Origin of the sequence: Enterobacter soli (assembly GCF_964208575.1) — a bacterium.
Classification (GTDB): Bacteria; Pseudomonadota; Gammaproteobacteria; order Enterobacterales; family Enterobacteriaceae; genus Enterobacter; species Enterobacter soli_A.
In genome coordinates this window covers 1-56,492 of sequence record NZ_CAXOFU010000025.1, presented here as the reverse complement: position 1 = coordinate 56,492, position 56,492 = coordinate 1, and the positions used below count along the sequence as shown (strand labels likewise).

Below are 56,492 nucleotides of genomic sequence, written 5' to 3'. Positions count from 1 at the left end.
CTGGTGCGCGATGGCGGCGTGATTGCCCCGGGCTATAACGCGGAGCTGGACGAATGGCGCGCGCTGGCGGACGGCGCAACGGATTACCTCGACAAGCTGGAGATCCGCGAGCGCGAACGTCTTGGTCTCGACACCCTGAAAGTGGGCTATAACGCGGTTCACGGCTACTACATTCAGATCAGCCGCGGGCAGAGCCATCTGGCGCCCATCCACTACGTGCGCCGTCAGACGCTGAAAAACGCCGAACGCTACATCATCCCTGAGCTGAAAGAGTACGAAGACAAAGTTCTGACCTCGAAAGGCAAAGCGCTGGCCCTGGAAAAGCAGCTCTACGAAGAGCTGTTCGACATGCTGATGCCGCACCTTGGGGATCTGCAGCTCAGCGCCAGCGCCCTTGCGGAGCTGGACGTGCTGGTAAACCTGGCAGAACGTGCCGACGCGCTGAACTACACCTGCCCGACCTTTACCGACAAGCCGGGTATCCGCATTACCGAAGGTCGTCATCCGGTGGTTGAGCAGGTGCTGAACGAGCCGTTTATCGCCAACCCGCTGAGCCTGTCGCCGCAAAGACGAATGCTGATCATCACCGGTCCGAACATGGGCGGTAAAAGTACCTATATGCGACAGACCGCGCTTATCGCGCTGCTTGCCTACATCGGCAGCTATGTCCCGGCGCAAAAGGTCGAGATTGGCCCTATCGACCGCATCTTCACCCGCGTAGGCGCGGCGGACGATCTGGCAAGCGGACGCTCGACCTTCATGGTGGAAATGACCGAAACCGCCAATATTCTGCACAACGCCACGGAACACAGCCTGGTGCTGATGGACGAAGTCGGGCGCGGCACCTCCACCTACGACGGCCTGTCCCTGGCGTGGGCCTGTGCTGAAAGTCTGGCGAATAAGATCAAGGCGATGACCCTGTTCGCGACGCACTACTTCGAACTGACGCAGCTGCCGGAGAAGATGGAAGGCGTGGCGAACGTCCACCTCGATGCGCTGGAGCACGGTGATACCATCGCGTTCATGCACACGGTGCAGGACGGGGCGGCGAGCAAGAGCTACGGTCTGGCGGTGGCGGCCCTGGCGGGCGTGCCGAAGGACGTTATCAAACGTGCGCGTCAGAAGCTGCGCGAGCTGGAGAGCCTGTCGCCGAACGCGGCGGCAACGCAGGTCGACGGTACGCAGATGTCGTTGCTGGTGCCAGCAGAAGAGACTTCGCCTGCCGTGGAGGCGTTGGAAAATCTCGATCCGGATTCACTGACGCCGCGTCAGGCGCTGGAGTGGATTTATCGGCTGAAGAGTCTGGTTTAGTTCTCTGCGGTCTTTTTGCCCGGTGGCGCTACGCTTACCGGGCCTACGGTTTTGTAGGCCGGGTAAGGCGAAGCCGCCACCCGGCAAAAAAGACCGCACAATATTATCGCCCGGTAAGCGTAGCGCCACCGGGCTTTTTTTACAGCAGCGGCGGGATGGTCGGCACCTGCGGCGCTTCATCAATATCCTTCTGCGTCATACGAAACGCTTCCGGATAGTGCTCGCGGCTGGTACGACGCAGCGGTTCGGTATTGCGCCAGGTATAGAGACAGTGCTGGCACTGATACACCGTCCAGACACCTTCTACCGGAGATGTCGCCATCACTTCAATATGCTCATCAGCACAACGTGGACAAATCATAATCCCCTCCTTTATTTACGTGCGGCCAGCATGGCGGTCAGTTTTTCAGCCCAGGCTTTGGTTTCAGGAAGATCCTGTACCGGCTGGCTATAGTGGCCCCGGTTGTCCGGTGCAACGGGCGTGGTGGCATCAATAATCAGCTTGTCGGTGATCCCCGCCGGACTGGAGCCCGGGTCAAGCTCCAGCACCGACATGTTCGGCAGCTGAACCAGATCCCCTGCGGGGTTCACTTTCGAGGAGAGCGCCCACATTACCTGCGGCAGGTTAAACGGATCGACATCTTCATCGACCATAATCACCATCTTCACGTAGCCCAGACCGTGCGGCGTGGTCATGGCGCGAAGCCCCACGGCGCGGGCAAAGCCGCCGTAGCGTTTTTTGGTGGAGATAATCGCCAGCAGTCCGTGGGTATACATGGCGTTCACCGCCTGCACTTCCGGGAACTCTGCCTTCAGCTGCTGATAGAGCGGCACGCAGGTCGCCGGGCCCATCAGATAGTCGATTTCCGTCCACGGCATTCCGAGATACAGCGATTCAAAAATCGGCCTGGTGCGGTATGAGACCTTGTCGATACGCACCACGGTCATGTTGCGTCCGCCGGAATAATGTCCGGTAAACTCGCCGAACGGCCCTTCGATTTCGCGCTTGCGTCCTTCAATCACCCCTTCGAGGATGACCTCAGAGCCCCAGGGCACATCGAAACCGGTCAGCGGCGCGGTGGCGATCGGGTACGGGCTTTCGCGCAGCGCGCCGGCCATTTCGTACTCAGACTGATCGTATTTCAGCGGCGTCGCGCCCATCAGCGTAATGATAGGATCGTTGCCCAGGGTGATCGCAATCGGCAGATCTTCGCCCCGCTCCTCCGCTTTATGCAGATGCAGCGCAATGTCGTGCATCGGAACAGGCTGCAGGCCCAGCTTGCGCTTGCCCTTCACTTCCATACGGTAGATGCCCACGTTCTGCTTGCCGAAGTTGTCCGGGTCGAGCGGATCGCGTGACACCACGCAGGCTTTGTCGAGATAGAAACCGCCGTCGCCATCGTTCAGACGAAAAAGCGGCAGGATGTCGAACAGGTTAATGTCTTCGCCATCTACCGTGTTCTCGGCCCAGGCCGGGTTTGCGCGGCGCTCGGGGGCAACGGGGAATCGGTCCCAGCGGCGGATAAACTCGTCAATCTGGCTTTTCACCGGGGTATTGGCCGGCAGCCCCATCGATATCGCGTGGTTTTGCCAGGAGCCGATGGTGTTCATCACCACGCGGGCGTCGGTAAATCCGCGAATGTTGTCGAACCAGACGGCGGGCGCGCCGTCGCCAATGCGTCCGGTAGCGTTGGCTGCCGCCGCCAGATCCGGCTCGGCGTTGACCTCTTCTTCAATTTTCAGCAGTTGCCCTTGCTCATCGAGCGCCTGCAGGAAGCTTCTCAAATCATCAAATGCCATCTTTATTCTCCTGTGAAAAATGTTTTGCCGCCTGCAGCCCGTTCCAGCGACGCGCCTTTTTGTGCTCCAGGCCAAACTGGTCGAGCACGCGGGTCACAATGTGCTGGGTAATGTCGTCGGCGGTTTTCGGGTGGTTGTAGTAGGCGGGCATCGGCGGCACCATGGCCACGCCGAGGCGGGAAAGTGCGAGCATGTTCTCCAGATGGATGGTGCTGAGCGGCGTTTCGCGCGGCACCAGCACCAGCTTGCGGCCCTCTTTAAGCACCACATCTGCCGCGCGTCCCACCAGCCCTTCGGCGTAGCCCGCACGGATCCCCGCCAGCGTTTTCATGCTGCACGGGATAACGATCATGCCGTCGGTGCGAAACGAGCCGGACGAGATGGTGGCGGCCTGATCCGCCGGGCTGTGGACAACATCCGCAAGCGCGGCGACATCCTGCGCCGTAAAAGGCGTTTCCAGCTCGATAGTGGTTTTCGCCCATTTCGACATCACCAGATGCGTTTCCACGTCCGGCATCTCGCGCAGCGCCTGAAGCAGCGCCACGCCAAGCGGCGCGCCCGTCGCCCCGGTCATCCCAACAATCAATCTCATTCGATACCTCACAAATCGTTCGCATACGAACATGTTGGGTACACTACTCCCGGATCGTATTGATGACAAGGTTGTTCGTACACGATCACACTAAATGCTAAAAGTGCCCGCGTTAAAATCCCCGGCGATAACGGCTATCATAGAGGGGTGATTTTCAGGCAGGAGAGTTCATGGAACTGAGACAAGAGGCGTTTCACCTGTTACGTCAGCTTTTTCAACAGCATACCGCGCACTGGCAGCAGGCGCTGCCGGAGCTTACAAAACCACAATATGCGGTGATGCGCTCCGTTGCCGAAAACCCAGGCATCGAACAGGTGGCGTTAACGGAGGTGGCGGTCAGCACCAAAGCGACGCTGGCCGAAATGCTGAGCCGCATGGAGTCACGCGGGCTGGTGAAGCGCGAACACGATCCTGCCGACAAGCGCCGCCGGTTTGTCTTCTTAACGCCGGAAGGGGAAGCCCTGCTCGGGAGCTGCAAGCCGGTTGGGAACGACGTTGATGAGGCTTTTCTGGGACGTTTAACCCCCGACGAGCGTCAACAGTTTACGGATTTGATCCGCAAAATGATGGCAAAGGAGAAAGAATGACCCGCTATGAAACAGAAATTATCGATGCTCACGTCGCGTTAGAAAACTGGTTAGGCAAGGGTGAAGGCGATTACGCCGCGCTGCTCGCCCGTTTTCGCCAGGATTTTTTGATGATCCCCCCAGGCGGCACGCATATGGATCACGCTGCGCTGGCAGGCTTTCTGAAGGCTCAGCGCGGCAGCCGTCCGGGACTGAAGATCGACATTGATGAATTAACGACGTTGCAGACCTGGGATAACGGCGCGGTGCTGCACTACCGTGAAACGCAAACCCGGCCCGGCCAGCCGGTAAACGTGCGCTGGTCAACCGCCGTGCTGAATCAGGAAGGCGACACGATAACCTGGCGCCTGCTGCACGAAACCACGCATCCTTAAGAAAGACAAAAGAAAAAGGCCAGTCTCACGACTGGCCTTTTTTGACGAAAGGGTGCTTATTCGCGGAACAGCGCTTCGATATTCAGCCCTTGACCCTGCAGGATTTCACGCAGGCGACGCAGACCTTCTACCTGAATCTGGCGAACACGTTCACGAGTCAGACCAATTTCGCGGCCAACATCTTCCAGTGTCGCAGCTTCATACCCCAGTAAACCGAAACGACGTGCCAGCACTTCACGCTGTTTAGCGTTCAGTTCGAACAGCCATTTGACGATGCTCTGTTTCATGTCATCGTCCTGCGTGGTGTCTTCCGGGCCGTTGTCTTTTTCATCGGCCAGGATGTCCAGCAGCGCTTTTTCGGAGTCGCCACCCAACGGGGTGTCAACTGAGGTAATGCGCTCGTTAAGACGCAGCATGCGGCTGACGTCATCAACGGGTTTATCCAGTTGTTCGGCAATCTCTTCAGCGCTCGGTTCGTGGTCCAGCTTATGGGACAACTCACGCGCGGTGCGCAGATAGACGTTCAACTCTTTGACGATGTGAATCGGCAGTCGGATCGTACGGGTTTGGTTCATAATTGCCCGTTCGATGGTCTGACGAATCCACCAGGTAGCGTAAGTTGAGAAACGGAACCCGCGTTCCGGGTCAAACTTCTCAACTGCGCGGATGAGACCTAAGTTGCCCTCTTCAATCAGATCCAGCAAAGCCAGACCACGATTGCCGTATCGACGGGCAATTTTCACGACCAGACGCAAGTTACTTTCAATCATGCGACGGCGCGAGGCAACATCACCACGCAAAGCACGACGTGCGAAATAGACTTCTTCTTCGGCCGTTAACAGTGGAGAATAACCAATCTCCCCAAGGTAAAGCTGAGTCGCGTCCAGCACACGCTGTGTGGCACCCTGCGATAACAGCTCCTCTTCAGCTAAATCGTTATCACTGGGTTCCTCTTCTACTAAGGCTTTCTCGTCAAAAGCCTCTGCTCCGTTCTCATCAAATTCCGCATCTTCATTTAAATCATGAACTTTCAGCGTATTCTGACTCATAAGGTGGCTCCTACCCGTGATCCCTGAACGAGACACCCTTGAACGGTATGCCTCGTCAAATTATCGCTGCGGTAAATATTGCAGCGGGTTTACGGATTTCCCCTTGTAACGAATTTCAAAATGCAAGCGTGTAGAACTGGTTCCGGTGCTACCCATAGTAGCTATTTTTTGCCCCGCCTTAACTTCTTGTTGTTCCCGGACCAGCATTGTGTCGTTATGGGCGTAGGCACTCAGGTAATCATCGTTATGTTTGATGATAATAAGATTACCGTAACCGCGCAGAGCGTTACCGGCATACACAACGCGTCCGTCTGCGGTCGCGATGATAGCCTGTCCCTTACTCCCTGCGATATCGATCCCTTTGTTTCCACCTTCGGTAGAAGAGAAGTTCTCGATAACCTTGCCGTCAGTTGGCCAGCGCCATGCAGAAATAGCGGCACTGGAGGTCTGACTGCTGGCGGTCGGTTGTGAAGAGCTAACCACAGGTGCCGTAACTGGTGCTGTGACAACAGTCGCAGTACCTTTATTATTCGGCAACATTTTGTTAGCACTCTGATCACCTGAATCCTCAGAATACGTAATTACAGGTTGCGAAGCAACCACCGTGCTGGATTTTTGTGCAGGCACTACGCTGTTATTTTGCGCGGTCACATCCGCTGCTGAAACGGTGTTGCCCGGCGTGAGCGGCGTGCCCGTCGCGTTGCCAACCTGGAGCGTTTGCCCGACTTCCAGTCCATACGGTGCCTGGACGTTGTTGCGCTGTGCGAGGTCGCGGAAATCGTTCCCGGTGATCCACGCGATATAGAACAGCGTATCACCGCGTTTTACGGTATAGGTGCTGCCACCGGTATAGCTGCCTTTCGGAATATTCCCGTACTTTCGGTTATAAACTATACGGCCATTTTCGGTCTGAACGGGCTGTTCCACAGGCTGAATCTGCGTTGGCTGCGCTACCGGCGTCTGAACAGGCTGAATTTGCGGCGCCTGCTGTACCGGTGTAGACGTACCCATTTTCGGTGGAGGGGTAATTAACATTCCGCCGGACGTACTTCCCGAGCCGCTGTTCCCGCCTACAGAAGTTACCGGCGCAGGTGCGTTATTAGAACTTGTACAGCCTGCCAGCCATAGCGAAACCAGTGACAATGCCGCAACACGGCTAATGGTGAATTTTGGGCTTCCCGCGCTCATTTATCCCCCAGGAATGTGATAACTACCAGTGACTTAAATTAACTGTGATGGCACGAACCATTTGCGCCACACCATACGCTCAATTTGCCTTAATAACCCTGGAAAATTCCGAGTCTCAGGCCAGCTCTCCCTTTACGAGAGGCACGAAGCGCACGGCTTCCACAGTATCGATGATGAACTCGTCCCCTCGCCGACGAACGCGCTTTAATAGCTGATGTTCATCGCCCACGGGCAAGACAAGAATGCCGCCTTCATCCAGCTGCGATAAGAGCGCAGCCGGGATCTCAGGCGGTGCGGCCGTCACGATAATGGCGTCGAACGGGGCGCGAGCCTGCCAACCCTGCCATCCATCGCCGTGACGTGTCGAAACATTATGTAAATCAAGTTGTTTCAGGCGACGACGCGCCTGCCACTGCAAACCTTTTATCCGCTCAACCGAGCAGACATGGTGAACCAGATGCGCCAGGATGGCCGTTTGATACCCCGACCCGGTGCCGATCTCCAGCACGCGGGATTCCGGCGTCAGCTCCAGCAGCTCCGTCATGCGCGCCACCATGTAGGGCTGCGAAATGGTCTGGCCCTGCCCGATGGGCAACGCCACGTTTTCCCACGCTTTGTGTTCAAACGCCTCGTCTACAAACTTCTCGCGGGGAACCTGAGCCAGCGCCTCAAGCACGTGCTCGTCCGCGATCCCCTGAGCGCGTAATTGTTCCAGAAGAGTTTGTACACGTTTGCTTACCATTGCGTGTTCACTCCAGCGCGATCCAACCACCCCGACACCACATCATGCGCGTTATAAGCGGTTAAATCCACGTGCAGTGGGGTGACGGAAACGTAGCCTTCATCCACCGCAGCGAAGTCGGTATCCGGCCCGGCGTCGTGCTTTTCACCCGGCGGGCCGATCCAGTAAAGGGTGTTGCCGCGCGGATCCTGCTGCGGGATCACCTGATCCGCCGGATGGCGGCTTCCACAGCGGGTCACGCGGATGCCTTTGATCTCTTCCAGCGGCAGATCGGGGACGTTGATGTTGAGAATGCGCCCGGTGCGCAGCGGCTCGCGGCTGAGGGCTCGCAAGATGGAGCAGGTCACCGCGGCTGCGGTTTCATAGTGCTGATGGCCGTTCAGCGACACCGCCAGCGCCGGAAATCCGAGGTGGCGGCCTTCCATTGCGGCGGCAACCGTACCGGAGTAGATCACGTCATCGCCGAGATTAGGCCCCGCGTTGATGCCGGACACCACGATATCCGGCCCCGGGCGCATCAGCGCGTTGACGCCCAAAAACACGCAGTCGGTCGGCGTGCCCATCTGAACGGCGATATCGCCATTTTCAAAGGTAAAAGTGCGAAGCGACGACTCCAGCGTCAACGAGTTAGAGGCCCCGCTGCGGTTACGATCGGGGGCCACCACCTGCACGTCGGCAAATTCACGCAGGGCTTTCGCCAGCGTCTGAATGCCTGGGGCGTGGATCCCATCATCGTTACTCAGCAATATTCGCATAGTCACCCGAAGTGTTGATAAGTTCCCTGACAACGCTGGTGGCAAAGCTGCCTGCCGGCAGCCAGAAGCGTAACTCGACGGTTACGTCATCCCACCAGTTCCAGCTAAGCTGCTGCGGGTAGAGCAGCATCGCGCGGCGTGCCGCTTCGACTTTTTCCCGCACCAGCAATGATTGTAATTCTGGGGCATCCGCCACGGCGGCTTGCTCTGCGGCTAATGCCTCACCCTGCGTCCCCCAGTCGCCCGACCCGGGCAGCGGAGCGGTAATCAGCAGCGTTTTCGCGTCAACGCGCGCCTGGACATCGGCCAGCTCTTCGGCGGTTGCCACAAACCAGCTTCCGCGTCCCGCTAATTGTAGCGCATCGCCGACAACAACTTGATTCGCGTCCGGTTTTTTCAGACGTTCGCTCACAATTTGATTAAACAACGCGCTGCGGGCCGCCGACAACCAAAAACTGCGTTTATTCCTGTCGCGCACCGGGGCATCGCTCTGCGCCCAGCGCAGCGCGCCCTGCAGGTTGCTGCCGCCGATCCCAAAGCGCTGCGCGCCAAAGTAGTTCGGTACGCCCTGCTCGCGAATGGCATTCAGACGTTTCTCGACGTCGTCACGGTTTGTCACTTCGCGCAGCACCAGCGTGAAGTCGTTGCCTTTGAGCGCCCCCAGGCGCAGCTTGCGCTTGTGGCGGGCATATTCGAGGACTTTACAGCCTTCAAGCTCAAATTTGCTTAAATCAGGCATCTGGTTGCCCGGCACGCGCGCACACAGCCACTGCTCGGTGACGGCGTGTTTATCTTTCTGCCCGGCGAAGCTCACTTCGCGGGCGTGGATTTTAAGGAATTTTGCCAGCGCGTCAGCCACAAATCGGGTATTGCAGCCATTTTTCAGAATACGAACCAGAATATGTTCGCCTTCGCCATCCGGCGCGAAGCCTAAATCTTCCACCACCACGAAGTCTTCCGGGTTGGCTTTCAGCAGGCCGTTGCCCTGAGGTTTGCCGTGCAGCCAGGTCAGGTTTTCGAAGTCGGTCATTTGCTTGCCTTCACCAGGAGCGCCACGGCTTCGCAGGCGATACCCTCGCCGCGGCCGGTAAAGCCGAGTTTTTCCGTGGTGGTGGCTTTCACGTTGACGTCGTCCATATGGCAGCCCAGATCCTCTGCAATGAACACCCGCATCTGCGGGATGTGCGGCAGCATCTTCGGCGCCTGGGCGATGATCGTCACGTCGACGTTGCCAAGCGTGTAGCCCTTAGCCTGAATACGGCGCCACGCTTCGCGCAGCAGCGCGCGGCTGTCGGCCCCTTTAAACGCCGGATCGGTGTCCGGGAACAGCTTGCCGATATCGCCCAGCGCGGCGGCGCCGAGCAGCGCATCGGTCAACGCATGGAGCGCCACGTCGCCATCAGAATGCGCCAGCAGCCCTTTCTCGTAGGGAATACGAACGCCGCCAATGATAATTGGGCCTTCTCCGCCAAAGGCGTGTACATCAAAACCGTGTCCAATTCGCATTATGCCTTCTCCTGATGGGTCGAACGGGTAAGATAAAATTCCGCGAGCTGTAAATCTTCCGGGCGCGTCACTTTTATATTATCAGCGCGCCCTTCAACAAGCTCAGGGTGGAATCCGCAATACTCCAGCGCGGAGGCTTCATCGGTGATGGTTGCCCCTTCATTTAGCGCTCGCGTTAAGCAGTCGTGGAGTAGTTCACGCGGGAAAAACTGCGGCGTCAGCGCGTGCCATAAATCGACGCGCTCAACGGTGTGGGCGATGGCGTGCGCGCCCGGCTCGGCGCGTTTCATGGTGTCGCGCACCGGCGCCGCCAGAATGCCGCCCACGCGGCTGGTTTCGCTGATGGCTAACAGACGCGCGAGGTCGTCCTGATGCAGGCACGGACGCGCGGCGTCGTGTACCAGCACCCACTGCGCATCGCCGGCGGCCTGAATGCCCGCCAGCACGGAGTCGGCGCGCTCTGCGCCGCCATCAACAACGGTGATTTGAGGGTGATTCGCCAGCGGGAGTTCGGCAAAGCGAACGTCACCGGGGCTGATGGCGATGATCACGCGCGTCACCCGTGGGTTCGCCAGAAGCGCCGCCACGGCGTGTTCAAGGATCGTTTTATCGCCAATTGAGAGGTATTGCTTAGGACATTCTGTCTGCATACGCCGCCCAAAGCCTGCGGCTGGCACCACGGCGCATACGTGCGAAAAAGTCACTGCCATGTCGTAATCCTGGGCTGATTATCGATTGTTTTGTGCTGAGCCCTGATTGCGTTTAGACGCATCCGGAACCAGACGATAAAAGGTTTCGCCCGGCTTAGTCATACTGAGTTCATTACGTGCGCGTTCCTCAATCGCCTCTTGCCCGCCATTGAGGTCATCAATTTCAGCAAAGAGTTGATCGTTTCGCGCTTTAAGTTTGGCGTTTGTTGCCTGCTGAGCCGCGACGTCATCGCTCACCCGGCTATAGTCGTGCAGGCCGTTCTTACCGAACCACAGCGAATATTGCAGCCAGACCAGCAAAGCCAGCAACAGCAGCGTTAATTTACCCATCCTGCCCCCTGAAAAAACGGCAACATCATCCCATAACTTTCCGTCTGACTCTACTCTGGGGTTTTAATTATGTCTTAACTTAGCCCATCAGCCATAAAAACAGCAGGCCAAAAATGACCACCACGGTGGTGATAGTAATAACAATACTGTAGAGGAGCCGGCCGCTGAAGAGCGAATGCAGCGCGATGCCGATAACCACCGCCACGGGCATCAGCGCGAGGAAGAAAGGCCAGGTATAGAGGAAGAAGAACAGCGTATTACCGCCGTAGATCAGAAACGGAATGCCCAGCGCCAGTAACCACGACACGAAGCCGACGATGGCCCCGGGGAGTGACCAGGTCGTTTCGTCATCTGTCGGAAGCGGTTCCGACCCGGTGATAATGTAGTTTTCACTGTTGCGCATAGCTAATCCTGTGACCATGACTCATCGTTCGGGAAGACAGCCCCGAACGATACTGTCTCAGGATCTGATAATATCGTCCCGTCTGAGCAGGTCTAATAATTGGCTTACTAAATTTGTTACCAATTGTTGACCCTTCAGATGAATCTCAGGGGATTCAGGCGCTTCGTATACCGCGTCGATGCCGGTGAAATTTCGCAACTCTCCCGCCCGCGCTTTTTTGTACAGCCCCTTCGGATCCCGCGCCTCGCAAATCTCCAGCGGCGTGTCGACAAACACCTCGATAAAGCGATCCTGGCCGACGCGCTCGCGCACCGTCTGGCGCTCGGCGCGGTGCGGCGAGATAAACGCCGTCAGCACCACCAGCCCGGCGTCCGCCATCAGGCTGGCGACTTCGCCTACCCGACGGATGTTCTCTTTGCGATCCTCATCGCTAAAGCCTAAGTCGCTGCACAGGCCGTGACGCACGTTGTCGCCATCCAGCAGGTAAGTGCTTACCCCACGCTGATGCAACGCCTCTTCCAGCGCGCCAGCAACCGTGGATTTACCCGAGCCCGAAAGCCCGGTAAACCACAGTACAACCCCACGATGGCCGTGGAGCTGTTCACGCTCGGCAACGGTCACCGGATGAGGATGCCAGACGACGTTCTCATCATGGGCGGCCATTACTTGCCTCCCAGCAGATCGCGTGCGCCCCAGTGCGGGAAGTGCTTACGCACCAGCGCATTCAGCTCCAGCTCAAACGCGCTGAACTCTGAGGCCACCGCCGCGTTAGCGTTCGGCTCGCGCACCATGCCCGCGCCGACGGTGACGTTAGTCAGCCTGTCGATAAAGATAAGCCCGCCCGTCACCGGATTTTGCTGGTACTCGTCCAGCACCAGCGGTTCGTCAAAGGTTAAATCCACCAGCCCGATGCCGTTCAGCGGCAGTTCGCTCACCTCGCGCTGGGTCAGGTTGTTGATGTCCACCTGGAACTGAATGCCGTCCACGCGGGCACGGGTTTTCTTGCCAGCGATTTTGATGTCGTAGCTTTGCCCGGCGGTCAGCGGCTGTTCCGCCATCCACACCACGTCCACGGCCGCGCCCTGCACCGCCGCCAGCGTTTCCTGGGCATCCACCAGCAGGTCGCCCCGGCTGATATCAATTTCGTCTTTCAGCACCAGCGTGACCGCCTCGCCAGCGCCCGCTTCCGGCAGGTCGCCGTCGAAGGTGACGATTCGCGCCACGGCTGATTCTACGCCGGATGGCAGCACTTTAACGCGCTGGCCGACCTTCACGGAGCCAGACGCAATCGTGCCGGAGAAACCGCGGAAATCGAGGTTCGGGCGGTTGACGTACTGCACCGGGAAGCGCATCGGCTGGGTATCCACCACGCGCTGAATTTGCACGGTTTCCAGCACTTCGAGCAGCGTGGGGCCGCTGTACCACGGCATGTTGGCGCTCTGGGAGGCCACGTTGTCCCCTTCCAGCGCGGAAAGCGGCACGAAGCGGATATCCAGGTTGCCCGGCAGCTGTTCGGCGAATGTCAGGTAGCTCTGGCGAATTTCCTCGAACTTCTCTTCGCTGAAGTTCACCAGATCCATTTTGTTCACCGCCACAACCAGGTGTTTGATCCCCAGCAGGGTGGAGATAAAGCTGTGGCGACGGGTCTGATCCAGCACGCCTTTACGGGCGTCGATCAGCAGGATCGCCAGCTCGCAGGTTGACGCGCCGGTCGCCATGTTGCGGGTGTACTGCTCGTGCCCCGGGGTGTCGGCGATGATAAATTTGCGCTTCTCGGTAGAGAAATAGCGGTACGCCACGTCGATGGTGATGCCCTGCTCGCGCTCGGCCTGTAAGCCGTCCACCAGCAGCGCCAGATCGAGCTTTTCGCCCTGGGTGCCGTGACGCTTGCTGTCGTTGTGCAGCGAAGAGAGCTGATCTTCGTAAATCTGGCGGGTATCGTGCAGCAGGCGACCAATCAGAGTGCTTTTGCCGTCATCCACGCTGCCGCAGGTCAGAAAGCGCAGCAGGCTTTTGTGCTGCTGGGCGTGCAGGTAGGCTTCAACGCCGCCTTCATCGGCAATTTGTTGCGCAATAGTGGTATTCATGGCGGCTCCTTAGAAATAACCCTGACGTTTCTTCAGCTCCATAGAGCCTGCCTGGTCGCGGTCAATCACGCGGCCCTGTCGCTCGCTGGTGGTGGACACCAGCATCTCTTCAATAATTTCCGGCAGCGTTTGCGCGTTGGACTCTACCGCGCCGGTCAGCGGCCAGCAGCCGAGGGTACGGAAGCGCACCATCTGCTTTTTGATCACTTCGCCCGGCTGCAGGTCGATGCGGTCGTCGTCGATCATCATCAGCATGCCGTCACGCTCCAGCACCGGACGCTCGGCGGCCAGATACAGCGGAACGATCTCGATGTTTTCGAGGTAGATGTACTGCCAGATATCCAGCTCGGTCCAGTTAGAGAGCGGGAAAACGCGGATGCTTTCGCCCTTGTTAATCTGGCCGTTGTAGTTGTGCCACAGCTCCGGGCGCTGGTTTTTCGGGTCCCAGCGGTGGAAGCGGTCGCGGAAGGAGTAGATACGCTCTTTCGCGCGGGACTTCTCTTCATCGCGGCGCGCGCCGCCGAAGGCCGCATCAAAACCGTACTTGTTCAGCGCCTGCTTCAGCCCTTCGGTTTTCATGATGTCGGTGTGCTTGGCGCTGCCGTGCACGAACGGGTTGATCCCCATCGCCACCCCTTCCGGGTTTTTATGCACCAGCAGCTCACAGCCGTAGGCTTTTGCCGTGCGGTCGCGGAATTCGTACATCTCGCGGAATTTCCAGCCGGTATCGACATGCAGCAGCGGGAACGGCAGCGTGCCCGGGTAAAACGCTTTGCGCGCCAGGTGCAGCATGACGCTGGAATCTTTACCGATGGAGTACATCATCACCGGGTTGGAGAACTCGGCGGCCACTTCGCGGATAATATGGATACTTTCCGCTTCGAGTTGCCGCAGGTGAGTCAGTCGTTTTTGGTCCATAACCGTTCCTTAAGCCAAATTTATGACAGAAGAGCCAAAGCCTTCTGCGTCGGTTGTGTGTTGGAACCAGGCGAGCGTGCTGTGAAGCTGCACGACTTCCCCCACCACGATCAGGGCGGGCATAGGGGCGTCTTTCGCAAGGCTTGCAAGGTCTTGTAATACGCCGGTCGCGACGTGCTGATCGACACGCGTGCCGCGCGAGATCACGGCGACCGGCGTGGTCGCATCGCGACCGTGCTGAATAAGCTGTTCGGCGATCTCCGCCGCTTTCATGGTGCCCATGTAGATGGCAAGGGTCTGGCGGCTCTGCGCCAGGTGCGACCAGTCAAACGGCGTGCTGTCAGGCTTGTAGTGGCCGGTTACGAAGGTCACGCTCTGGCTGTATTCGCGATGGGTCAGCGGGATACCGGCATAGGCGGTGACCGCGGAGGCCGCCGTAATGCCCGGCACCACCTGGAACGGGATCCCCGCCTGCGCCGCGGCCTGGAGCTCTTCGCCGCCGCGACCGAAGATAAAGGGATCGCCGCCCTTCAGGCGCACAACGGTTTTGCCCGCCTTCGCCGCGTCGATCAGCATCTGGTTGGTGTCGTGCTGCGGAACGGAGTGCTCCCCCGCCCGTTTACCCACGCAGATTTGCTCGGCGTCGCGACGGATCAGCTCGCGCACGCCGTCGCTCACCAGGTGGTCGTAAAAGACCACGTCGGCATCCTGAATCACCTGCAAACCGCGCAGCGTCAGCAGCCCGGCATCGCCCGGCCCGGCGCCGACCAAAATAATTTCACCCTTGCTGCTGCCCGGATTTTCCAGCTCATCTTCCAGAAGCTGCTGCGCCGCGGCCTCGTTTCCGGCGTGCATCAGGCTGGCAAAGCGCCCGCGAAAGACCCGCTCCCAGAAGCGACGGCGTTCCGTCACGCTGTTCAGGCGGGTTTTCAGGTAGTTGCGCCAGTAGCTGGCGGTTTCCGCCATGCGCCCGAGGCTCGTCGGCAACAGGGCTTCGATTTTCTCCCGCAGCACGCGGGCGAGAACGGGGGCGGTGCCGCCGGAGGAGATCGCCACCAGCAGCGGCGAGCGATCCACAATCGACGGGAAGATAAACGAGCACAGCGGCTGATCATCCACCACGTTCACCAGACGAAAACGCGCCTGCGCCGCCTGGGACACCCGGCGGTTAAGCTCGCGGTCTTCGGTTGCCGCGATCACCAGCACTACGCTGTCGATTTGCGATTCGTCGAACTGCGCAGCGCTGACGACCTGCACCTGTGCGCCTGCACGATGCAGGAAGGCAATTTTGCGATCGGCAATTTCACCCGTGCCGACCACCAGCACGGGCTTATCTTTGATGGCGGCAAAAAGGGGCAGATAATCCACAAGCAACAACTCACTAACAACCAGGAATAATGGGACTATAGGGGGCGGCTTAGACCGAATGAAATTACGAATTGGAATGAGTAGTTACTCAATGGAATAACGCGCTGAAAAAGCTAATATCAAAAAGTGCTTAACACGCGAAATTTCCGGCATTTAAGCGCAATTCAAATTGTGTATACCGGGTCACAGTTTCATACTAAGCCAGCTAAAATTTTGCTCTGTTTTTAAGGACTCACTATGTTTTCCGCAACGCGCCACCTTATTGCAGCCCTGGCGCTCGGCGTTTGCTTTATCCTTCCGGCTCAGGCAAAAAATCAACCTTATGGTGACATCGCCAGCATGCAGGCGCGCCATATTGCGACGGTCTTCCCGGGCCGTATGACCGGCACGCCCGCCGAAATGCTCTCTGCCGACTATATCCGCCAGCAGTTCGCGGAGATGGGCTACCAGAGCGACATCCGGGCCTTCCACAGCCGCTACATTTATACCTCGCGTAATAATGCCAAAAACTGGCACAACGTGACCGGCAGCACCGTGATTGCCGCCCACGAGGGGAAAGCGGACGAGCAGATCGTTATCATGGCGCACCTGGATACCTTCGCGCCGATGAGCGATACCGACACCGATAACAACCTCGGCGGCCTGACCCTACAGGGCATAGACGACAACGCCGCCGGGCTTGGGGTGATGCTCGAGCTGGCTGAACGGCTGAAGAATATCCCGACGCAGTACGGCATTCGCTTTGTTGCCACCAGCGGTGAAGAAGAAGGAAAGCTCGGCGCCGAGAATCTTCTTAAGCGCATGAGCGCAGAAGAGAAGAAAAATACGCTGCTGGTGATCAATCTCGATAATCTGATCGTCGGCGATAAGCTCTATTTTAATAGCGGACAGAGCACCCCAAGCAGCGTGCGCAAATTAACCCGCGACCGGGCGCTGGCCATTGCCCGCAGCCTCGGCATTTACGCCACCAGCAATCCCGGCGGCAACCCGGATTATCCTAAAGGCACCGGCTGCTGTAACGACGGCGAGGTGTTCGATAAGGCGGGCATTCCGGTGCTGTACGTCGAAGCCACCAACTGGGCGCTGGGTAAGAAAGACGGGTATCAGCAGCGCGCGAAGTCAAAAGCGTTTCCGAACGGGACGAGCTGGCATGACGTGAGGCTGGATAATCAGCAGCATATCGACAGCGCGCTGCCGCAGCGGATTGAGCACCGCAGCCGCGACGTGGTGAAGGTGATGCTGCCGCTGGTGAAGGAGCTGGCGAAGGCGGGGAAAGCCTGATGCGTTATTTTCCCCTCACCCTAACCCTCTCCCCATAGGGGAGAGGGGAGCGCTCGGAGCCGTCTTTTCCCCCTCGCCCCTTTGGGGAGAGGGCCGGGGTGAGGGGAAACAAGAGAAGGAATTACCCCTCGTGCAGCCCGCACTCGCGCTTGAGCCCGAAGAACCGCGTTTCCTCTTCCGCCATTCCCGGCTCCCATTTGCGCGTCGTGTGGGTATCGCCCACCGACAGATAGCCCTCATCCCACAGCGGATGGTACTTAAGCCCGTGTTTTTGCAGATACTGGTACACCGTCCGGTTGTCCCAGTCGATAATCGGCAGCACTTTGAACACCCCGCGCTGGATAGCCAGCACCGGCAGCGACGCCCGGCTGCCGGACTGATCCCGACGCAGCCCGGCGAACCAGGTCCGGGCGTTCAGCTCTTTCAGCGCCCGGTTCATCGGCTCGACTTTGTTGATTTGATTGTATTTCTCAATGCCCTCAACGCCCTGCTCCCACAGCTTACCGTAGCGCGCCTCCTGCCAGGCCGGGCTTTGCTCCGCGCGGTAAACCTTCAGGTTCAGGTTCAGCTTGTCCGTCAGCTCATCAATGAACTGGTAGGTTTCCGGGAACAGGTAGCCGGTGTCGGTGAGGATCACCGGGATGCCCGGACAAACCTGATTCACCAGATGCAAACTCACCGCCGCCTGAATGCCAAAACTCGACGAGAGCACATAATCACCCGGCAGATTTTCCAGTGCCCAGGCAACGCGCCCTTCGGCGTCCCGCTTTTCAAGCTGACCGTTGGTTTCGGCAAGCGCCAGAATGCGTTCGACTTTAGGCAGGTCGTTCAGGGCGTGTAGATCGAGTACGGACATAAGAACCTCGTTTGCCTGTTTTGCCGGGCGGCACTGCGTTTGCCCGGCCTACAAAACCAATAAATCTCCGGGATATTACTCCCAGAAATCCCTCGCGGGATCGAGCACCGGGCGAATGATGCCCGCACGCACCGTAAAGTCGCCGAAGCCTTCACCCGCTTCGCGCTCTTTCGCCCAGCGCCCGACAAGCTCGTCAATAGCGTCGAGAATTTCCGGTTCCGTAATGTTCTCGCGATACATCCGCGGAATGCGCGTCCCCATGCGGTTACCGCCAAGGTGGACGTTATAGCGACCCGGCGCTTTCCCTACCAGCCCCAGCTCCGCCAGCATCGCGCGGCCGCAGCCGTTCGGACAGCCGGTTACGCGCATCACGATATGCTCATCAGGGATACCGTGTTTTTCCAGAATCGCTTCCACCTTGTCGGTGAACGACGGCAGGAAGCGCTCGGCTTCGGCCATCGCCAGCGGACAGGTCGGGAACGACACGCAGGCCATGGAGTTCTCACGCTGCGGCTTCACCGCGTTCATCAACCCGTGATCCCGCGCCAGCTTCTCGATCTTCGCCTTCTGGCTTTCCGGCACGCCGGCCACGATCAGGTTCTGGTTGGCGGTAATGCGGAACTCGCCTTTATGGATCTTAGCAATTTCCAGCAGCCCCGTTTTCAGCGGACGGCCAGGATAGTCAAGAATACGGCCATTTTCGATAAACAGCGTCAGGTGCCATTTATTGTCGATACCTTTTACCCAGCCGATGCGATCGCCGCGACCGGTGAATTCGTAAGGACGGATCGGCTCAAACTTGATGCCCGCGCGACGCTCAACTTCTTCTTTGAACGTCTCCACGCCCACGCGCTCAAGGGTGTACTTGGTTTTCGCGTTTTTACGATCGGTACGGTTACCCCAGTCGCGCTGGGTAGTCACCACCGCTTCCGCCACCGCCAGGGTGTGCTCGAGCGGCAGGAAGCCGAACTCGCTCGCGGTGCGGGCGTAGGTCTTCTTATTACCGTGCTCAATGGACAGACCGCCGCCCACCAGCAGGTTAAAGCCCACCAGCTTGCCGTTTTCGGCAATCGCCACGAAGTTCATGTCGTTGGCGTGCAGATCGATATCGTTCTGCGGCGGGATCACCACCGTGGTCTTAAACTTACGCGGCAGGTAGGTCTGGCCGAGGATCGGCTCTTCGTCCGTCGTCGCGACCTTTTCCTGATCGAGCCAGATCTCCGCATAGGCGCGGGTGCGCGGCAGCAGGTGCTCGGAGATCTTCTTCGCCCATTCGTAGGCTTCGGCGTGCAGCTCGGACTCGTACGGGTTCGAGGTGCAAAGCACGTTACGGTTCATGTCGTTGGCGGTCGCCAGCGCGTCCAGCCCGACCGAGTGCAGCATCTGGTGAACCGGCTTGACGTTCTTTTTCAGAATGCCGTGGAACTGGAAGGTCTGACGGTTGGTCAGACGGATGCTGCCGTAAATGGTGTTTTCGCCGGCAAACTTATCGATCGCCTGCCACTGTTTGGTGGTGATCACCCCACCCGGCAGACGGCAGCGCAGCAGCATCGCGTGGCGCGGCTCCAGCTTTTGCTCGGCGCGCTCGGCGCGGATATCGCGGTCGTCCTGCTGGTACATGCCGTGGAAACGGATCAGCAGGAAGTTATCGCCGTTAAAACCGCCGGTCAGACCGTCATTTAAATCTTCGGCAATGGTGCCGCGCAGGTAGTTGCTCTCAACCTTCATGCGCTCGGCATCAGTCAGTTTGCCTTCGACCACCAGTGGGCCAGGATGTTTTTCGCTCATTAGTAGACATCTCGCTGATAACGGCGCTCTACGCGCAGCTCACTTAAAAATTCATCCGCCGCTTCGGCATCCATACCGCCGAATTGGGCAATCACTTCCAGCAACGCCTGCTCAACGTCTTTCGCCATGCGATTGGCGTCGCCGCAGACATAAATGTGGGCACCGTCATTGATCCAGCGCCACAGCTCTGCGCCCTGTTCGCGCAGTTTGTCTTGTACGTATACTTTTTCTTTTTGGTCGCGGGACCAGGCCAGATCGATGCGCGACAGCACGCCCTCTTTCACGTAGCGCTGCCACTCGACCTGGTAGAGGAAATCTTCGGTAAAGTGCGGGTTGCCGAAGAACAGCCAGTTTTTACCCGGCGCTTCATCTGCCGCGCGCTGCTGCATAAAGGCGCGGAACGGCGCGATGCCGGTGCCCGGGCCAATCATAATCACCGGGGTTTCCGGGTTGGCGGGCAGGCGGAAGTTGTCGTTGTGCTCGATAAACACGCGCACCTCGCCCTCTTCTTCCACGCGATCGGCCAGGAAGCTGGACGCGCCGCCCGCGCGGGCACGGCCTTCGATGTCGTAGCGCACCACGCCCACGGTGACGTGGACTTCGCTCTCCACTTCCGCCTGGGCAGACGCAATGGAGTAAAGGCGCGGCGTCAGCGGACGCAGCAGCCCGATTAACGCGTCGGCATCCAGCTGCGCCGGAGCGAAACGCACCATATCGACGATTGGCGTGGTGGCCGCGTAGTGTTGCAGTTTTGCCTTATCGCCCACCAGCGGCAGCAGGGATTCGCTGCGGGTCAGGGTGGCGTAGTTCTCAACGATGTTGGCCGTGTTGACGGTCAGCTCGAAATGCCACTGCAACGCTTCCGACAGCGGCAGGATTTTACCTTCGACGGTGACCTGCTCGTCGCCTTTCAGCCACAGCAGCTCAACCAGCTCTTTCACCAGCGCCGGGTCATTCTGATACCAGACGCCCAGGGCATCGCCCGGCTGATAGCGCAGGCCGGAATCACCGAGATCGATTTCGATATGGCGAACGTCTTTTTCGGAGTCGCGACCGGTGATTTTCTGGTTAACAGACAGGCTCGCCGTCAGCGGCGCCTCTTTGGTGTACGGGCTGGTGTGGATCTCATTGACGGTGCCTGACGCGGTCACGGCAGCCTGCGCCGGCGTCTCTTTCGGTACACGCGCCTTCAGCACCTCGACCACGCGCGCGCGCCATTCGGCGGCGGCGGTCTGGTATTCCACGTCAGCATCCACGCGGTCCAGCAGGCGCTCTGCGCCCAGCTCCGCCAGCTTGCTGTCGAAGTCTTTGCCGGACTGGCAGAAGAATTCATAGGAGGTATCGCCCAGGCCAAACACCGCGAAGGCGGTGCCGTTCAGCTTTGGCGCTTTCTTCGAGAACAGGAACTTGTGCAGCGCCACCGCTTCTTCCGCAGGCTCGCCCTCGCCCTGCGTTGAGGCGACAACCACCAGCAGCTTTTCTGACGCGATTTGTTTGAATTTATAATCCCCGGCGTTCACCAGGTTCACGTTCAGCTGAGCAGCAATCAGGTCATCACGCAGCGCTTCGGCGACGCGGCGGGCGTTGCCCGTCTGGGAGGCAGAGATAAGCGTGATGGCCGGAATTTCTACGGCAGACGCGGGAGCCGCCGCCACAGCGCCAGGCTGCTGGTTGAGCATCCCCCAGAAATAGCCGGAAACCCAGGCAAGCTGGGTGGGTGAAAAATCAGTGGTGGCAGCCTGAAGGCGCGCCAGTTGCTCCGGGTTCAAAGGAAGCAAGTTTGATGGTGGGGCCTGTGTTGTCATGCGTTGTTATGTTCCAGTAGCAAAGCGGACTTTAAGCGAATAAATCCAAACTGAAGATAAGGTTAACGGCGGGGATAATAACAATTAAAGAAGGGATGGAAATAATAAATAACCAAATGGACTAACCTGTTTTAGTTGTCGTTCTTAGCAATAAAACCGATTATCTAATTCATTGAAATATATATACAAAAAACGCATAAATCCCGCCGTGCCGCGCGTGCACAGGTAAAGGCCGTTTTAGTTAATGCGAAAAAATGTGCTTTCCAGTACTATGCGGCGGTTTTTTCCGCATTACTTGAGAGTTCACGATGTCCACCACACTGTTTAAAGATTTCATCTTCGAAGCTGCACACCATCTGCCGCACGTCCCTGCCGGACACAAATGCGGCCGTCTGCACGGACACTCTTTTATGGTGCGCCTTGAGATCACGGGTGAAGTCGATCCGCATACCGGTTGGATCATGGATTTTGCCGAACTGAAGGCCGCATTTAAGCCAACCTACGATCGCCTCGATCATTACTACCTGAACGACATCCCGGGTCTGGAAAATCCGACCAGCGAAGTGCTGGCAAAATGGATTTGGGATCAGATGAAGCCTCTGGTGCCGCTGCTCAGCGCCGTAATGATTAAAGAAACCTGCACCGCAGGCTGCGTTTATCGCGGCGAGTAGTCCTCTTCCGCCATGCCCGGCATGGCGGCAGCTTTCCCCTAGCGCACCAGATATCCGCCGTCCACCGCCAGAATATGCCCGTTAACGTAATCAGACGCTCGGCTTGCCAGGAAAATCACCGCTCCCATTAAGTCCTGCGGCTCGCCCCAGCGGTTAGCGGGAATATGGTCGAGAACGCGCTTATTCTCTTTCGGCGTGCTGCGCGTAATGGCGGTTATTTCCGTTTCGTAATAGCCCGGCGCGATCCCGTTGACCTGAATATTATGCTGGCCTAATTCATCGCAATACGCTTTGGTTAATCCCGCCAGCGCGTGTTTAGTTGCAGAATATGCCGGAGACCAGCGCCCGCCGAGATAAGAAAATACCGAGCAAATATTGATTATTTTACCGCTGGATTTTGGGATCATTATTTTTGCCGCTTCGTGGCTGAGCTCAAATGCGGCGGTCAGATTAATATTGATCATCGGATCCCAGTCGGCGCGGCCAAAGCGCTGCACTTTATTGAGCTTACAGATCCCGGCGTTGTTGACCAGGATATCGACGGTGCCAAAGCGCCGGCAGCAGGCGCTGATGATCTGCCGCGGCGCGCCGTCAGCGGCGATATCCGCCAGCATGAACTCGACCTCAACACCCTGCTGTTCAATGAGCTCACGGGTTTTTGCATTGTCATCGCTGATGCCGGGAATGAAGAGGTTTGCGCCTGCCTTTGCCAGCGCGAGGGAGAACGCCTGCCCCAGGCCGCTATTACCGCCCGTCACGATTGCCGTTTTTCCTTTTAAAGAGAAAAAGTCCATCGTAAATGCGTTGATCAACTCATTTGATATCATGTTTAACGCTATCCTTAAGTAAACATAAATATGAAATAAAACAGACTGACTTTCGCTAAATAATCATCAAAGATAATACAGGCAGAATAAATGCGAAGCCGGACGAATATCCTTGTCCGGCTTAAGAAATATAATCAGGCAATATTGAGATATTTATGAGTCTGCATCGACAGGCGCCAGTTACGGGCGATACAGGTTTCGATGCACAGACGCGTTGCATCTTCCTTCTGGCTGATAGGCTGAAGCGCAATGATACGCTGCTTTTCGTCTGACAGGGTCGCCAGCAGTTCGTCCAGCGCTTCGATGTCACGCACGCGCCCTACCGGGTGTTTAATCTCATCGGCACGCTCCAGCGCCTGCGAGAGCACGTCGTAACCCCCACGCATGTTCACCTTCGGGGAAACGGTCACCCAGGTGGTGTGGGTGCAGCGCACTTCGTGGGTTCCGCTGGTTTCAATCTGGCAGCTATAGCCATTTTTTTCGAGAAGATCGGTCAGCGGGGTTAGGTCGTGGATGCAGGGCTCACCGCCGGTGATCACCACATGGCGCGCCGTCCATCCCTGACGACCGACGATCGCCAGCAGATCTTCGGCACTGCCCGCGCCCCACTTATCGCTCTCTTTGGTTTTAGCCAGAATGCTAAACAGCGACACTTCCCGATCTGCGAGTTTATCCCACGTATGTTTGGTATCACACCAGGCGCAGCCAACCGGGCATCCCTGTAAACGAATAAAAATAGCGGGAACGCCGGTAAAGTAACCCTCGCCTTGCAGGGTCTGGAACATCTCGTTAATCGGGTACTGCATAGTCATCTCTGTTATGGGGGTAATGGGTAATTATCGCAGATGTTGCCCTGAAGATCATGTGCGGGAGCTGCTTTAACGCGGACATAAAAAAACCCGCCGAAGCGGGTTTTTTCTAAAGATTAAGGTTCAGAATTACTGACCTTTGATCTCTTTACGACCGTTGTATGGTGCTTTTTCGCCCAGCGCTTCTTCGATACGAATCAGCTGGTTGTATTTAGCAACACGGTCAGAACGGCTCATAGAACCGGTTTTGATCTGGCCAGCAGCGGTACCAACAGCCAGGTCAGCGATGGTAGCGTCTTCAGTTTCACCAGAACGGTGAGAGATCACAGCGGTGTAGCCAGCGTCTTTCGCCATTTTGATCGCAGCCAGAGTTTCGGTCAGAGAACCGATCTGGTTGAATTTGATCAGGATGGAGTTAACGATGCCTTTCTCGATGCCTTCTTTCAGGATCTTAGTGTTGGTTACGAACAGATCGTCACCAACCAGCTGGATTTTGTCGCCCAGTACTTTGGTCTGGTATGCGAAACCAGTCCAGTCAGACTCGTCCAGACCGTCTTCGATAGAAACGATTGGGTACTGTTTGGTCAGGTCTTCCAGGAAGTGAGTGAATTCTTCGGAGGTGAATGCTTTGTTGCCTTCGCCAGCCAGAACGTATTTACCGTCTTTGTAGAATTCAGATGCTGCACAGTCCATCGCCAGGGTGATGTCTTTGCCCAGCTCGTAGCCAGCTGCTTTAACAGCTTCTGCGATTACTGCCAGAGCTTCTGCGTTAGAACCCAGGTTTGGCGCATAGCCACCTTCGTCACCAACAGCAGTGTTCATACCTTTAGCTTTCAGAACTTTAGCCAGGTTGTGGAACACTTCAGAACCCATACGTACCGCTTCTTTCAGGGATTTCGCGCCAACTGGCTGAATCATGAATTCCTGAATATCAACGTTGTTATCTGCGTGCTCACCACCGTTGATGATGTTCATCATTGGTACTGGCATGGAGTATTTGCCTGGGGTGCCGTTCAGTTCAGCGATGTGTTCGAACAGTGGCTGACCTTTAGCGGCTGCTGCTGCTTTGGCGTTTGCCAGAGACACAGCCAGGATTGCGTTCGCACCGAAGTTAGATTTGTTTTCAGTACCGTCCAGATCGATCATGATCTTGTCGATGCCAGCCTGGTCTTTGGCGTCTTTGCCAATGATTGCCTGAGCAATAGGACCGTTTACAGCGCCAACAGCTTTCAGTACGCCTTTGCCCATGAAACGGGATTTGTCGCCATCGCGCAGTTCCAGCGCTTCGCGGGAACCAGTAGAAGCACCTGATGGAGCAGCTGCCATACCGACGAAACCACCTTCCAGATGAACTTCGGCTTCAACGGTCGGGTTACCACGGGAGTCGATGATTTCACGACCGATGACTTTAACGATTTTGGACATTAGATTTTCCTCAGTACAAGTTAAACTAAAACTCCAGACAAACAACGCGTACCAAAGGTACGCGTTGCCGTTCTAACTTTTTTTACTTCGCCTGACGCTTCTGGTACTCGCTGGCGGCTTTCACGAAGCCAGCAAACAGCGGATGCCCGTCACGCGGCGTTGAAGTAAATTCCGGGTGGAATTGGCAGGCAACGAACCACGGATGGTTTGGCACCTCAATGATCTCGACTAACTGATCATCCCCGGAACGGCCCGCAACACGCAGGCCCGCAGCTTCAATTTGTTTCAACAACATGTTGTTGACTTCGTAGCGATGACGATGGCGTTCGGTAATGGTTGGCTCACCGTACATCTGACGAACCAGGCTGTCATCAGAGAGCTGGCAAGCCTGAGCGCCAAGACGCATCGTACCACCCAGATCGCTTTTCTCAGTACGGACTTCAACGTTGCCGTCTTCGTCACGCCATTCAGTAATCAGCGCTACTACAGGGTACTTACAGTCTGGCACAAATTCCGTCGAGTTGGCGTTTTCCATGCCAACGACGTTGCGTGCAAACTCAATCAGTGCAACCTGCATACCCAGGCAAATGCCGAGATATGGAATATTGTTTTCACGTGCATAGCGCGCGGTTGCGATTTTGCCTTCTACACCACGGTAGCCGAAGCCGCCAGGGATCAGGATCGCATCCAGATCTTTCAGGATTTCAACGCCGCGCGTTTCAACGTCCTGAGAGTCGATCAGCTTGATGTTCACAGAAACGCGGTTTTTCAGACCACCGTGTTTCAGGGCTTCGATCACGGACTTATAGGCATCCGGCAGTTCGATGTACTTGCCGACCATACCGATAGTCACTTCGCCCGCCGGGTTCGCTTCTTCGAAGATAACCTGTTCCCATTCAGACAGATTGGCTTCCGGACAGTTCAAGCTGAATCGTTTACAAATATAATCGTCCAGCCCCTGTGATTTCAACAGGCCCGGAATTTTATAAATGGAATCGACGTCTTTCATTGAAATAACGGCTTTTTCCGGCACGTTACAGAACAATGCAATTTTCGCACGTTCGTTAGCCGGTACAGCGCGATCGGAGCGGCAAACCAGGATATCTGGCTGAATACCGATGGACAGCAGCTCTTTAACAGAGTGCTGAGTCGGTTTGGTTTTCACTTCGCCTGCGGCTGCCATGTAAGGCACCAGCGTCAGGTGCATGAACAGCGCATGTTCACGACCGATGTCTACGGCCAGCTGGCGAATCGCTTCGAGGAACGGCAGGGATTCGATATCACCGACAGTACCGCCGATTTCAACCAGCACAACGTCGTGGCCTTCGCCACCCGCCAGTACGCGTTCTTTGATGGCGTTAGTGATGTGCGGGATAACCTGTACGGTCGCGCCCAGATAGTCACCGCGGCGCTCTTTACGCAGAACGTCGGAGTAGATACGACCCGTCGTAAAGTTGTTGCGACGCGTCATTTTGGTACGGATGAAACGCTCGTAGTGGCCAAGATCCAGATCGGTTTCAGCGCCGTCTTCAGTAACGAACACTTCCCCGTGTTGGATTGGGCTCATGGTGCCAGGATCGACATTGATGTACGGATCCAGTTTCATCATGGTCACATTGAGGCCACGGGCTTCAAGAATGGCTGCGAGGGAGGCTGCGGCAATGCCTTTACCCAGAGAGGATACGACCCCGCCGGTCACAAAAATATAGTTCGTTGTCATGCTGAACCTGAGAAGTTAGGGTGAAACGATGGAATAACCAGGACGGGAAAGTAGTATACCCGAACACAGCGAGCGCCACAAACTTTCATTCTCCCTCTCCATTCCAGGCTATGACAAACATAAGGAGTGAGAAAATAGCCCCTTTTGGGTAAATGTTTTTGACGCAAATCAAGCGCTTGTCATTTAAAAAATCACACAAATTGCGCTTGATCGCAAAAATCCGTTAGAGATCAGATTCCTGGCGTTTTACTTCCTGCCACACTTCTTCCATCACATCGAGGTCCACGCCGGTCATTTCCAGGCCTCGGGAGGCGACTATCCGCTCAACTTCGCGAAAACGACGTTCAAACTTAATGTTGGCTTTTTGCAGCGCGGTTTCCGCTTTTACGCCCAGATGGCGCGAAAGATTCACCGTCGCGAACAGCAGGTCGCCCATCTCCTCTTCCAGCTTCGCTTCATCGACTACCGCCTGCTGCGCTTCGTGCATAACTTCGTCAATCTCTTCGTGCACTTTTTCCAGCACCGGGCCGAGGGATGTCCAGTCAAAACCGACCGTCGAGCAGCGTTTCTGAATTTTATGCGCGCGCATCAGCGCGGGCAGGTTCAGCGGGATGTCATCCAGGGCCGAGTGCTGCGATTTTTCAGCCCGCTCCGCGCTTTTGATCTGCTCCCAGCGCGTCAGCACCTCAGCGCTGTTACCCGCCGTCGCGTCACCAAAGATATGCGGGTGGCGGCGCTCGAGTTTCTCGCTGATGGCCGCACAAATATCGTCGAAGTTGAAGCGCCCTTCTTCTTGCGCCATCTGCGCGTAGAACACCACCTGGAACAGCAGATCGCCCAGCTCACCGCGCAGGTCGTCGAAATCCTCGCGGGAGATGGCGTCCAGCACTTCGTAGGTTTCTTCAAGGGTGTAAGGCGCGATGGTGGCGAAAGTCTGCTCTTTATCCCACGGACAGCCGTTTTCCGGGTCGCGAAGGCGCTTCATGATGCCAAGCAGGCGGTCGATTTGGGTCATGGTCTTTTCCATTAAATAATAAAGCCGGGCGGCGGCGTGGCCTTACCCGGCTTACAGATGAGAGTGTCTTAACCGCCGTGCAGACGACGCGCGTCAATCACATCCGGCACCTGGTTCAGCTTAGCCAGCACGCGGCCAAGCACCTGCAGGTTGTAGATTTCGATGGTCATGTCGATGGTAGCAAGCTGCTCGCGGGTATCGCTGCGGCTGGCAACGCCCAGCACGTTGACCTTTTCGTTGGCGAGGATAGTGGTGATATCACGCAGTAACCCGCTGCGATCGTTGGCCGTAACGCGCACCACCAGCGAATAGCCCGCCGAGTAGCTCTCACCCCACACCGCGTCGACGATACGCTCCGGCGCGTGAGACTGCAGTTCGGCAAGCTGGTCGCAGTCTGAGCGGTGGATAGAGATCCCGCGGCCCTGGGTAATAAAGCCCACAATGTCGTCGCCCGGAATCGGCTGGCAGCAGCGGGCAATGTGGTGCATCAGATTGCCCACGCCTTCCACCACCACGCGCCCGTTGTCTTTGCTGCGCTGCTGCGGCGCGTAGGTCTTCTGCTGAAGCTGCTTCAGCGCCGCGGCATCCTGCTCTTCCGCGCTCGGCTTGTTGAACTGCGCCTGCAGGAAATTGACCATCTGATTCAGACGGATATCCCCGCCGCCAATCGCCGCCAACAGCTCGTCCAGCTCGTTGAAGTTGTAGCGCGCCAGTAGGTGCTTTTCGGCCTCCTTGAGGCTAATCCCAACGTGCTCCAGCTCGTCGTCGAGGATCTGGCGACCGGCAAGGATGTTTTTGTCGCGATCCTGCTTGCGGAACCAGGCGTGAATTTTGGAGCGCCCGCGGCTGGTGGTGACATAGCCCAGGTTCGGGTTCAGCCAGTCGCGGCTCGGGTTCGGCTGCTTCTGGGTGATGATTTCAATCTGATCGCCCATCTGCAGCTGATAGGTGAACGGCACAATGCGCCCGCCGATTTTAGCCCCGATGCAGCGGTGCCCGACATCGCTGTGGATGTGATACGCAAAGTCGAGCGGCGTGGAGCCTGCCGGCAGGTCAACCACGTCCCCTTTCGGGGTAAAGACATACACCCGGTCATCGAAGACCTGGCTGCGCACCTCGTCGAGCATCTCGCCGGAGTCGGCCATCTCTTCCTGCCACGCAATCAGCTTGCGCAGCCAGGCGATACGATCTTCGTGGCCGGAGCGCGTCCCGCTGGACGTGCCCTCTTTGTATTTCCAGTGGGCGGCAACCCCCAGCTCGGCATCCTCATGCATCTGCTTAGTGCGGATCTGAATCTCAACGGTTTTACCGCCGGGGCCGAGCACCACGGTATGAATAGACTGATAGCCGTTCGGTTTTGGGTTGGCGACGTAGTCATCGAACTCATCTGGCAGATGGCGGAAGTGAGTATGCACTATCCCCAGCGCGGCGTAGCAGTCCTGCAAACGTTCCGCCACGATGCGCACCGCGCGCACGTCGAACAGCTCGTCAAACGCGAGGTGCTTTTTCTGCATTTTGCGCCAGATGCTGTAGATGTGCTTCGGACGACCGTAAACCTCCGCCTTCACGCCCTCTTCTTTCATTGAGGCGCGCAGACCGCCCACGAACTCGTCGATGTAGTGTTCGCGGTCAATACGGCGCTCGTGCAGCAGTTTCGCAATACGTTTGTATTCCGCCGGGTGCAGATAGCGGAAGCAGTAGTCCTCCAGCTCCCATTTGAGCTGGCCGATACCCAGACGGTTCGCCAGCGGCGCATAGATGTTGGTGCACTCTTTCGCGGCCAGAACGCGTTCGTCTTCCGGCGCGTCTTTGACCTCGCGCAGGTGCGCCACCCGCTCGGCAAGCTTGATCACCACGCAGCGGAAATCGTCCACCATTGCCAGCAGCATGCGGCGGACGTTATCAACCTGTTCTGAGGAGACAGAATCGGTATGGGTTGCCTTGAGCTGGCGAATGGCCGCCATATCGCGCACGCCGTGAATGAGCGCAACGACGGATTTCCCCACGCTTTCACGCAGAACGTCTTCGGTGACCACTTCCGCATCTGCCAGCGGGAACAGCAGCGCCGCCTGCAGCGTTTCGATGTCCATGCTGAGCATGGAGAGGATTTCGACCATTTCGATACCGCGCCACAGCAGCAGCCCGGCATCTGGATGCCCCTGCGTGGTGCGCAGACAATATGCCCAGGTTTCGGTTAAGCGTTCACACGACTGCTGGCTGGAAATCCCCAGACTTGCTATCCATTTTTGTGGGTCAAACTCACCAGCTTTATTAAGATGTGCACTTCTTACCGCAACCATCGTCCTCTCCTTTAGGGACCAGGGCCTGTCGAAGTCGACAAGCCAAACTAATTAGATGTGCTCAAACAACACCATTGACTCCAGATGCCCAGTGTGCGGGAACATGTCCAGCATTGCCAGCCGCTGAATCTGGTAACCCGCCTGGGTTAACGTCTCGCTATCGCGAGCAAGCGTGGCCGGGTTACAGGAAACATAAACCACGCGCTCGGGTGCAAGTTTAATAATGTGCTGCATCACGCCCGGCGCACCCGCGCGCGCCGGGTCGAGTAAAATTTTATCAAAGCCCTGCTTCGCCCACGGCTGTCGGGTGACATCTTCCTCCAGGTTTTGATGAAAGAATGTCACATTTTGCAAGCCATTCTGCCGGGCGTTCTCCTGGCCTTTGGCTACCAGCGCCTCGACGCCTTCAACGCCGACCACGCTTGCCGCTTTCTGCGCTAACGGCAGCGTAAAGTTGCCCATCCCGCAGAAGAGATCGAGCACCCGGTCGCCCGGCTGCACGTCCAGCCACGCCAGCGCTTTTTCTATCATCTGCTGGTTGACGCCGTCGTTCACCTGAATGAAATCCCGCGGGCTGAACGTTAAGCGTAGCCCGTTTGACGCATACCAGGGAGCCTCTCCCGTAACCTGCTCAAGTATCTCGCTTTGCGGTGCCAGGAAAAGCGCGAGTTCACTGGAATGCGAAAAGCGTTCCAGTTTTTCACGATCTTTGTTCGATAGCGGTGCAGTGTGGCGCAGCACCATCAGCGGGCCGTTGTTCGCCAGCACCAGCTCCACGTGCCCAAGATGACGAACGCCATCCAGCCCGGAGAGGCATTGGCGCACGTCCGGGAGCAATGCCTCAAGGCGGGGCACCAAAATGGGGCACTGTTTGATATTGACGATGTCGCTCGACCCCGCCCTGCGAAAGCCCATTTCCAGCTGCCCGGTTTTAGGCTGATAGTTCAGGCTCAGACGGGCGCGACGGCGGTAGCCCCAGGGCCGATCGGCAATGATGTCGTTAACGTCATGCTTGATCAGGCGCGCCAGGGCGCTGCTTTTGCTTTTTTGCTGCAGCGCCACGCTGGCGTGCTGCTGCTGGCAGCCACCGCAGACGCCGAAGTGCGGGCAGCGCGGCACCACGCGTTCAGGGCTATCATTAAGGCGACGCTTAACCTGACCGCGCGCATACTGACGTTTCTCTTCCGTCAGGGTAATTTCTGCTCGTTCTTCAGGCAGCAAACCTGTTATAAACAAAGCCTTACCATTGTGACGCGCCACCCCCTGACCAAAGGGATCGAGGTCAGTGGCTTCAACAGTTATGATCTGACGCGTCGTCACGCGTCGCTTTGCAGAGTAGAATTGCGCCATCGCCGAGATTGTTCTCAAATAAACATAATTTTCTTAATTGTCCCATAACGGAACTCCATGACCAACTACAGCCTGCGTGCGCGCATGATGATTTTGATCCTCGCCCCCACCGTTCTGATCGGTTTGCTGCTGAGTATCTTCTTTGTGGTGCATCGCTATAACGATTTGCAGCGACAGCTTGAAGACGCTGGCGCCAGCATTATCGAGCCGCTGGCGGTATCCAGCGAATACGGCATGAACCTGCAAAACCGTGAATCCATTGGTCAGCTTATCAGCGTGCTTCACCGTCGCCACTCCGACATCGTACGCGCGATCTCGGTCTACGATGAGCACAACCGCCTGTTCGTCACCTCGAATTTTCATCTCGACCCGGCGGAGCTAAAAATCCCGGACGGATCCCCGTTCCCGCGCCATCTCAGCGTGATGCGGCGCGGCGATATCATGATCCTGCGCACGCCCATTATTTCGGAAAGCTATTCACCTGATGAATCCGTAACGTCCGATGCCAAGTCCAGCAATAATATGCTGGGATATGTGGCGCTGGAGCTGGATCTCAAGTCCGTTCGCCTGCAACAGTACAAAGAAATTTTCATCTCCGGCGTGATGATGCTTTTTTGTATCGGTATCGCCCTGATTTTCGGCTGGCGATTGATGCGCGACGTCACCGGGCCCATCCGCAATATGGTGAATACCGTTGACCGTATCCGACGCGGGCAGCTCGACAGCCGCGTTGAAGGTTTTATGCTGGGCGAGCTGGATATGCTGAAAAACGGCATTAACTCGATGGCGATGTCGCTGGCGGCCTATCACGAGGAGATGCAGCACAACGTTGACCAGGCCACCTCCGATCTGCGCGAAACGCTGGAGCAGATGGAGATCCAGAACGTCGAGCTGGACCTGGCGAAAAAACGCGCCCAGGAAGCCGCGCGCATTAAATCCGAGTTCCTCGCCAATATGTCCCATGAGCTGCGCACGCCGCTCAACGGCGTGATCGGCTTTACCCGCCTGACGCTGAAAAGCGAGCTGAACCCGACCCAGCGCGACCACCTGCACACTATTGAACGCTCCGCGAACAACCTGCTGGCCATCATTAACGACGTGCTGGACTTCTCCAAGCTGGAAGCGGGCAAGCTGATTCTGGAAAGCATTCCGTTCCCGCTGCGCAGCACCCTGGATGAGGTGGTGACGCTTCTGGCCCACTCCTCCCACGATAAAGGGCTGGAGCTGACGCTAAATATTAAAAATGACGTGCCGGATAACGTGATCGGCGATCCGCTGCGCCTGCAGCAGGTGATCACCAATCTGGTGGGCAACGCCATTAAGTTCACCGAGAGCGGCAATATCGACGTTCTGGTGGAGAAGCGCGCCATCAGCAACAACAAGGTGCAGATTGAAGTGCAGATCCGCGACACGGGGATTGGTATTCCCGAGCGTGACCAGTCGCGCCTGTTCCAGGCCTTCCGTCAGGCGGATGCCAGCATTTCCCGCCGTCACGGCGGCACGGGGCTTGGGCTGGTGATCACCCAAAAACTGGTGAAAGAGATGGGCGGGGATATCTCCTTCCATAGCCAGCCAAACCGCGGCTCGACCTTCTGGTTCCACATCAACCTCGACCTCAATCCGAACGTGCTGACGGATGGCCCCATCACGGACTGCCTGAAAGGGATGCGTCTGGCCTACGTGGAGCCAAACGCCGCCGCGGCGCAGAGCACGCTGGACGTGCTAAGCACAACGCCGCTGGAGATTATCTACAGCCCGACCTTCTCTGCGCTGGCCGAAGACCATTACGACATTCTGCTGATGGGCATTCCGGTGACCTTCACCGGCGAGCTGACGATGCAGCAGGAGCGGCTGGCGAAGGCCGCGTCGATGACCGATTACCTGCTGCTGGCGCTGCCGTGCCACGCGCAGATCAACGCCGAAGAGCTGAAAAACGACGGTGCCGCCGCCTGCCTGCTGAAACCGCTCACCGCAACCCGCCTCCTGCCCGCGCTGACGGAGTATTGCCGTCTGAGCCAGCACGCGCTGCCGCTGGTCAGCGACGAACAGAAGCTGCCGATGAGCGTGATGGCGGTGGACGATAACCCGGCGAACCTGAAGCTTATCGGCGTTCTGCTGGAGGATCAGGTGCAGCACGTGGAGCTTTGCGCCAGCGGCGCGCAAGCGGTCGATCGGGCCAAACAGATGCAGTTCGACCTGATCCTGATGGATATTCAGATGCCGGGTATGGACGGCATCCGCGCCTGCGAGCTGATCCGCCAGCTTCCGCATCAGCAGCAGACGCCGGTGATTGCCGTCACGGCGCACGCGATGGCGGGGCAGAAAGAGAAGCTCCTCAGCGCCGGGATGAATGATTATCTGGCAAAACCTATTGATGAAGAGAAGCTGCACAGCCTGCTGCTGCGCTATAAGCCGGGACATATTGGTGGCACATACGTTGCTTCAACAGAAACGGCCGAGATAGCGATCAACCCTAACGCCACCTTCGACTGGCAGCTGGCCCTGCGTCAGGCGGCGGGTAAGCCGGATTTGGCGCGCGACATGCTGCAAATGCTGATCGCGTTTCTGCCGGAGATCCGCAACAAGGTGGAGGAGCAGCTGGTGGGGGAAAACCCGGAAGATCTGCTGGGCGCTATCCACAAGCTGCACGGAAGCTGCGGCTACAGCGGCGTACCGCGGCTGAAAAACCTGTGTCAGCTGCTGGAGCAGCAGCTGCGGGCGGGTACGCCGGAGTCCGAGCTTGAGCCGGAGTTTCTGGAGCTGCTCGACGAGATGGACAACGTGACGCGGGAAGCCACAAAGGTGCTGGGAAGCTGAGGTAAAAGCCCGGTGGCGCAACGCCTTTCGGATTGATTAGAGCACGAGTAAAAGCCGGGCAAGGCGGGCCCCCCGCCCGGTAATCACCGTTAAAATGCCTGCCCGACGCTTAACACCGCCGCGATATTCCTCGCGGCCATCTGCACATTTTCCCGGGCGTTTTCCAGCGCATCTTCCAGCGAGCAGACGGTATAAATCACGCTAAACACCGCGTCGATGCCGTGGTCATGCACCACGCCCACGTCCGCCGTCAGGCTGCCGGCAATGCCGATAACCGGTTTGCCATAGCGTTTGGCGACCTTCGCCACCCCAACCGGGACCTTGCCGTGGATGGTCTGGCTGTCGATGCGCCCTTCGCCGGTAATGACAAGATCCGCATCGGCAACCTGCTCGTCCAGATGCAGCGCGTCGGTGACGATTTCGATACCCTGGCGCAGCTGCGCGCCGCAGAACGCATACAGCGCCGCGCCCATTCCCCCCGCCGCGCCGCCGCCAGCCAGATTCAGCACGTCCAAATCCAGATCCCGGGCAATGACCTGCGCGTAGTGGGCAAGCGCGCTATCGAGGGTGGCGATCATCTCAGGCGTAGCGCCTTTTTGCGGGCCAAACACCGCCGAGGCCCCCTCTTCGCCGGTCAGCGGGTTCGTGACGTCGCAAGCCACCTCTATCCGGCACTCCGCCAGACGCGGGTCGAGACCGCTCACGTCAATGCGTGCCAGCTTTTTCAGCTCGCCGCCGCCGGGCCCGATAGCCAGCCCCTGTTCATCAACGAGACTGGCGCCCAGCGCCTGCACCATACCCGCGCCGCCGTCGTTGGTCGCGCTGCCGCCAATGCCAATAATGATATGTTTTACCCCCACATCCAGCGCGTGACGGATGAGTTCACCGGTTCCCCAGGAGGTTGTTTTTAAGGGATTTCGTTGGGAGGGTGCGACCAGCTCAAGGCCGCTTGCTGCCGCCATTTCAATAAACGCGCTTTGTTCATCGCCGGATAGCCCATAGAAGCCCTCGACGCGCTCGCCCAGCGGGCCCGTGACGGGCACAAGGACAATCCGCCCGTGGGTCGCCGCGACCATCGCTTCTACGGTGCCTTCGCCCCCGTCCGCAACCGGCAGCTTGACGTACTGCGCCGACGGGAAAATCTCGCGAAAGCCCTGCTCTATCGCTGTCGCCACCTCAAGAGCACTCAAACTTTCCTTATACGAGTCCGGTGCGATAACAATTTTCATAAGCCATCCTTACGCATGTTTACTACGTTAAGCATACACCCGCCCAGCTTGCGAAAATGCCGATTCCCGCAGGAACCGGCTGGATAACGCTTAACGCACCATGCAAGGGCGTTTGTTGTTGAAGGTCCAGTTCGGGATCAGATACTGCATCGCCATCGCATCGTCACGCGCGCCAAGACCGTGTTGCTGGTACAGCTCATGGGCTTTCATCACCCGATCCATATCCAGCTCAACGCCCAGACCCGGCGTGGACGGCACCTGCACCATGCCGCCCTTGATCTCAAACGGCTGTTTGGTCAGGCGCTGGTTGCCTTCCTGCCAGATCCAGTGGGTATCGATCGCGGTGATCGTGCCCGGCGCCGCGGCCGCAACGTGGGTAAACATCGCCAGCGACACGTCGAAGTGGTTGTTGGAGTGCGAGCCCCAGGTCAGGCCAAACTCGTGGCACATCTGCGCGACGCGCACCGAGCCCTGCATCGTCCAGAAGTGCGGGTCGGCCAGAGGAATGTCCACGGACTGGAGGGAGAGCGTGTGCCCCATCTGACGCCAGTCGGTGGCGATCATGTTCGTTGCCGTCGGCAGGCCGGTAGCGCGGCGGAACTCTGCCATCACTTCGCGACCGGAGAAGCCCTGCTCTGCGCCGCACGGATCTTCCGCGTAGGCCAGCACGCCTTTCAGCTGCTTGCCAATTTTAATCGCTTCGTCGAGCGACCAGGCACCGTTCGGATCCAGCGTCACGCGCGCCTGCGGGAAGCGTTTTGCCAGGGCAGAAATGGCTTCGGCCTCTTCTTCACCCGCCAGCACGCCGCCCTTGAGTTTGAAATCGTTAAAGCCGTATTTTTCGTAAGCGGCTTCCGCCAGGCGCACCACCGCATCCGGGGTCATCGCCTCGTCGTGACGAATTCGATACCAGTCGCATTTCTCATCCGGCTGGCTCTGATACGCCAGCGGCGTCAGCTTGCGGTTCCCCACGAAGAACAGATAGCCAAGCATCTCCACTTCGCTGCGCTGCTGCCCGTCGCCGAGCAGAGAAGCGACGTTAACGCCCAGGTGCTGGCCGAGCAGATCGAGCATCGCGGCTTCAATCCCGGTCACAACGTGAATGGTGGTGCGCAGATCAAAGGTTTGCAGCCCGCGCCCGCCCGCGTCGCGATCGGCAAAGGCACCTCGCACGGCGTTCAGCACGTTTTTGTATTCGCCCAGCGGTTTACCCACCACCAGCGGAATAGCCTCTTCCAGCGTCTGGCGGATCTTTTCGCCGCCCGGAATTTCACCCACGCCGGTGTGCCCGGAGTTATCTTTGATAATCACAATGTTGCGGGTAAAGAACGGCGCGTGCGCACCGCTCAGGTTCATCAGCATGCTGTCATAGCCCGCCACCGGAATGATCTGCATGGAAGTAACTACTGGGGTAGAAAAAGTGCTCATCGTTTAATCCTTTTAAGAGTGACGTCCAAAAACAGGGCGTTTACGATCGAATGTCCAGCCGGGGATCAGGTATTGCATCGGGCCCGCGTCGTTGCGCGCGCCGCCCGGCAGCTTTTTGTAGGCCTCATGCGCGATGTGGATCCGATCCCAGTCGATCTCCACGCCAAGCCCCGGCGCATCCGGTACGGCAATCTGGCCGTTTTTAATCTCCAGCGGATTTTTCGTCAGGCGGGCTTCACCCTCCTGCCAGATCCAGTGCGTATCAATCGCGGTCGGGTTACCCGGCGCCGCAGCGCCAACGTGGGTGAACATCGCCAGCGAAATATCAAAGTGGTTATTGGAGTGGCAGCCCCAGGTCAGGCCCCAGTCGTCGCAAAGCTGCGCCACCCGCACCGCGCCGGAGAGCGTCCAGAAGTGCGGATCCGCCAGCGGGATATCCACCGAGTTAAGCATTACCGCATGGCCCATTTCCCGCCAGTTGGTGGCGATCATATTGGTCGCTACCGGCAGCCCGGTCGCGCGGCGGAACTCCGCCATCACTTCGCGCCCGGAGAAGCCCTGCTCCGCCCCGCACGGATCTTCCGCGTAGGTCAGCACATCGCCCAGGCCTTTGCACAGGGCGATGGCTTCATCGAGCAGCCACGCGCCGTTCGGGTCGACGGTGATCCGCGCGTCCGGGAAGCGTTTTTTCAGCGCCCGAGCGCTTTCAATCTCCTGCTCACCCGGCAGCACGCCGCCTTTCAGCTTGAAATCCTTAAAGCCGTAGCGATCCTGCGCCGCCTCCGCCAAACGCACCACGGCGTCGCTGGTCAGCGCCTCCTGATGGCGCAGGTGATACCACTCGTGGCTTCCGGGCGAGTTTTCCAGATACGGCAGATCGGTTTTACGCCGATCGCCCACGTAGAAGAGATACCCCAGCACCGTCACCGCATCGCGCTGTTTACCTGGCCCGAGCAGCTCGCAGACCGGCACGTTGAGGGCCTTGCCCAGCAGGTCGAGCAGCGCCGCTTCCAGTGCGGCCACCGCGTTAACCCGCAGCTCAAAGGTCCAGGCGCCCTTGCCGAAGGTGTCGAAATCGGCAGACTGGTTGCCCTTGTGCACCCGCTGCACCACCTTGTTCAGGCGGGCCACTTCCTGCCCGACCACCTGCGGAACGGCGTCCAGCAGCGTTTGATAGATAACCTCGCCGCCCGGCGCTTCGCCCACGCCGGTGTGACCGGCGCTGTCGGTGAGTACCACAATGTTGCGGGTAAACCAGGCATTGTGCGCGCCGCCAATGTTGAGCAGCATACTGTCCTGTCCGGCTACCGGAATGACCTTCATGTCGGTCACAACGGGGCTTGCCTGAGTCGTCATCATCCACGCTCCGTTACGGGTTTAAGTTCGATACGCTTGATATCTCCCACCAGCACCAGATAGCTCAGCACCGCCACCAGCGCGTGAACACCAACGTAAATCAGCGCGCCGTTAAAGGAGCCGGTGGTGCCGACGATGTAACCGATAGCAATCGGAGTCACAATCCCGGAGATGTTACCGAACATGTTAAACAGGCCACCGCTCAGGCCGCTGATCTCTTTCGGCGCGGTATCCGCCATCACCGCCCAGCCCAGCGCACCGATGCCTTTGCCGAAGAAGGCCATCGCCATAAAGCCGATAATCATCCACTCGGCGCTGACGTAGTTACAAAAGACCATGGTCATCGAGAGCAGCATACCCAGCACGATGGGCGTTTTACGGGCGATATTCAGCGAGCCCGTGCGGCGCATCAGCCAGTCGGAAATCACGCCGCCCAGCACACCGCCCACAAAACCGCAGATCGCCGGAATCGAGGCGACAAAACCCGCCTTCAGAATCGACATGCCGCGCGCCTGCACCAGATAGACCGGGAACCAGGTAATAAAGAAGTAGGTTAAGGCGTTGATACAGTACTGGCCGAGGTAAATGCCGATCATCATGCGCGAGCCAACCAGCTGTTTGATCTGCGCCCACTTCTGGCTGAACGGCACCTTCGCTTTGTCGTTCTTCTGATCCATGTTGATCAGCGCCCCGCCCTCGGCGATGTACTCCAGCTCTTTTTTGTTCACGCCAGGGTGCTGGTTCGGTTCGTGGATCGCTTTCAGCCAGATAAAGCTGATGATAATGCCCAGCCCGCCCATGAAGAAGAAGACGTGTGACCAGCCCACCTCATGCGTCAGCCAGCCCATAATCGGTGCGAAGATAACGGTCGCGAAATACTGCGCCGAGTTGAAAATCGCCACCGCCGTTCCCCTCTCCTGCGCCGGGAACCAGGCCGCCACGATTCGGCTGTTACCTGGGAAGGACGGCGCCTCCGCTAACCCTACCAGGAAACGCAGGGTAAAGAGCGCAACGATAATGCCAAAGCCGCTGAAGATATCGACGAAGCCCTGCAGCAGGGTGAACATCGACCAGATAAAGATGGACCAGAAGTAGACGCGTTTGGAGCCGAAGCGGTCAAGCAACCAGCCGCCGGGGATTTGACCAATTACATAGGCCCATGAAAACGCAGAGAAAACGTAACCCATGCCAACCGGATCAAGCCCGATATCTTTTGCCATTTCCGAACCGGCAATCGACAGCGTGGCGCGGTCACCATAGTTAAAGGATGTGACGATAAACAGCATCACCACTATCCAGTAGCGGGCATTGGTGCGCTTCTCAGCGCTGCTCGCCGCTTGGCTTAATGTACTCATTGTTGCACTCCTGAATCATCGCTTTCGCCCGTTTCATCCTGAACAACGCAACCGGTAGGGTAATCAGAATGAGGTGTTAATGTTTCGCAGTTTTGGTATGGCTTGATGCCGTTTTTTTATTGCTCACTGCATTTTGGTAACTGACGGGAAAAGTATAAGTAAGGGGGTGTTGCTCCCTCACCGTGCATGAACACAACATTGAATGGATGGGGAGAGGTTGTTTGGGGCAAAAGCCCAAACCTCTGGAAGGTACTTCACGGAAATGAGGATTTTGAGAGGTCTGTCGCGGCTGAGTCGGCTTCGCTTGCACGGCCTACAGCATTCATAGACTCGTGCAAGCGCGGCGCCGCCGGGTATGCGTTACTTGAGCAGCGTCGCCCAGTGTTCAACCCACGGATTCGATTCGCTTTCCGGCTCGGGGTGTTCACCGGCATCAATCAGCAGCATCTCGCCCACGCGCTGAGCGCTCTGCTCCTGGAGCAGGGCATCGAACTGCTTACCGCCGCCGCAGAAGTTGGCGTAAGAGCTATCGCCCAGGGCGATGATGCCGTAATGGACGTTCGGCTGATAGCCAAGCTGGTCTTTGATGCCCTGGAACAGAGGCACAATGCTGTCCGGCAGATCGCCCTGCCCGGTCGTCGAGGTCACCACCAGGATGTACTTGTCCTGGTACTTCTCCCAGTCGGCAAGCTCGGGGTCTTCATAAACCGTGGCTTTATGTCCCTGATTCGCCAGAATCGCTTCGGCCTCTTCTGCCACCAGCAGCGAGTTACCGTACATCGTGCCCACAAAAATGCCGACTTCAGCCATGCTTTGCTCCCTTGATTTTCGCTATTGCTGTTCATCCTGAACGTTGCCCGGCACAAACTCAACCCTTTCATTTTCGGGGAGTTGTCCTCGCCAGCCAAACTGTGACAGCGCCTGCATCCAGACGTCGTCCAGCCCGGCACGGATCGACAGCGGCTCGCCGGTAAAGGGGTGCGTGAGGCGCAGTTCGCTGGCGTGCAGCATCAGCCGATTGCAGCCGAAATGCTCCGCCGCGCTGCGGTTCTGGCGCAAATCGCCGTGCTTGCTGTCGCCGATAATCGGGTGGCGAAGATGCGCAAGGTGACGACGAAGCTGGTGCTTACGCCCGGTTTTGGGCAAAAGCTCAACCAGGCTGTAGCGCGTGGTGGGAAATTTGCTGGTGGCAACCGGCATTTCGGTGGTCGCCATGCCGCGATAATCGGTCACCGCAGGCTGCGGGCCTTTATCATCACGGGCAAATTTATCGGCGATTTTATCCAGCTCTTCCACCAGCGGATAATCGAGCGTGGCGGCGTCCGTCAGCCAGCCGCGCACGATGGCGTGGTAGCGTTTCTGCATCTGGTGCTGTTCGAACTGCTGCGACAGAAGGCGCCCCGCTTCGCTGGAGAGCCCCATCAGCAACACGCCGGAGGTCGGCCTGTCGAGGCGGTGCGCGGTAAAAACGTGCTGACCAATCTGGTCGCGCACGGTCTGCATCACCACCACTTTTTCATCGCGATCCAGCCAGCTGCGGTGTACCAGCCAGCCAGAGGGTTTATTGACCGCCACCAGCCATTCATCCTGATAGAGGATTTCAAGCGTCATTCAGCGTCACCGGCAAAGAGCGCGTCCAGCCGCTCCAGCTCCACCAGAATAACTTCGCGAGTGGGATGCGCGGCATCCAGCGCCATTTCATAGTAAGGCGCGACGGCAAAGGCTTCCGGCAGCGGATGGGCGCCGTCCAGCAGCGCGTGCATCCGTGGGATCAGTACCCACTGCAGCCACTCGAAAGGCTCCAGGGTATCCAGGCAAAAAGGTTGGGTGCTGGCAAATGCTTCCGGCTGCGGAGAGATCGCCTGCCAGTGCTGATGTTGGCGTAAAACTGCTTCAATGGCGTGCAACTGGGCACGAACGCTATCGTGACGCGTCATGAGAACCTCGGGGAAAAACGTAATGGCGCGAAGCATAACATTAGAAGGGGAAATAAAAAAAAGGGAGCACTGTATAAACAGTGCTCCCGGTTCGTTCCGCAGCAATCCAGCTACAATTTGTGCTCCCTGCTCATCCGTGACAACTTTTCCTGAAGCCCGAGGGCCTGGTCGTCCGTAAACCTCTGCATCCTGCTCACATCATCCTGACGTGATTGTTTCATCCTGAAACGTCCTGGCCTTCCTGACCCACCGACCATCCTGACCGGCTCTCTTTCTCCTTCCTGGAGGTGTCCCTTACGCGTCCTGCGTGTTCCTTGCTTCATCCTGAAGCCTTCCTGTAGCGCCGTCCTGACGTGTCCTTCGTTAAGAAACGCCATCATCCTGATGTTCGTTTCTCGTGTCGGCTTCCTGTCGACAGAGATAGAATCCGCTATTCCGCTTCGTCTTACAACCCACTCTGTAAGCGTTCCAGGAGTAAGAAACGCACAGAAAAATCGTAAAAATCAAAATAAAGCATTTAAATACAGCAAGTTAGTTTTGAGCCAATGATGAGACTAGGCTTAATCCGGCGGCGATCTCTCACAAACCTTGTAAGAGATCTCTCACACGCGCTGTAGCATGATGGATTACAGAACAGGCTCAAGTCGGGTAAGGAAATCCGCAAGTGAGGGGGCGAGGACGTCGCGATTGCGGGTGCCGATGGTCTCTTTCACCACTTCGCCGGACAGGTTGCAAACCGAAATCACATCCAGCTCGCTGTCGAGAGTGGCAATAAAAAGCGTCGGAGCAAGCTTAAGGCGCTTTTGCGTCACCAGGTGACCAATCAGATTCTCCTGAACGCGCTGGAGATCGTCTTCACTCCATGTCTGCAGCAAAGTCAGCAATAAGCCATCAATGCGAGCAGTCATATCCCCTGCGAATTGCGTGGTGTAAAACGCATGAAGCGCTGGTTGTACCACAATGTCCATCGCGCGTTCAACCGCATTTACATTCTGCTCTGCGGTAAACGGTTTCGGTTGCCAGATGACACAATCGTCCAGAGTTGAGATAATGCATGGCGAAGGAATGCCATATAAGTCAACGCTTTGCGGCCAGGTTCCTTTAATTTCATGCCAGGCGTCGCAGTAGCGGGTCGTGAAGGCGGTCAGGGCATTTGCAGTTTCGATATCCACCGATTTCTCTCTTCTCGTAAGACAGGATAAACTCAGCCCCTAAGTGTACCTGCAAAGTGGCAATGAAACATGTCTTACGAAAATCATCAGGCGTTAACGGGCTTAACGCTGGGAAAATCTACCGATTACCGCGACACCTACGATGCAAGCCTGTTGCAGGGCGTGCCGCGCAGCCTGAACCGCGATCCGCTCGGGCTGCACGCCGACGCGCTGCCGTTTGTGGGGGGCGATATCTGGACGCTGTACGAACTCTCCTGGCTCAACGCCCGCGGTCTGCCGCAGGTGGCGGTCGGCCACGTCGAGCTGGACTACGCCAGCGTAAACCTGGTGGAGTCCAAAAGCTTTAAGCTTTACCTCAACAGCTTTAACCAGACCAAATTCAACAGCTGGGAAGAGGTGCAGCAGACGCTGGAGCGCGATTTAAGCGCCTGCGCCCAGGGACAGGTCAGCGTGTCGCTCTATCGCCTGAATGAGCTGGAAGGCCAGCCGATCGCCCATTTCAACGGCACCTGCATCGACGAGCAGGACATTGAAATCGAGAGTTATGAATTCAGCACCGGTTACCTGGAAAACGCGGCCGCAGGCAAGGTCGTTGAAGAGACGCTGGTCAGCCATCTGCTGAAATCCAACTGTCTTATCACCCACCAGCCGGACTGGGGATCGGTTCAGATCCAGTATCGCGGGCCGAAGATCGACCGGGAAAAACTGCTGCGCTATCTGGTCTCTTTCCGCCATCACAACGAATTCCACGAGCAGTGCGTGGAGCGCATCTTTAACGATATTCAGCGCTTCTGCCAGCCAGAAAAACTCAGCGTATACGCGCGCTACACCCGTCGCGGCGGGCTGGATATCAACCCGTGGCGTACCAATACCGATTTTGTGCCGGCGACCGGTCGTCTGGTGCGTCAGTAAGTTAAATATTTTCACAATAAGCGCGGGTAATGACGCGCTTTAGGTTGTGAAACGTCATAAGCCAGGGCTATTGTAATCAACAGGGAAAGACGATAATCGTCCCGTAAGGAGCTCTCTTGATTACACATATTAGCCCGCTTGGCTCAATGGATATGTTGTCGCAGCTGGAAGTGGACATGCTTAAACGCACGGCCAGTAGCGATCTCTATCAACTGTTTCGTAACTGTTCACTTGCCGTACTGAACTCCGGAAGCCTGACTGACAACAGTAAAGAGCTGCTGTCACGCTTCGAAAGCTTCGATATCAACGTGCTGCGCCGCGAGCGTGGCGTGAAGCTTGAGGTTATCAACCCGCCGGAAGAGGCCTTCGTCGACGGGCGGATTATTCGCTCTCTCCAGGCGAACCTGTTCGCCGTGCTGCGCGATATCCTGTTTGTTAACGGGCAAATCCACAACGCGGGCCGCTTCCAGCATCTCGACCTGGAAAGCTCGGTTCACATCACCAACCTGGTCTTCTCTATTCTGCGTAACGCCCGTGCGCTGCACGTGGGTGAAGCGCCAAATATGGTTGTCTGCTGGGGCGGTCACTCCATCAATGAGACCGAATATCTCTACGCGCGTCGCGTGGGAACGCAGCTCGGTCTGCGCGAGCTGAACATCTGCACCGGCTGTGGTCCGGGCGCGATGGAAGCGCCGATGAAAGGGGCAGCGGTAGGCCACGCGCAGCAGCGCTACAAAGAGGGGCGCTTCATCGGCATGACCGAGCCGTCCATCATCGCGGCTGAGCCGCCGAACCCGCTGGTTAACGAGCTGATTATCATGCCGGATATCGAAAAACGCCTTGAGGCGTTTGTCCGTATCGCACACGGGATAATTATCTTCCCGGGCGGCGTGGGAACAGCGGAAGAGCTGCTTTACCTGCTGGGCATTCTGATGAACCCGGCCAACAAAAATCAGGTGCTGCCGCTGATCCTGACCGGGCCGAAAGAGAGCGCCGATTACTTCCGCGTGCTGGATGAGTTTATCGTTCACACGCTGGGCGAAGCCGCGCGTCGCCACTATCGCATTATCATCGACGATGCCGCCGAAGTGGCGCGCCAGATGAAAAAAGCGATGCCGCTGGTGAAAGAGAACCGTCGCGATACCGGGGATGCCTACAGCTTCAACTGGTCGATTCGCATCGCGCCGGATCTGCAGATCCCGTTCGAGCCTTCTCACGAAAATATGGCTAACCTGAAACTCTATCCGGATCAGCCGGTTGAGGTGCTGGCGGCCGACCTGCGCCGGGCCTTCTCGGGGATTGTGGCGGGCAACGTGAAAGAGGTGGGCATTCGCGCTATCGAGCAGTATGGGCCGTACAAGATTCACGGCGATCGCGAGATGATGCGCCGCATGGACGACATGCTGCAGGGCTTTGTCGCCCAGCACCGTATGAAGCTTCCCGGCTCTGCCTACATTCCTTGCTACGAAATTTGCACCTGAGGCGCTGCGCACGCTTCACATCAGCCGGAAAGCGCATCGCCGCGATCCGGCTTTTTTATGTCTGTAGAAACACATTCATATCGCATATGTAATTAACAAACCTTATTCATACGCAAACGATTACCTCTAAATTCTGACCGCAAATTATCAGCCTTAATCCAAATTCCCCGTCAGAAAACTCTAAAACTCTACATCTTTACAGCAAAAGACTCCTATCTCACCGGTCAGTCTTTCAGGCTGCATGTTGTTTCTGGTAGCCTTCGCGCCCGTAAATTCTCTTTGACGTTTTTTTAACAGATAAATGGTCTAAAGATATCCATATCAAAAGTGGATTATTGCATTTGGGATCGCGATCACTGATAGATTCATAACGAAAATGTATCTTTCCGCCCGCCAACAGTTACGGGCGAAAATTATTAAAAAAACGCCACTGAACGAATTTCATATTACCGTCAGGCACTTTTTCATCGGATTTGACTAGAAACCTGACAATTTGCTTCCTCCAGGAGATATAGATGGAAACCACTCAAACCAGCACCGTTGCTTCGACTGAATCACGAAGTGGCTGGCGCAAAACGGATACCATGTGGATGCTTGGCCTGTACGGCACGGCAATCGGCGCTGGTGTACTGTTCCTTCCTATCAACGCAGGCGTCGGCGGTCTGATCCCGCTGATCATCATGGCAATCATCGCATTCCCGATGACCTTCTTCGCACACCGCGGTCTGACCCGCTTTGTGCTGTCTGGTAAGAACCCAGGCGAAGACATCACTGAAGTGGTGGAAGAACACTTCGGCGTGGGCGCAGGTAAACTGATTACCCTGCTCTACTTCTTCGCGATTTATCCGATTCTGCTGGTTTACAGCGTGGCAATCACCAACACCGTTGAAAGCTTCATGATGCACCAGCTGCACATGACGCCTCCGCCGCGTGCGATTCTGTCGCTGATCCTGATCGTGGGCATGATGACCATCGTGCGCTTCGGTGAGCAGATGATTGTTAAAGCGATGAGCGTGCTAGTGTTCCCGTTTGTTGCCGCACTGATGGTGCTGGCTCTGTACCTGATCCCGCAGTGGAACGGTGCCGCGCTGGAAACCCTCTCCCTGAGCAGCGCATCAGCAACCGGCAACGGCCTACTGCTGACCCTGTGGCTGGCTATCCCTGTAATGGTGTTCTCTTTCAACCACTCGCCAATCATCTCCTCCTTCGCCGTGGCGAAGCGTGAAGAGTACGGCAACGGTGCAGAGAAGAAGTGCTCCAGCATCCTGGCACGCGCTCACATCATGATGGTGCTGACCGTCATGTTCTTCGTGTTCAGCTGCGTGCTGAGCCTGTCCCCGATGGATCTGGCCGCGGCGAAAGAGCAGAACATCTCTATTCTGTCTTACCTGGCTAACCACTTTAACGCGCCGCTGATTGCGTGGATGGCGCCAATCATCGCGATTATCGCGATCACCAAATCCTTCCTGGGCCACTACCTGGGCGCACGTGAAGGCTTCAACGGTATGGTGATTAAATCTCTGCGCGGTAAAGGCAAGAGCATTGAAATCAACAAGCTGAACAAAATCACTGCACTGTTCATGCTGGTGACCACCTGGGCGGTAGCAACCCTGAACCCAAGCATCCTGGGCATGATTGAAACCCTGGGCGGCCCGGTTATCGCGATGATTCTGTTCCTGATGCCGATGTACGCGATTCAGAAAGTGCCAGCGATGCGTAAATACAGCGGCCATATCAGCAACGTGTTCGTTGTGATTATGGGTCTGATTGCCATCTCCGCTATTTTCTACTCGCTGTTTAGCTAATACCTCCTGCGCCGTCCTCGGGCGGCGCACTCCTCCCCTCTGACTGATAGCAATGGACGCATCATGATTAGCGTATTCGATATCTTCAAAATCGGTATTGGTCCTTCCAGCTCTCACACCGTCGGACCAATGAAAGCCGGTAAACAATTCACGGATGACTTGATTGCACGCGGCATTTTGCACGACATCACCCGCGTGGTTGTCGATGTATACGGTTCCCTTTCCCTGACCGGTAAAGGCCACCATACCGATATCGCCATTATCATGGGCCTGGCGGGAAACCTGCCGGACACCGTTGATATTGACGCGATCCCTGGCTTCATCCAGGACGTGAACACCCACGGTCGTTTGCTGCTGGCAAACGGCGAGCACGAAGTGGAATTCCCGGTTGATCGCTGCATGAATTTCCATGCCGACAACCTCTCGCTGCACGAAAACGGGATGCGCATTACCGCCCTGGCAGGCGAGAAAGCAGTGTATAGCCAGACCTACTACTCCATCGGCGGCGGGTTTATCGTCGACGAAGACCACTTTGGTCAGACCAACGATTCCGCCGTTGAAGTGCCGTATCCGTACAAAAACGCGGCGGATTTACAGCGTCACTGCCAGGAAACCGGCCTGTCGCTCTCCGGTCTGATGATGAAAAACGAGCTGGCCCTGCACAGCAAAGAAGAGCTGGAACAGCACTTTGCGAACGTCTGGGAAGTGATGCGCGGCGGTATCGAGCGCGGTATCACCACCGAAGGCGTGCTGCCGGGCAAACTGCGCGTACCGCGCCGTGCGGCTGCGCTGCGCCGTATGCTGGTCAGCACCGACAAAACCACCACCGACCCGATGGCTGTCGTGGACTGGATCAACATGTTTGCCCTGGCGGTGAACGAAGAGAACGCCGCGGGCGGCCGCGTGGTCACTGCGCCAACCAACGGCGCGTGTGGCATCGTTCCGGCCGTGCTGGCGTACTACGACAAGTTTATCCGTGAAGTGAACGCTAACTCTCTGGCACGCTACATGCTGGTCGCCAGCGCCATTGGTTCGCTGTACAAGATGAACGCCTCCATTTCCGGTGCGGAAGTGGGCTGTCAGGGTGAAGTGGGCGTCGCCTGCTCAATGGCGGCGGCAGGTCTGGCAGAGCTGCTGGGCGCCAGCCCCGCTCAGGTGTGCATCGCCGCAGAAATCGGCATGGAGCACAACCTGGGGCTGACCTGCGACCCGGTCGCCGGACAGGTTCAGGTGCCGTGTATCGAGCGTAACGCGATTGCCTCCGTTAAGGCGGTCAACGCGGCGCGTATGGCGCTGCGCCGCACCAGCGAGCCGCGCGTCTGTCTCGATAAGGTTATCGAAACCATGTACGAAACGGGCAAAGATATGAACGCCAAATACCGCGAAACCTCTCGCGGCGGTCTGGCGATGAAGATCGTGACCTGCGATTAAGCCTCCAGGAAGCCTCGTTTTGCGAGGCTTCTTCCTGTTTTTCCTCGCACTATTCGTTTCCCTCTGCCGACAGTGTTACCCTTGAGCCAGTAGATTTTAGGGAGATTATCTGTGGCCGTTCATTTGCTTATCGTCGATGCACTTAACCTGATCCGCCGTATCCACGCGGTGCAAGGCACGCCCTGCAAGGACACCTGCCTTCACGCGCTGGAGCAGCTTATCCGCCACAGCGAGCCGACGCACGCCGTGGCCGTTTTCGACGATGAAGCGCGCAACAGCGGCTGGCGGCACCAGCGTCTGCCGGACTACAAAGCCGGACGCGCCCCCATGCCGGACGACCTGCACGCTGAAATGCCAGCCCTTCGCGCGGCCTTCGAACAGCGCGGCGTGCCCTGCTGGGGTGCACAGGGTAACGAAGCCGACGATCTGGCGGCCACGCTGGCGGTTAAGGTAGCGGGCGCCGGGCATCAGGCGACTATCGTGTCCACCGACAAAGGCTACTGCCAGCTGCTTTCCCCCACCATCCGCATTCGTGACTACTTCCAGAAGCGCTGGCTCGACGCGCCGTTTATTGCCAGCGAATTCGGCGTGGCACCGAACCAGCTTCCCGACTACTGGGGGCTGGCGGGCATTAGCAGCTCGAAAGTGCCGGGCGTTGCCGGCATCGGGCCGAAGAGCGCCGCACAGCTGTTAACGGATTTTCAAACGCTGGAAGGGATTTACGCCCGCCTGGACGAAGTGCCGGAAAAGTGGCGCAAAAAGCTGGAGGCGCATAAAGAGATGGCGTTTATCTGCCGGGATGTGGCAACGCTACAGACGGATTTACAGCTGGACGGGAATTTACAGCAGTTGCGGTTAGAGCGTTAAAGCACTCTCCCCCGGATCTCTCCCCAAAGGAGCGAGGGAGAAAAGACAGCACCGAGCAATCCCCTCTCCCCTTTGGGGAGAGGGTCAGGGTGAGGGACTATCGCTCGTCGCGACGTCCACCCACAGCCGCCCACCAGCGACGAATGTGCACCGTCACCTCTTCGCGGTCATGGTAAAGCTGGCGAGCCTGAATCACGACGTTGATACCGTGTTCATCCATCTGCTCCTGGATGTACGCCAGGTTCTGAGAAACTTCCTCGTAGCGCTTTTTCATTGGCAGCTTGAGGTTAAAGATGGTTTCACGGCACCAGCCGTTCACCAGCCAGGAGGCCATCAGAGCAGCCACTTTCGCAGGTTTCTCCACCATATCGCACACCATCCAGGAGATGTTGTTGCGGTTTGGACGATAGCGGAAACCGTCCTCGCGCAGCCAGGTCACCTGCCCGGTATCCATCAGGCTTTGCGCCATCGGGCCGTTATCGACGGAGGAGACCCACATGTTGCGTTTCACCAGCTGATAGGTCCAGCCGCCGGGACACGCCCCGAGATCGACCGCGTACATGCCGTTTGCCAGACGCTCGTCCCACTCGTCTGCCGGAATAAAGACGTGGAACGCCTCTTCCAGCTTTAGCGTCGAGCGGCTTGGCGCGTCAGACGGGAAGCGCAGACGCGGAATGCCCATAAAGAACGGCGAGTTGTTGGTGGTGTACGAGTAGCCCGTATAGCAGCAGCCGGGCGCAATAAAGAAGATATGCACCACCGGGCGCTTTGGCGTTTCGTAGTTCGTCAGCACGCCCGCGTCGCGCAACGCGGCGCGCAGCGGCACGGTGAACTTGCGGCAAAACTTCATCAGCTCTTTGCTTTCGTTGGTGTCTGCCACCTCAACGCGCAGATCGCCGCCCTTCTCCACCACGCCCTGCAGCATGCCCACAATCGGCGTGATGCGGTCTTCCGGCGGCAGATCTTTGAGCAGCTCGCCCGCAACGAACATCTGGCGAGCAAAAATCAGCGAGCTGAACGGCAGCTCGCGCGCCAGCTTGTCGGCATCTTCTGGCTGATAGCATTCAAACACCACGTAGCCCGCGTTCTCTTTCACGCGCGCAAAGCCAAACACCTCGCGGCGCGCAGCTTTATCCGTAATTTCCGCGGCGCACTCTTTCTCAAACCCCGGGCGACAATATAAAACAACCTTATTCATGAACAACGCCCTTGCGTTTCAGACGGATAGCTCCGATAAACATTAATACCCAACCGGCCAGGAAGCTCACGCCGCCGACAGGTGTAACAAACGCCCACAGGCGCAAATGCGAGAGCGCGAGGCAGTACAGGCTGCCGCTAAACAGCACCGTGCCCAGCGCCAGAAAGACGCTGCTCCAGTAAAACCAGATACTGATGCGACGCTGCATCGCTACGGCCAGGCCGAAGATCGCCAGCGTGTGAAACGCCTGATATTCAAGACCGGTCTGGATCCAGCCCATCTCAACAACGCCCAAAGACTTGCTTAACACGTGCGCGCCAAACGCGCCCAGTGCGACAAAAATAAAGCCACTCACCGCGGCAAAAATCAGCATGAATCGGCTGGTCATGTCTCTGTCCTAAAGTGATGCGTGCCCGGCACGCATAAAGTTATTGCTCATACCTGAAGCGGAATTTTTCTTGCTCGCTCGCCGCTTTCGCCAGGATCCACTGCCGGAAGGCGGCTATTTTACCCAGTTCTGCCTGACTGTCATGGCAAACCAGATAAAATGCATTCTTGCTGACCAGAACATCATTAAAAGGGCAGACCAGGCGGCCTGCCTCAATTTCGGACTGGGACATCACGTTGTTGGCCAACGCCACGCCCTGCCCGTGAATGGCAGCCTGTAACACCATCGCGCTGTGGCTAAAGATGGGGCCCTGCTGCACGTTTATATGATTAAGACCAAGCTGGCGGGTATAAGTTTGCCAGTCACGTCGGGATGCATCGTGTAAAAGCGTGTGCTGCGCCAGATCCGCTGGCGTTTTCAACGCTTTATCACCGGTCAATAAAAGGGGGGAACAGACCGGAAGCAGGTATTCTGCGTATAATTTTTCGACACGTAAACCCGGCCAGTTGCCGCGACCGTAAAAAATCGCCACGTCGACGTCGTCCGCGAGCTTGTCTTCCTGGCGGTCGACGGCCTGGATTCGGACATCAATTCCCGGATAAGCTGAGTTAAAGCTTGAGAGTCGCGGCACCAGCCACTGAATGGCAAAACTGGGCAATAAACTGACAGTCAGTGCGCCTTTTGCACTCCGCGCCTGCAGCTTGCGGGTCGCCTCAGTCAGCTGAGAAAAAATCTCTTTAATATCCTGAAAATAGCTTTGGCCTTCTTCGGTCAGGAGCAGCGAGCGGTTGCGTCGGCGGAACAGCTTAAGCCCCAGAAAATCCTCCAGGGACTTGATTTGATGACTTACTGCGGCCTGTGTCACAAAAAGCTCATCTGCTGCGCGAGTGAAGCTCAGATGACGGGCTGCGGCATCAAAAACACGTAATGCATTAAGGGGTGGTAATCGCTTGGACATGGTTATCTGGCTTAGATGTTAACGGCATTTAACATATGAGAAACAACGTTTAACCTATTAGTTTTTTTAATCTGAGCCATTATAAATTGTCCGTTGAGGAACTACCAGCAAATACCTATAGTGGCGGCACTTCCTGAGCCGGAACGAAAAGTTTTTTGGAATGCGTGTTCTGAAGGGCTTTTGGCTTACGGTTGTGATGTTGTGTTGTTGTGTTTGCAATTGGTCTGCGATTCAGACCACGGTAGCAACGCTACCAATTTTTCACTTCCTGTACATTTACCCTGTCTGTCCATAGTGATTAATGTAGCACCGCCAATTTGCGGTGCTTTTTTTTGCTTATCTTTCTGTTAGTGCTCAATTTCCTTCATTTCTTTCACGTCGCTGCGATTGATTTGCTGTTTGTTGCCATTCGCATCTTTGTACGAAATCATCCCGGTATCATTGTCCGTCGTTGGTTTCCCTTCAGAGACAATGGAACGACCGTCGTTAGTATGCATAACGTAGTTGTTACCGGAACATGCGCTCAGGGCAAAGGTAAACACACAGGCAGAGATGATTGCGGCTGTCTTTTTCATGATTATTCTCCTTTAGCGATTAATGCTATTCAAACCTCGATTTAGAACAGGCAAATACATTCACCTAACACTATTTAGCATAACCTGCTTTTCAGAAGGGGATGGCATAAGCAGACAATTCCGATAGAGATCATCCACCTTGCCCTGGTGCCGAAATTGCGCGACGATCTGCTTATCGACACGAGGAATACCATGAACGCTTTCAGTCCCGCACATTTTCGCGAACAGTTTCCGGCGCTGGCCGACGCCGGTGTTTACCTTGATAGCGCCGCCACCGCGCTCAAACCGCTGGCGGTTATCGAGGCCACGCAGCAGTTTTACAGCCTGAGCGCCGGTAACGTTCACCGCAGCCAGTTTGCCGAGGCGCAACGCTTAACGGCCAGCTACGAAGCCGCCCGCGACCAGGTGGCTCATCTGCTCAACGCTGAAAGCGGTAAAAATATCGTCTGGACGCGCGGCACCACCGAAGCCATCAACATGGTCGCCCAGTGTTACGCCAGGCCGCGCCTGCAGCCGGGCGATGAAATCATCGTCAGCGAAGCCGAGCACCACGCTAACCTGGTGCCCTGGCTGATGGTCGCAGAGCAAACGGGGGCGCGCGTCGTCAGGCTGCCGCTTGGCGCCGACTTCCTGCCTGACGTGGCGCGTTTACCTGAACTCATTACCCCCCGCAGCCGTATTCTGGCGTTAGGGCAGATGTCCAACGTCACCGGCGGCTGCCCGGATCTGGCCCGCGCCGTTGACATCGCCCATGCTCACGGCATGGTGGTGATGGTCGACGGCGCTCAGGGCGTGGTGCATTTTCCGGCCGACGTACAAAAACTCGATATCGACTTCTACGCCTTCTCCGGGCACAAACTCTACGGGCCAACCGGCATCGGCGCGCTGTACGGCAAGGCTGACCTGCTGGCTGAGATGACCCCGTGGCTCGGCGGCGGCAAGATGATCGTCGAAGTGACGTTTGACGGCTTCAAAACCCAGGACGTGCCGTATCGCCTCGAAGCAGGCACACCCAACGTGGCGGGGGTGATCGGCCTGAGCGCGGCGCTGGAGTGGCTTGGCGAAACCGACATCGCCCAGGCCGAAAGCTGGAGCCGCGGGCTTGCCACCCTTGCAGAAGAAGAGCTGAAAAAACGACCGGGCTTCAGGTCGTTTCGCGTGCAGGATTCCAGCCTGTTAGCCTTTGATTTTGAAGGCGTTCACCACAGTGATATGGTAACGCTTCTTGCGCAGTACGGTATTGCCCTGCGAGCCGGACAGCACTGCGCCCAGCCGCTGCTGGCGGCGCTGGGAGTCAGCGGGACGCTTCGCGCCTCGTTTGCGCCGTACAATACAAAAAGTGATGTCGACGCGCTGGTCGCAGCCGTTGACCGCGCCCTTGAACTCCTGGTGGATTAATGACAAGCCCAACACTCGCCGGACACCCGTTCGGCACCGTCATCACGGAAGATAGCCTCAAACAGACCTTTGGCTCACTGACCCAGTGGGAAGATAAATATCGCCAGCTGATCGTGCTGGGCAAGCAGCTTCCCGCCCTGTCTGACGAGCTTAAGGCGCAGGCGAAAGAGATTGCTGGCTGTGAGAATCGCGTCTGGCTGGGGTTTAGCGCGTCCGGGGATAAGCTTCACTTCTTCGGCGACAGCGAGGGGCGTATTGTTCGCGGCCTGCTGGCCGTGCTGCTGACGGCGGTAGAGGGGAAAAGCGCCGCCGAGCTGCTGGCGCATTCGCCGCTGGCGCTGTTTGACGAACTGGGTTTACGCGCCCAGCTCAGCGCCTCGCGTAGTCAGGGGCTGACCGCGCTTGGCGACGCCGTGCTGGACGCAGCGCGTCAGGCTCAGGCCTGACGCTCCGCCTTCGCCATCATCTTCTTCAGGGCGTGTGACACCGCCACAAAGCCGAAAGAGGCGGTCACCATGGTGGCCGCACCAAATCCAGAGGCACAATCCATCCGTTTTGGCCCTTCCGCCGTGCTTTTCATGGCGCACACGGAGCCGTCCGACTGCGGGTAAACCAGCGCTTCGGTAGAAAACACGCAGTCGACGCCGAGCTTACCTTTGCTGTTCTTAACTACGTTGAAATCGCTCTTTAAGCGTTCGCGCAGCTTTGCCGCCAGCGGATCCTGAATGGTTTTTGCCAGGTCAGTCACCTGGATCTGCGTCGGATCGATTTGCCCGCCCGCCCCGCCGGTGGTCACCAGTGGCACCTTGTAACGACGGCAGTAAGCAATCAGCGCCGCTTTCGGACGCACGCTGTCGATAGCGTCGATCACATAGCTGTAGCCTTTGCTCATGTACTCTGCGACATTGTCCGCCGTGACAAAGTCATCAATCACCGTCACGCGGCATTCCGGGTTGATCTGGCGAATGCGCTCGGCCATGATCTCTGATTTCGCCAGGCCAACGCTGTCGCGCAGGGCGTGGATTTGTCTGTTGGTGTTGGTCACACAGACATCATCCATATCAATCAACGTAATTGCACCAATGCCGGTTCGCGCCAGCGCTTCTGCCGCCCAGGAGCCGACACCGCCGATGCCCACCACGCACACGTGCGCCTCTGCAAACAGCTGCAGGGCCTTTTCGCCATATAAACGTGCCGTGCCGCCGAAACGCTGGCGCCACGCGTCGCTGATTACCACAGACATAAAACCTCAGATGTAAAAAGGGTGAGGTTTTCCTCACCCTGAACAGTAATCCGTATTGCGCTCAGAATACCACAATCAGCCGCTGAATACGTTTCCGCTGGTTGCCGCGGTCTTCAGTACCCACACGCGGCCGTAGTGGTTATACCAGCCTGCACGGTGGCCGGCATCCGGGCCAATACCTTGATAAATATCGAAGTGCTGCCCTTTGATTGCCCCACCGACGTCAAGCGCGACCATCAGGCGCAGCTCATACTGACCGTTGAATTTGCCGTTGTTATCCAGCAGCGGCACTTCGGCCAGCAGCGTGGTGCCCGCCGGAATAATAGAACGATCCGACGCCACGGACGCGCGGCCAATCAGCGGTACAGCACTCGCCCCTTTCACCGGCGCAAAGTTTTGCGGCTTGAAGAAGACGAACGACGGGTTCTGCTCAAGCAGCTCGCGCACTTCGGCTTCGCTGTGCTTTTCGCCCCACTCGCGGATCGCCTGCATCGACATATCTTCTTTCTTCACTTCACCCCGGTCGATAAGCACTTTGCCGATGCTGTGATAAGCATGGCCGTTTTTACCGGAATAGCTGAAGAAGTTGAGCGGGGAGCCGTCACCGAAATCGATGTAGCCGCTGCCCTGCACGTCCATAATAAAGTTGTCCATCAGCGAGTTGCTGTAGGCCAGAACGTAGTTTTCGCTCAGCGCACCGGAATAAATCTCGGCGCGGGACGGTAAGCGGCCCCGTTTTGGCGGCATACGGTAAATCGGGTACTGGAACTCGCCCTGACGGGTATGCCGCGCCTGGATAACCGGCGTGTAGTACCCCGTAAACTGGACGTTGCCGTAGTTATCTGCGCCTTCCATCTGCCAGGCATCGATACCAAACTGACGCATGTTGCGCGTGTCGCCGCCCGCGCGCAGCCAGTCCTGAACGGCGCTGTATACGTTATTCTGTGAGCCATACAGACGCGGCGACGCGTTGCGGATCTGGTAAACCTGCTCGGAGAAATCTCCGGCGTTGATCGGTGCGCCTACGGCATCGGGCTGGTTAACCAGGGTGAAAGGCTGGGATAATTTCCCCTCTTTATACTGCTGACCGCGATCGGTCGGTTTGGAAGAGCAGGCGGCAAGAATGGCGACCATTGCCCCTGTCATTAGATAATTCGCCCAACGTCCTTTCATTATATCTCGTCTTTTAGTTGCCCATTTCCGCGTGATGAAGATAACAAACCACCCGTTCTAAAGAAATGGCATCACATGCCCTTTGCCAAATTTTGCGCAAAAAATAGTCCATATGGCGCAACAGCGTTCAATTTACAGGCAAAATAATGAATTATGTAAAAAAGGGGTTGCATCACAAAGCTATCCGAGTATAGTGCGCATC

At 57.2% G+C, this 56,492-nt stretch carries 53 protein-coding genes (1 of these 53 running past the window's edge); 13 read left to right on the top strand and 40 right to left on the bottom strand.

Annotated elements, in window-relative coordinates:
- Positions 1 to 1,311: the 3' portion of a DNA mismatch repair protein MutS gene (mutS, locus tag AB6V08_RS20480; protein ID WP_368544641.1), read on the top strand. 1,251 nt of this gene lie to the left of the window's left edge; the window shows 1,311 of its 2,562 coding nt (coding positions 1,252–2,562); its start codon lies beyond the left edge, outside the window; it ends in the stop codon at positions 1,309 to 1,311.
- Positions 1,312 to 1,450: 139 nt separating this feature from the next.
- Here mutS and AB6V08_RS20475 read toward each other — a convergent pair whose 3' ends face one another.
- From AB6V08_RS20475 to AB6V08_RS20465, 3 genes are read right to left on the bottom strand one after another with little or no spacing between them, the layout of a single operon-like run.
- The gene (locus AB6V08_RS20475; protein WP_368544640.1) at positions 1,451 to 1,672 is read right to left on the bottom strand and encodes a non-oxidative hydroxyarylic acid decarboxylases subunit D; all 222 of its coding nucleotides are present in this window, start codon (positions 1,670 to 1,672) and stop codon (positions 1,451 to 1,453) included.
- A gap of 11 nt (positions 1,673 to 1,683) precedes the next feature.
- Positions 1,684 to 3,111, bottom strand: coding sequence for a non-oxidative hydroxyarylic acid decarboxylases subunit C (locus tag AB6V08_RS20470; RefSeq protein WP_368544639.1), 1,428 nt, complete (start codon positions 3,109 to 3,111; stop codon positions 1,684 to 1,686).
- A complete protein-coding gene (locus AB6V08_RS20465) occupies positions 3,101 to 3,703 on the bottom strand; it encodes a non-oxidative hydroxyarylic acid decarboxylases subunit B (protein WP_368544638.1) in 603 nt (200 codons plus the stop codon). The genes AB6V08_RS20470 and AB6V08_RS20465 overlap by 11 nt, the downstream gene beginning before the upstream one ends.
- 170 nt (positions 3,704 to 3,873) lie before the next feature.
- On the opposite strand from AB6V08_RS20465, the gene AB6V08_RS20460 reads away from it, so the two are divergent.
- Together AB6V08_RS20460 and AB6V08_RS20455 are read left to right on the top strand one after the other, a co-directional pair.
- Positions 3,874 to 4,290, top strand: coding sequence for a MarR family winged helix-turn-helix transcriptional regulator (locus AB6V08_RS20460; protein WP_368544637.1), 417 nt, complete (start codon positions 3,874 to 3,876; stop codon positions 4,288 to 4,290).
- The gene (locus tag AB6V08_RS20455) at positions 4,287 to 4,664 is read left to right on the top strand and encodes a DUF4440 domain-containing protein (protein WP_368544636.1); all 378 of its coding nucleotides are present in this window, start codon (positions 4,287 to 4,289) and stop codon (positions 4,662 to 4,664) included. Before AB6V08_RS20460 ends, AB6V08_RS20455 begins: the two co-directional genes overlap by 4 nt.
- Before the next feature lie 56 nt (positions 4,665 to 4,720).
- Here AB6V08_RS20455 and rpoS read toward each other — a convergent pair whose 3' ends face one another.
- The 13 genes from rpoS to cysG all read right to left on the bottom strand — a co-directional run bounded on the left by rpoS (position 4,721) and on the right by cysG (position 15,711).
- Complete coding sequence (gene rpoS, locus AB6V08_RS20450) at positions 4,721 to 5,713, bottom strand: RNA polymerase sigma factor RpoS (protein ID WP_013098493.1); 993 nt, start codon at positions 5,711 to 5,713, stop codon at positions 4,721 to 4,723.
- A gap of 60 nt (positions 5,714 to 5,773) precedes the next feature.
- Entirely contained in the window at positions 5,774 to 6,901 is a 1,128-nt protein-coding gene (nlpD, locus tag AB6V08_RS20445) for a murein hydrolase activator NlpD (RefSeq protein ID WP_368544635.1), read from the bottom strand.
- Positions 6,902 to 7,016: 115 nt separating this feature from the next.
- Positions 7,017 to 7,643 (bottom strand): protein-L-isoaspartate(D-aspartate) O-methyltransferase, encoded by a 627-nt coding sequence (locus AB6V08_RS20440; protein WP_368544634.1) that lies wholly within the window; start codon positions 7,641 to 7,643, stop codon positions 7,017 to 7,019.
- Positions 7,637 to 8,398, bottom strand: a complete 762-nt coding sequence (gene surE, locus AB6V08_RS20435) for a 5'/3'-nucleotidase SurE (RefSeq protein WP_368544633.1) — start codon at positions 8,396 to 8,398, stop codon at positions 7,637 to 7,639. Before surE ends, AB6V08_RS20440 begins: the two co-directional genes overlap by 7 nt.
- Positions 8,379 to 9,428 carry a tRNA pseudouridine(13) synthase TruD gene (gene truD / locus AB6V08_RS20430; RefSeq protein WP_368544632.1) on the bottom strand — a complete coding sequence of 350 codons (1,050 nt, stop codon included), beginning with the start codon at positions 9,426 to 9,428 and terminating at the stop codon, positions 8,379 to 8,381. Before truD ends, surE begins: the two co-directional genes overlap by 20 nt.
- On the bottom strand, positions 9,425 to 9,904 hold the full coding sequence (gene ispF / locus AB6V08_RS20425; protein WP_368544631.1) for a 2-C-methyl-D-erythritol 2,4-cyclodiphosphate synthase: 480 nt from the start codon (positions 9,902 to 9,904) through the stop codon (positions 9,425 to 9,427). The genes truD and ispF overlap by 4 nt, the downstream gene beginning before the upstream one ends.
- Positions 9,904 to 10,614, bottom strand: a complete 711-nt coding sequence (gene ispD / locus AB6V08_RS20420) for a 2-C-methyl-D-erythritol 4-phosphate cytidylyltransferase (protein ID WP_368544630.1) — start codon at positions 10,612 to 10,614, stop codon at positions 9,904 to 9,906. Before ispD ends, ispF begins: the two co-directional genes overlap by 1 nt.
- 18 nt (positions 10,615 to 10,632) lie before the next feature.
- Positions 10,633 to 10,944 carry a cell division protein FtsB gene (gene ftsB, locus AB6V08_RS20415; protein ID WP_003862095.1) on the bottom strand — a complete coding sequence of 104 codons (312 nt, stop codon included), beginning with the start codon at positions 10,942 to 10,944 and terminating at the stop codon, positions 10,633 to 10,635.
- Between the two features lie 79 nt (positions 10,945 to 11,023).
- Positions 11,024 to 11,347 (bottom strand): DUF3561 family protein, encoded by a 324-nt coding sequence (locus AB6V08_RS20410; RefSeq protein ID WP_368544629.1) that lies wholly within the window; start codon positions 11,345 to 11,347, stop codon positions 11,024 to 11,026.
- A 57-nt stretch (positions 11,348 to 11,404) separates the two neighbouring features.
- Entirely contained in the window at positions 11,405 to 12,010 is a 606-nt protein-coding gene (cysC, locus tag AB6V08_RS20405) for an adenylyl-sulfate kinase (RefSeq protein WP_368544628.1), read from the bottom strand.
- Complete coding sequence (cysN, locus tag AB6V08_RS20400) at positions 12,010 to 13,434, bottom strand: sulfate adenylyltransferase subunit CysN (protein WP_368544627.1); 1,425 nt, start codon at positions 13,432 to 13,434, stop codon at positions 12,010 to 12,012. The genes cysC and cysN overlap by 1 nt, the downstream gene beginning before the upstream one ends.
- 9 nt (positions 13,435 to 13,443) lie before the next feature.
- Positions 13,444 to 14,352: a sulfate adenylyltransferase subunit CysD gene (gene cysD / locus AB6V08_RS20395; RefSeq protein ID WP_008499613.1), complete on the bottom strand. Its 909-nt coding sequence runs from the start codon at positions 14,350 to 14,352 to the stop codon at positions 13,444 to 13,446.
- A 9-nt stretch (positions 14,353 to 14,361) separates the two neighbouring features.
- On the bottom strand, positions 14,362 to 15,711 hold the full coding sequence (gene cysG, locus AB6V08_RS20390; RefSeq protein ID WP_368544660.1) for a siroheme synthase CysG: 1,350 nt from the start codon (positions 15,709 to 15,711) through the stop codon (positions 14,362 to 14,364).
- A gap of 246 nt (positions 15,712 to 15,957) precedes the next feature.
- Here cysG and AB6V08_RS20385 point away from each other — a divergent pair, with 246 nt between their 5' ends.
- Positions 15,958 to 17,001: an aminopeptidase gene (locus AB6V08_RS20385; protein WP_368544626.1), complete on the top strand. Its 1,044-nt coding sequence runs from the start codon at positions 15,958 to 15,960 to the stop codon at positions 16,999 to 17,001.
- Between the two features lie 121 nt (positions 17,002 to 17,122).
- On the opposite strand, the gene cysH is transcribed toward AB6V08_RS20385, so the two are convergent.
- The 3 genes from cysH to cysJ form a co-directional block, all read right to left on the bottom strand.
- Positions 17,123 to 17,857: a phosphoadenosine phosphosulfate reductase gene (gene cysH / locus AB6V08_RS20380; RefSeq protein ID WP_368544625.1), complete on the bottom strand. Its 735-nt coding sequence runs from the start codon at positions 17,855 to 17,857 to the stop codon at positions 17,123 to 17,125.
- A 75-nt stretch (positions 17,858 to 17,932) separates the two neighbouring features.
- On the bottom strand, positions 17,933 to 19,645 hold the full coding sequence (cysI, locus tag AB6V08_RS20375) for an assimilatory sulfite reductase (NADPH) hemoprotein subunit (RefSeq protein WP_368544624.1): 1,713 nt from the start codon (positions 19,643 to 19,645) through the stop codon (positions 17,933 to 17,935).
- Positions 19,645 to 21,450: an NADPH-dependent assimilatory sulfite reductase flavoprotein subunit gene (gene cysJ, locus AB6V08_RS20370; protein ID WP_368544623.1), complete on the bottom strand. Its 1,806-nt coding sequence runs from the start codon at positions 21,448 to 21,450 to the stop codon at positions 19,645 to 19,647. Before cysJ ends, cysI begins: the two co-directional genes overlap by 1 nt.
- A gap of 308 nt (positions 21,451 to 21,758) precedes the next feature.
- Here cysJ and queD point away from each other — a divergent pair, with 308 nt between their 5' ends.
- Positions 21,759 to 22,121: a 6-carboxytetrahydropterin synthase QueD gene (gene queD, locus AB6V08_RS20365; RefSeq protein ID WP_146750635.1), complete on the top strand. Its 363-nt coding sequence runs from the start codon at positions 21,759 to 21,761 to the stop codon at positions 22,119 to 22,121.
- Positions 22,122 to 22,159: 38 nt separating this feature from the next.
- Here queD and AB6V08_RS20360 read toward each other — a convergent pair whose 3' ends face one another.
- The 7 genes from AB6V08_RS20360 to rlmD all read right to left on the bottom strand — a co-directional run bounded on the left by AB6V08_RS20360 (position 22,160) and on the right by rlmD (position 31,567).
- A complete protein-coding gene (locus tag AB6V08_RS20360; protein ID WP_368544659.1) occupies positions 22,160 to 22,945 on the bottom strand; it encodes an SDR family oxidoreductase in 786 nt (261 codons plus the stop codon).
- A 137-nt stretch (positions 22,946 to 23,082) separates the two neighbouring features.
- On the bottom strand, positions 23,083 to 23,754 hold the full coding sequence (queE, locus tag AB6V08_RS20355; protein ID WP_368544622.1) for a 7-carboxy-7-deazaguanine synthase QueE: 672 nt from the start codon (positions 23,752 to 23,754) through the stop codon (positions 23,083 to 23,085).
- 132 nt (positions 23,755 to 23,886) lie between these two features.
- A complete protein-coding gene (gene eno / locus AB6V08_RS20350; protein WP_368544621.1) occupies positions 23,887 to 25,182 on the bottom strand; it encodes a phosphopyruvate hydratase in 1,296 nt (431 codons plus the stop codon).
- Positions 25,183 to 25,264: 82 nt separating this feature from the next.
- On the bottom strand, positions 25,265 to 26,902 hold the full coding sequence (gene pyrG / locus AB6V08_RS20345) for a glutamine hydrolyzing CTP synthase (RefSeq protein WP_368544620.1): 1,638 nt from the start codon (positions 26,900 to 26,902) through the stop codon (positions 25,265 to 25,267).
- A 223-nt stretch (positions 26,903 to 27,125) separates the two neighbouring features.
- Positions 27,126 to 27,917 carry a nucleoside triphosphate pyrophosphohydrolase gene (mazG, locus tag AB6V08_RS20340; protein WP_368544619.1) on the bottom strand — a complete coding sequence of 264 codons (792 nt, stop codon included), beginning with the start codon at positions 27,915 to 27,917 and terminating at the stop codon, positions 27,126 to 27,128.
- 68 nt (positions 27,918 to 27,985) lie between these two features.
- A complete protein-coding gene (gene relA, locus AB6V08_RS20335) occupies positions 27,986 to 30,217 on the bottom strand; it encodes a GTP diphosphokinase (protein ID WP_368544618.1) in 2,232 nt (743 codons plus the stop codon).
- Positions 30,218 to 30,268: 51 nt separating this feature from the next.
- Positions 30,269 to 31,567 (bottom strand): 23S rRNA (uracil(1939)-C(5))-methyltransferase RlmD, encoded by a 1,299-nt coding sequence (gene rlmD / locus AB6V08_RS20330; protein WP_368544617.1) that lies wholly within the window; start codon positions 31,565 to 31,567, stop codon positions 30,269 to 30,271.
- A gap of 57 nt (positions 31,568 to 31,624) precedes the next feature.
- Between rlmD and barA the strand changes: the two genes are divergently transcribed.
- Positions 31,625 to 34,384, top strand: coding sequence for a two-component sensor histidine kinase BarA (barA, locus tag AB6V08_RS20325; protein WP_368544616.1), 2,760 nt, complete (start codon positions 31,625 to 31,627; stop codon positions 34,382 to 34,384).
- A gap of 89 nt (positions 34,385 to 34,473) precedes the next feature.
- Here barA and AB6V08_RS20320 read toward each other — a convergent pair whose 3' ends face one another.
- The 8 genes from AB6V08_RS20320 to syd all read right to left on the bottom strand — a co-directional run bounded on the left by AB6V08_RS20320 (position 34,474) and on the right by syd (position 42,861).
- Positions 34,474 to 35,613: a glycerate kinase gene (locus AB6V08_RS20320; RefSeq protein ID WP_368544615.1), complete on the bottom strand. Its 1,140-nt coding sequence runs from the start codon at positions 35,611 to 35,613 to the stop codon at positions 34,474 to 34,476.
- 90 nt (positions 35,614 to 35,703) lie between these two features.
- Complete coding sequence (gene gudD, locus AB6V08_RS20315; protein ID WP_368544614.1) at positions 35,704 to 37,041, bottom strand: glucarate dehydratase; 1,338 nt, start codon at positions 37,039 to 37,041, stop codon at positions 35,704 to 35,706.
- Between the two features lie 12 nt (positions 37,042 to 37,053).
- A complete protein-coding gene (locus tag AB6V08_RS20310; RefSeq protein ID WP_368544658.1) occupies positions 37,054 to 38,397 on the bottom strand; it encodes an enolase C-terminal domain-like protein in 1,344 nt (447 codons plus the stop codon).
- Positions 38,397 to 39,752: a galactarate/glucarate/glycerate transporter GudP gene (gene gudP, locus AB6V08_RS20305; RefSeq protein WP_368544613.1), complete on the bottom strand. Its 1,356-nt coding sequence runs from the start codon at positions 39,750 to 39,752 to the stop codon at positions 38,397 to 38,399. The genes AB6V08_RS20310 and gudP overlap by 1 nt, the downstream gene beginning before the upstream one ends.
- A gap of 360 nt (positions 39,753 to 40,112) precedes the next feature.
- Complete coding sequence (locus AB6V08_RS20300) at positions 40,113 to 40,562, bottom strand: flavodoxin (RefSeq protein ID WP_368544612.1); 450 nt, start codon at positions 40,560 to 40,562, stop codon at positions 40,113 to 40,115.
- 21 nt (positions 40,563 to 40,583) lie between these two features.
- The gene (gene truC / locus AB6V08_RS20295; RefSeq protein WP_368544611.1) at positions 40,584 to 41,363 is read right to left on the bottom strand and encodes a tRNA pseudouridine(65) synthase TruC; all 780 of its coding nucleotides are present in this window, start codon (positions 41,361 to 41,363) and stop codon (positions 40,584 to 40,586) included.
- The gene (locus AB6V08_RS20290; protein WP_368544610.1) at positions 41,360 to 41,689 is read right to left on the bottom strand and encodes a YqcC family protein; all 330 of its coding nucleotides are present in this window, start codon (positions 41,687 to 41,689) and stop codon (positions 41,360 to 41,362) included. Before AB6V08_RS20290 ends, truC begins: the two co-directional genes overlap by 4 nt.
- 626 nt (positions 41,690 to 42,315) lie before the next feature.
- Complete coding sequence (gene syd, locus AB6V08_RS20285; RefSeq protein ID WP_368544609.1) at positions 42,316 to 42,861, bottom strand: SecY-interacting protein; 546 nt, start codon at positions 42,859 to 42,861, stop codon at positions 42,316 to 42,318.
- A gap of 69 nt (positions 42,862 to 42,930) precedes the next feature.
- On the opposite strand from syd, the gene queF reads away from it, so the two are divergent.
- The 5 genes from queF (at position 42,931) to xni (ending at position 49,357) form a co-directional block, all read left to right on the top strand.
- Complete coding sequence (queF, locus tag AB6V08_RS20280) at positions 42,931 to 43,773, top strand: NADPH-dependent 7-cyano-7-deazaguanine reductase QueF (protein WP_368544608.1); 843 nt, start codon at positions 42,931 to 42,933, stop codon at positions 43,771 to 43,773.
- A gap of 116 nt (positions 43,774 to 43,889) precedes the next feature.
- Positions 43,890 to 45,254: a nucleotide 5'-monophosphate nucleosidase PpnN gene (gene ppnN, locus AB6V08_RS20275; RefSeq protein WP_368544607.1), complete on the top strand. Its 1,365-nt coding sequence runs from the start codon at positions 43,890 to 43,892 to the stop codon at positions 45,252 to 45,254.
- A 515-nt stretch (positions 45,255 to 45,769) separates the two neighbouring features.
- Positions 45,770 to 47,059 carry an HAAAP family serine/threonine permease gene (locus AB6V08_RS20270; protein ID WP_368544606.1) on the top strand — a complete coding sequence of 430 codons (1,290 nt, stop codon included), beginning with the start codon at positions 45,770 to 45,772 and terminating at the stop codon, positions 47,057 to 47,059.
- A 63-nt stretch (positions 47,060 to 47,122) separates the two neighbouring features.
- Positions 47,123 to 48,490 carry an L-serine ammonia-lyase gene (locus AB6V08_RS20265; protein WP_368544605.1) on the top strand — a complete coding sequence of 456 codons (1,368 nt, stop codon included), beginning with the start codon at positions 47,123 to 47,125 and terminating at the stop codon, positions 48,488 to 48,490.
- 111 nt (positions 48,491 to 48,601) lie between these two features.
- A complete protein-coding gene (gene xni / locus AB6V08_RS20260) occupies positions 48,602 to 49,357 on the top strand; it encodes a flap endonuclease Xni (protein WP_368544604.1) in 756 nt (251 codons plus the stop codon).
- 97 nt (positions 49,358 to 49,454) lie between these two features.
- On the opposite strand, the gene rlmM is transcribed toward xni, so the two are convergent.
- The 4 genes from rlmM to AB6V08_RS20240 form a co-directional block, all read right to left on the bottom strand.
- The gene (rlmM, locus tag AB6V08_RS20255; RefSeq protein ID WP_368544603.1) at positions 49,455 to 50,555 is read right to left on the bottom strand and encodes a 23S rRNA (cytidine(2498)-2'-O)-methyltransferase RlmM; all 1,101 of its coding nucleotides are present in this window, start codon (positions 50,553 to 50,555) and stop codon (positions 49,455 to 49,457) included.
- A complete protein-coding gene (locus tag AB6V08_RS20250) occupies positions 50,548 to 50,943 on the bottom strand; it encodes a DUF423 domain-containing protein (protein WP_003862756.1) in 396 nt (131 codons plus the stop codon). Before AB6V08_RS20250 ends, rlmM begins: the two co-directional genes overlap by 8 nt.
- A 40-nt stretch (positions 50,944 to 50,983) precedes the next feature.
- Positions 50,984 to 51,901, bottom strand: coding sequence for a glycine cleavage system transcriptional regulator GcvA (gene gcvA / locus AB6V08_RS20245; protein ID WP_368544602.1), 918 nt, complete (start codon positions 51,899 to 51,901; stop codon positions 50,984 to 50,986).
- A gap of 347 nt (positions 51,902 to 52,248) precedes the next feature.
- On the bottom strand, positions 52,249 to 52,476 hold the full coding sequence (locus AB6V08_RS20240) for a YgdI/YgdR family lipoprotein (RefSeq protein ID WP_368544601.1): 228 nt from the start codon (positions 52,474 to 52,476) through the stop codon (positions 52,249 to 52,251).
- A gap of 192 nt (positions 52,477 to 52,668) precedes the next feature.
- Between AB6V08_RS20240 and csdA the strand changes: the two genes are divergently transcribed.
- Positions 52,669 to 53,874, top strand: a complete 1,206-nt coding sequence (gene csdA / locus AB6V08_RS20235) for a cysteine desulfurase CsdA (protein WP_368544600.1) — start codon at positions 52,669 to 52,671, stop codon at positions 53,872 to 53,874.
- The gene (gene csdE / locus AB6V08_RS20230; protein WP_368544599.1) at positions 53,874 to 54,320 is read left to right on the top strand and encodes a cysteine desulfurase sulfur acceptor subunit CsdE; all 447 of its coding nucleotides are present in this window, start codon (positions 53,874 to 53,876) and stop codon (positions 54,318 to 54,320) included. The genes csdA and csdE overlap by 1 nt, the downstream gene beginning before the upstream one ends.
- Here the strand turns inward: csdE and tcdA are convergent.
- Both tcdA and mltA read right to left on the bottom strand, forming a co-directional pair.
- Positions 54,311 to 55,117 carry a tRNA cyclic N6-threonylcarbamoyladenosine(37) synthase TcdA gene (gene tcdA, locus AB6V08_RS20225; protein WP_368544598.1) on the bottom strand — a complete coding sequence of 269 codons (807 nt, stop codon included), beginning with the start codon at positions 55,115 to 55,117 and terminating at the stop codon, positions 54,311 to 54,313. The genes csdE and tcdA overlap by 10 nt on opposite strands.
- Positions 55,118 to 55,192: 75 nt before the next feature.
- Complete coding sequence (gene mltA / locus AB6V08_RS20220) at positions 55,193 to 56,290, bottom strand: murein transglycosylase A (RefSeq protein WP_368544597.1); 1,098 nt, start codon at positions 56,288 to 56,290, stop codon at positions 55,193 to 55,195.
- Positions 56,291 to 56,492 lie beyond the last annotated feature (202 nt).

What these genes read in the sequence shown, in the direction of transcription:
- AB6V08_RS20475 (WP_368544640.1), bottom strand. Translation starts at nt 1,672, where the DNA reads ATGATTTGTCCACGTTGTGCTGATGAGCATATTGAAGTGATGGCGACA.
- AB6V08_RS20470 (WP_368544639.1), bottom strand. Translation starts at nt 3,111, where the DNA reads ATGGCATTTGATGATTTGAGAAGCTTCCTGCAGGCGCTCGATGAGCAA.
- AB6V08_RS20465 (WP_368544638.1), bottom strand. Translation starts at nt 3,703, where the DNA reads ATGAGATTGATTGTTGGGATGACCGGGGCGACGGGCGCGCCGCTTGGC.
- AB6V08_RS20460 (WP_368544637.1), top strand. Translation starts at nt 3,874, where the DNA reads ATGGAACTGAGACAAGAGGCGTTTCACCTGTTACGTCAGCTTTTTCAA.
- AB6V08_RS20455 (WP_368544636.1), top strand. Translation starts at nt 4,287, where the DNA reads ATGACCCGCTATGAAACAGAAATTATCGATGCTCACGTCGCGTTAGAA.
- rpoS (WP_013098493.1), bottom strand. Translation starts at nt 5,713, where the DNA reads ATGAGTCAGAATACGCTGAAAGTTCATGATTTAAATGAAGATGCGGAA.
- nlpD (WP_368544635.1), bottom strand. Translation starts at nt 6,901, where the DNA reads ATGAGCGCGGGAAGCCCAAAATTCACCATTAGCCGTGTTGCGGCATTG.
- AB6V08_RS20440 (WP_368544634.1), bottom strand. Translation starts at nt 7,643, where the DNA reads ATGGTAAGCAAACGTGTACAAACTCTTCTGGAACAATTACGCGCTCAG.
- surE (WP_368544633.1), bottom strand. Translation starts at nt 8,398, where the DNA reads ATGCGAATATTGCTGAGTAACGATGATGGGATCCACGCCCCAGGCATT.
- truD (WP_368544632.1), bottom strand. Translation starts at nt 9,428, where the DNA reads ATGACCGACTTCGAAAACCTGACCTGGCTGCACGGCAAACCTCAGGGC.
- ispF (WP_368544631.1), bottom strand. Translation starts at nt 9,904, where the DNA reads ATGCGAATTGGACACGGTTTTGATGTACACGCCTTTGGCGGAGAAGGC.
- ispD (WP_368544630.1), bottom strand. Translation starts at nt 10,614, where the DNA reads ATGGCAGTGACTTTTTCGCACGTATGCGCCGTGGTGCCAGCCGCAGGC.
- ftsB (WP_003862095.1), bottom strand. Translation starts at nt 10,944, where the DNA reads ATGGGTAAATTAACGCTGCTGTTGCTGGCTTTGCTGGTCTGGCTGCAA.
- AB6V08_RS20410 (WP_368544629.1), bottom strand. Translation starts at nt 11,347, where the DNA reads ATGCGCAACAGTGAAAACTACATTATCACCGGGTCGGAACCGCTTCCG.
- cysC (WP_368544628.1), bottom strand. Translation starts at nt 12,010, where the DNA reads ATGGCCGCCCATGATGAGAACGTCGTCTGGCATCCTCATCCGGTGACC.
- cysN (WP_368544627.1), bottom strand. Translation starts at nt 13,434, where the DNA reads ATGAATACCACTATTGCGCAACAAATTGCCGATGAAGGCGGCGTTGAA.
- cysD (WP_008499613.1), bottom strand. Translation starts at nt 14,352, where the DNA reads ATGGACCAAAAACGACTGACTCACCTGCGGCAACTCGAAGCGGAAAGT.
- AB6V08_RS20385 (WP_368544626.1), top strand. Translation starts at nt 15,958, where the DNA reads ATGTTTTCCGCAACGCGCCACCTTATTGCAGCCCTGGCGCTCGGCGTT.
- cysH (WP_368544625.1), bottom strand. Translation starts at nt 17,857, where the DNA reads ATGTCCGTACTCGATCTACACGCCCTGAACGACCTGCCTAAAGTCGAA.
- cysI (WP_368544624.1), bottom strand. Translation starts at nt 19,645, where the DNA reads ATGAGCGAAAAACATCCTGGCCCACTGGTGGTCGAAGGCAAACTGACT.
- cysJ (WP_368544623.1), bottom strand. Translation starts at nt 21,450, where the DNA reads ATGACAACACAGGCCCCACCATCAAACTTGCTTCCTTTGAACCCGGAG.
- queD (WP_146750635.1), top strand. Translation starts at nt 21,759, where the DNA reads ATGTCCACCACACTGTTTAAAGATTTCATCTTCGAAGCTGCACACCAT.
- queE (WP_368544622.1), bottom strand. Translation starts at nt 23,754, where the DNA reads ATGCAGTACCCGATTAACGAGATGTTCCAGACCCTGCAAGGCGAGGGT.
- eno (WP_368544621.1), bottom strand. Translation starts at nt 25,182, where the DNA reads ATGTCCAAAATCGTTAAAGTCATCGGTCGTGAAATCATCGACTCCCGT.
- pyrG (WP_368544620.1), bottom strand. Translation starts at nt 26,902, where the DNA reads ATGACAACGAACTATATTTTTGTGACCGGCGGGGTCGTATCCTCTCTG.
- mazG (WP_368544619.1), bottom strand. Translation starts at nt 27,917, where the DNA reads ATGACCCAAATCGACCGCCTGCTTGGCATCATGAAGCGCCTTCGCGAC.
- relA (WP_368544618.1), bottom strand. Translation starts at nt 30,217, where the DNA reads ATGGTTGCGGTAAGAAGTGCACATCTTAATAAAGCTGGTGAGTTTGAC.
- rlmD (WP_368544617.1), bottom strand. Translation starts at nt 31,567, where the DNA reads ATGGCGCAATTCTACTCTGCAAAGCGACGCGTGACGACGCGTCAGATC.
- barA (WP_368544616.1), top strand. Translation starts at nt 31,625, where the DNA reads ATGACCAACTACAGCCTGCGTGCGCGCATGATGATTTTGATCCTCGCC.
- AB6V08_RS20320 (WP_368544615.1), bottom strand. Translation starts at nt 35,613, where the DNA reads ATGAAAATTGTTATCGCACCGGACTCGTATAAGGAAAGTTTGAGTGCT.
- gudD (WP_368544614.1), bottom strand. Translation starts at nt 37,041, where the DNA reads ATGAGCACTTTTTCTACCCCAGTAGTTACTTCCATGCAGATCATTCCG.
- AB6V08_RS20310 (WP_368544658.1), bottom strand. Translation starts at nt 38,397, where the DNA reads ATGACGACTCAGGCAAGCCCCGTTGTGACCGACATGAAGGTCATTCCG.
- gudP (WP_368544613.1), bottom strand. Translation starts at nt 39,752, where the DNA reads ATGAGTACATTAAGCCAAGCGGCGAGCAGCGCTGAGAAGCGCACCAAT.
- AB6V08_RS20300 (WP_368544612.1), bottom strand. Translation starts at nt 40,562, where the DNA reads ATGGCTGAAGTCGGCATTTTTGTGGGCACGATGTACGGTAACTCGCTG.
- truC (WP_368544611.1), bottom strand. Translation starts at nt 41,363, where the DNA reads ATGACGCTTGAAATCCTCTATCAGGATGAATGGCTGGTGGCGGTCAAT.
- AB6V08_RS20290 (WP_368544610.1), bottom strand. Translation starts at nt 41,689, where the DNA reads ATGACGCGTCACGATAGCGTTCGTGCCCAGTTGCACGCCATTGAAGCA.
- queF (WP_368544608.1), top strand. Translation starts at nt 42,931, where the DNA reads ATGTCTTACGAAAATCATCAGGCGTTAACGGGCTTAACGCTGGGAAAA.
- AB6V08_RS20270 (WP_368544606.1), top strand. Translation starts at nt 45,770, where the DNA reads ATGGAAACCACTCAAACCAGCACCGTTGCTTCGACTGAATCACGAAGT.
- AB6V08_RS20265 (WP_368544605.1), top strand. Translation starts at nt 47,123, where the DNA reads ATGATTAGCGTATTCGATATCTTCAAAATCGGTATTGGTCCTTCCAGC.
- rlmM (WP_368544603.1), bottom strand. Translation starts at nt 50,555, where the DNA reads ATGAATAAGGTTGTTTTATATTGTCGCCCGGGGTTTGAGAAAGAGTGC.
- AB6V08_RS20250 (WP_003862756.1), bottom strand. Translation starts at nt 50,943, where the DNA reads ATGACCAGCCGATTCATGCTGATTTTTGCCGCGGTGAGTGGCTTTATT.
- gcvA (WP_368544602.1), bottom strand. Translation starts at nt 51,901, where the DNA reads ATGTCCAAGCGATTACCACCCCTTAATGCATTACGTGTTTTTGATGCC.
- AB6V08_RS20240 (WP_368544601.1), bottom strand. Translation starts at nt 52,476, where the DNA reads ATGAAAAAGACAGCCGCAATCATCTCTGCCTGTGTGTTTACCTTTGCC.
- csdA (WP_368544600.1), top strand. Translation starts at nt 52,669, where the DNA reads ATGAACGCTTTCAGTCCCGCACATTTTCGCGAACAGTTTCCGGCGCTG.
- csdE (WP_368544599.1), top strand. Translation starts at nt 53,874, where the DNA reads ATGACAAGCCCAACACTCGCCGGACACCCGTTCGGCACCGTCATCACG.
- tcdA (WP_368544598.1), bottom strand. Translation starts at nt 55,117, where the DNA reads ATGTCTGTGGTAATCAGCGACGCGTGGCGCCAGCGTTTCGGCGGCACG.
- mltA (WP_368544597.1), bottom strand. Translation starts at nt 56,290, where the DNA reads ATGAAAGGACGTTGGGCGAATTATCTAATGACAGGGGCAATGGTCGCC.